This window comes from Amycolatopsis sp. NPDC031561, assembly GCF_055580625.1.
This window is the reverse complement of the sequence record NZ_JBVILA010000001.1, coordinates 870060-924782: the sequence shown is the minus strand read 5'-3', so window position 1 is coordinate 924782 and position 54723 is coordinate 870060. Positions and strand designations below refer to the sequence as shown.

The 54723-nt window shown below is 69.6% G+C and carries 59 protein-coding genes and 1 pseudogene (1 of these 60 cut by a window edge); 34 read left to right on the top strand and 26 right to left on the bottom strand.

Translation table 11 applies throughout. The annotated features are described in order from the left end of the window. Both ACZ5IK_RS04520 and typA read right to left on the bottom strand, forming a co-directional pair. Positions 1 to 77: the beginning of an ABC transporter family substrate-binding protein gene (locus ACZ5IK_RS04520; RefSeq protein WP_465486703.1), read on the bottom strand. 1633 nt of this gene lie to the left of the window's left edge; the window shows 77 of its 1710 coding nt (coding positions 1–77); the start codon lies at positions 75 to 77; its stop codon lies beyond the left edge, outside the window. 711 nt (positions 78 to 788) lie between these two features. Next, positions 789 to 2711: a translational GTPase TypA gene (typA, locus tag ACZ5IK_RS04515; RefSeq protein ID WP_101610467.1), complete on the bottom strand. Its 1923-nt coding sequence runs from the start codon at positions 2709 to 2711 to the stop codon at positions 789 to 791. A gap of 209 nt (positions 2712 to 2920) precedes the next feature. Here typA and ACZ5IK_RS04510 point away from each other — a divergent pair, with 209 nt between their 5' ends. Further along, entirely contained in the window at positions 2921 to 3079 is a 159-nt protein-coding gene (locus ACZ5IK_RS04510) for a hypothetical protein (protein WP_007028942.1), read from the top strand. Between the two features lie 20 nt (positions 3080 to 3099). Here the strand turns inward: ACZ5IK_RS04510 and ACZ5IK_RS04505 are convergent, their stop codons facing one another. Continuing rightward, positions 3100 to 3399 (bottom strand): YciI family protein, encoded by a 300-nt coding sequence (locus ACZ5IK_RS04505; RefSeq protein WP_101613497.1) that lies wholly within the window; start codon positions 3397 to 3399, stop codon positions 3100 to 3102. Positions 3400 to 3742: 343 nt separating this feature from the next. Between ACZ5IK_RS04505 and trpS the strand changes: the two genes are divergently transcribed. Then, complete coding sequence (gene trpS / locus ACZ5IK_RS04500) at positions 3743 to 4708, top strand: tryptophan--tRNA ligase (protein ID WP_101610468.1); 966 nt, start codon at positions 3743 to 3745, stop codon at positions 4706 to 4708. 49 nt (positions 4709 to 4757) lie between these two features. Here trpS and ACZ5IK_RS04495 read toward each other — a convergent pair whose 3' ends face one another. The 3 genes from ACZ5IK_RS04495 to ACZ5IK_RS04485 form a co-directional block, all read right to left on the bottom strand. After that, positions 4758 to 5147 carry a (deoxy)nucleoside triphosphate pyrophosphohydrolase gene (locus ACZ5IK_RS04495; protein ID WP_465486530.1) on the bottom strand — a complete coding sequence of 130 codons (390 nt, stop codon included), beginning with the start codon at positions 5145 to 5147 and terminating at the stop codon, positions 4758 to 4760. A gap of 91 nt (positions 5148 to 5238) precedes the next feature. Beyond that, positions 5239 to 6654, bottom strand: coding sequence for an ATP-binding protein (locus ACZ5IK_RS04490; protein WP_465486529.1), 1416 nt, complete (start codon positions 6652 to 6654; stop codon positions 5239 to 5241). After that, the gene (locus ACZ5IK_RS04485) at positions 6651 to 7379 is read right to left on the bottom strand and encodes a response regulator transcription factor (RefSeq protein ID WP_101610470.1); all 729 of its coding nucleotides are present in this window, start codon (positions 7377 to 7379) and stop codon (positions 6651 to 6653) included. Before ACZ5IK_RS04485 ends, ACZ5IK_RS04490 begins: the two co-directional genes overlap by 4 nt. A gap of 144 nt (positions 7380 to 7523) precedes the next feature. On the opposite strand from ACZ5IK_RS04485, the gene ACZ5IK_RS04480 reads away from it, so the two are divergent. The 3 genes from ACZ5IK_RS04480 to ACZ5IK_RS04470 are packed head-to-tail and all read left to right on the top strand — an operon-like array spanning position 7524 to position 10482. Next, positions 7524 to 8615 (top strand): LolA family protein, encoded by a 1092-nt coding sequence (locus ACZ5IK_RS04480; RefSeq protein ID WP_465486528.1) that lies wholly within the window; start codon positions 7524 to 7526, stop codon positions 8613 to 8615. Next, positions 8612 to 9607 (top strand): ABC transporter ATP-binding protein, encoded by a 996-nt coding sequence (locus ACZ5IK_RS04475; RefSeq protein ID WP_465486527.1) that lies wholly within the window; start codon positions 8612 to 8614, stop codon positions 9605 to 9607. The genes ACZ5IK_RS04480 and ACZ5IK_RS04475 overlap by 4 nt, the downstream gene beginning before the upstream one ends. Next, the gene (locus ACZ5IK_RS04470) at positions 9604 to 10482 is read left to right on the top strand and encodes an ABC transporter permease (protein WP_465486526.1); all 879 of its coding nucleotides are present in this window, start codon (positions 9604 to 9606) and stop codon (positions 10480 to 10482) included. Before ACZ5IK_RS04475 ends, ACZ5IK_RS04470 begins: the two co-directional genes overlap by 4 nt. 57 nt (positions 10483 to 10539) lie before the next feature. On the opposite strand, the gene ACZ5IK_RS04465 is transcribed toward ACZ5IK_RS04470, so the two are convergent. The 3 genes from ACZ5IK_RS04465 to ACZ5IK_RS04455 are packed head-to-tail and all read right to left on the bottom strand — an operon-like array spanning position 10540 to position 14239. Beyond that, the gene (locus ACZ5IK_RS04465; RefSeq protein WP_465486525.1) at positions 10540 to 11562 is read right to left on the bottom strand and encodes an ABC transporter ATP-binding protein; all 1023 of its coding nucleotides are present in this window, start codon (positions 11560 to 11562) and stop codon (positions 10540 to 10542) included. Then, positions 11562 to 13175: an ABC transporter permease gene (locus tag ACZ5IK_RS04460; protein ID WP_465486702.1), complete on the bottom strand. Its 1614-nt coding sequence runs from the start codon at positions 13173 to 13175 to the stop codon at positions 11562 to 11564. Before ACZ5IK_RS04460 ends, ACZ5IK_RS04465 begins: the two co-directional genes overlap by 1 nt. Positions 13176 to 13186: 11 nt before the next feature. Further along, entirely contained in the window at positions 13187 to 14239 is a 1053-nt protein-coding gene (locus tag ACZ5IK_RS04455; protein WP_465486524.1) for a thiamine ABC transporter substrate-binding protein, read from the bottom strand. Positions 14240 to 14314: 75 nt separating this feature from the next. Between ACZ5IK_RS04455 and ACZ5IK_RS04450 the strand changes: the two genes are divergently transcribed. Then, the gene (locus tag ACZ5IK_RS04450; protein WP_465486523.1) at positions 14315 to 14605 is read left to right on the top strand and encodes a 4a-hydroxytetrahydrobiopterin dehydratase; all 291 of its coding nucleotides are present in this window, start codon (positions 14315 to 14317) and stop codon (positions 14603 to 14605) included. Between the two features lie 386 nt (positions 14606 to 14991). Here ACZ5IK_RS04450 and ACZ5IK_RS04445 read toward each other — a convergent pair whose 3' ends face one another. From ACZ5IK_RS04445 to ACZ5IK_RS04435, 3 genes are read right to left on the bottom strand one after another with little or no spacing between them, the layout of a single operon-like run. Then, positions 14992 to 15330: a winged helix-turn-helix transcriptional regulator gene (locus ACZ5IK_RS04445; RefSeq protein ID WP_465486701.1), complete on the bottom strand. Its 339-nt coding sequence runs from the start codon at positions 15328 to 15330 to the stop codon at positions 14992 to 14994. Between the two features lie 31 nt (positions 15331 to 15361). Further along, positions 15362 to 15736 carry a type II toxin-antitoxin system death-on-curing family toxin gene (locus tag ACZ5IK_RS04440; protein WP_465486522.1) on the bottom strand — a complete coding sequence of 125 codons (375 nt, stop codon included), beginning with the start codon at positions 15734 to 15736 and terminating at the stop codon, positions 15362 to 15364. After that, on the bottom strand, positions 15733 to 15936 hold the full coding sequence (locus ACZ5IK_RS04435; protein WP_465486521.1) for a CopG family transcriptional regulator: 204 nt from the start codon (positions 15934 to 15936) through the stop codon (positions 15733 to 15735). The genes ACZ5IK_RS04440 and ACZ5IK_RS04435 overlap by 4 nt, the downstream gene beginning before the upstream one ends. A gap of 222 nt (positions 15937 to 16158) precedes the next feature. On the opposite strand from ACZ5IK_RS04435, the gene ACZ5IK_RS04430 reads away from it, so the two are divergent. From ACZ5IK_RS04430 to ACZ5IK_RS04410, 5 genes are all read left to right on the top strand, one after another. Then, entirely contained in the window at positions 16159 to 16335 is a 177-nt protein-coding gene (locus ACZ5IK_RS04430) for a DUF2716 domain-containing protein (protein ID WP_465486520.1), read from the top strand. Positions 16336 to 16420: 85 nt separating this feature from the next. Beyond that, positions 16421 to 16795: a hypothetical protein gene (locus ACZ5IK_RS04425; protein ID WP_465486519.1), complete on the top strand. Its 375-nt coding sequence runs from the start codon at positions 16421 to 16423 to the stop codon at positions 16793 to 16795. 91 nt (positions 16796 to 16886) lie between these two features. Next, a complete protein-coding gene (locus ACZ5IK_RS04420) occupies positions 16887 to 18248 on the top strand; it encodes a M20/M25/M40 family metallo-hydrolase (protein ID WP_465486518.1) in 1362 nt (453 codons plus the stop codon). 108 nt (positions 18249 to 18356) lie between these two features. Then, positions 18357 to 19514, top strand: a complete 1158-nt coding sequence (locus ACZ5IK_RS04415) for a hypothetical protein (protein ID WP_465486517.1) — start codon at positions 18357 to 18359, stop codon at positions 19512 to 19514. Between the two features lie 3 nt (positions 19515 to 19517). Then, positions 19518 to 20033: a hypothetical protein gene (locus tag ACZ5IK_RS04410; protein WP_465486516.1), complete on the top strand. Its 516-nt coding sequence runs from the start codon at positions 19518 to 19520 to the stop codon at positions 20031 to 20033. Here the strand turns inward: ACZ5IK_RS04410 and ychF are convergent. Then, on the bottom strand, positions 19985 to 21067 hold the full coding sequence (ychF, locus tag ACZ5IK_RS04405) for a redox-regulated ATPase YchF (protein WP_465486515.1): 1083 nt from the start codon (positions 21065 to 21067) through the stop codon (positions 19985 to 19987). The two genes, ACZ5IK_RS04410 and ychF, sit on opposite strands and share 49 nt — an antisense overlap. A gap of 105 nt (positions 21068 to 21172) precedes the next feature. Between ychF and ACZ5IK_RS04400 the strand changes: the two genes are divergently transcribed. Beyond that, positions 21173 to 22624 carry a DNA-3-methyladenine glycosylase 2 family protein gene (locus tag ACZ5IK_RS04400; RefSeq protein WP_465486514.1) on the top strand — a complete coding sequence of 484 codons (1452 nt, stop codon included), beginning with the start codon at positions 21173 to 21175 and terminating at the stop codon, positions 22622 to 22624. A 10-nt stretch (positions 22625 to 22634) separates the two neighbouring features. Further along, on the top strand, positions 22635 to 23135 hold the full coding sequence (locus tag ACZ5IK_RS04395) for a methylated-DNA--[protein]-cysteine S-methyltransferase (RefSeq protein WP_465486513.1): 501 nt from the start codon (positions 22635 to 22637) through the stop codon (positions 23133 to 23135). A gap of 84 nt (positions 23136 to 23219) precedes the next feature. On the opposite strand, the gene ACZ5IK_RS04390 is transcribed toward ACZ5IK_RS04395, so the two are convergent. After that, entirely contained in the window at positions 23220 to 26171 is a 2952-nt protein-coding gene (locus ACZ5IK_RS04390; RefSeq protein WP_465486512.1) for an AAA family ATPase, read from the bottom strand. Further along, a complete protein-coding gene (locus tag ACZ5IK_RS04385) occupies positions 26168 to 27319 on the bottom strand; it encodes an exonuclease SbcCD subunit D (protein ID WP_465486511.1) in 1152 nt (383 codons plus the stop codon). Before ACZ5IK_RS04385 ends, ACZ5IK_RS04390 begins: the two co-directional genes overlap by 4 nt. 178 nt (positions 27320 to 27497) lie before the next feature. Between ACZ5IK_RS04385 and rmuC the strand changes: the two genes are divergently transcribed. The 4 genes from rmuC (at position 27498) to ACZ5IK_RS04365 (ending at position 31035) form a co-directional block, all read left to right on the top strand. Then, the gene (gene rmuC, locus ACZ5IK_RS04380) at positions 27498 to 28412 is read left to right on the top strand and encodes a DNA recombination protein RmuC (RefSeq protein WP_465486510.1); all 915 of its coding nucleotides are present in this window, start codon (positions 27498 to 27500) and stop codon (positions 28410 to 28412) included. 748 nt (positions 28413 to 29160) lie between these two features. After that, positions 29161 to 29562, top strand: a complete 402-nt coding sequence (locus ACZ5IK_RS04375; RefSeq protein ID WP_465486509.1) for a hypothetical protein — start codon at positions 29161 to 29163, stop codon at positions 29560 to 29562. A gap of 7 nt (positions 29563 to 29569) precedes the next feature. Beyond that, the gene (locus tag ACZ5IK_RS04370; protein WP_465486508.1) at positions 29570 to 29971 is read left to right on the top strand and encodes a hypothetical protein; all 402 of its coding nucleotides are present in this window, start codon (positions 29570 to 29572) and stop codon (positions 29969 to 29971) included. Between the two features lie 194 nt (positions 29972 to 30165). Beyond that, entirely contained in the window at positions 30166 to 31035 is an 870-nt protein-coding gene (locus ACZ5IK_RS04365; RefSeq protein ID WP_465486507.1) for a DUF6542 domain-containing protein, read from the top strand. A gap of 91 nt (positions 31036 to 31126) precedes the next feature. On the opposite strand, the gene ACZ5IK_RS04360 is transcribed toward ACZ5IK_RS04365, so the two are convergent. Further along, positions 31127 to 32140, bottom strand: coding sequence for a 4-hydroxy-3-methylbut-2-enyl diphosphate reductase (locus ACZ5IK_RS04360; RefSeq protein ID WP_168214408.1), 1014 nt, complete (start codon positions 32138 to 32140; stop codon positions 31127 to 31129). A 152-nt stretch (positions 32141 to 32292) separates the two neighbouring features. On the opposite strand from ACZ5IK_RS04360, the gene ACZ5IK_RS04355 reads away from it, so the two are divergent. The 6 genes from ACZ5IK_RS04355 (at position 32293) to ACZ5IK_RS04330 (ending at position 36837) form a co-directional block, all read left to right on the top strand. Next, positions 32293 to 32964: a lipid droplet-associated protein gene (locus ACZ5IK_RS04355; protein ID WP_465486506.1), complete on the top strand. Its 672-nt coding sequence runs from the start codon at positions 32293 to 32295 to the stop codon at positions 32962 to 32964. After that, positions 32961 to 34226 carry an exodeoxyribonuclease VII large subunit gene (xseA, locus tag ACZ5IK_RS04350; protein WP_465486505.1) on the top strand — a complete coding sequence of 422 codons (1266 nt, stop codon included), beginning with the start codon at positions 32961 to 32963 and terminating at the stop codon, positions 34224 to 34226. Before ACZ5IK_RS04355 ends, xseA begins: the two co-directional genes overlap by 4 nt. Beyond that, the gene (locus tag ACZ5IK_RS04345) at positions 34223 to 34663 is read left to right on the top strand and encodes a hypothetical protein (RefSeq protein ID WP_465486504.1); all 441 of its coding nucleotides are present in this window, start codon (positions 34223 to 34225) and stop codon (positions 34661 to 34663) included. The genes xseA and ACZ5IK_RS04345 overlap by 4 nt, the downstream gene beginning before the upstream one ends. Next, entirely contained in the window at positions 34660 to 34893 is a 234-nt protein-coding gene (locus ACZ5IK_RS04340) for an exodeoxyribonuclease VII small subunit (RefSeq protein WP_101610496.1), read from the top strand. The genes ACZ5IK_RS04345 and ACZ5IK_RS04340 overlap by 4 nt, the downstream gene beginning before the upstream one ends. 84 nt (positions 34894 to 34977) lie before the next feature. After that, positions 34978 to 36048, top strand: coding sequence for a class II fructose-bisphosphatase (gene glpX, locus ACZ5IK_RS04335; RefSeq protein ID WP_174720460.1), 1071 nt, complete (start codon positions 34978 to 34980; stop codon positions 36046 to 36048). A 9-nt stretch (positions 36049 to 36057) separates the two neighbouring features. Continuing rightward, on the top strand, positions 36058 to 36837 hold the full coding sequence (locus ACZ5IK_RS04330; RefSeq protein ID WP_465486503.1) for a S1 family peptidase: 780 nt from the start codon (positions 36058 to 36060) through the stop codon (positions 36835 to 36837). A gap of 61 nt (positions 36838 to 36898) precedes the next feature. On the opposite strand, the gene ACZ5IK_RS04325 is transcribed toward ACZ5IK_RS04330, so the two are convergent. Then, entirely contained in the window at positions 36899 to 37888 is a 990-nt protein-coding gene (locus tag ACZ5IK_RS04325; RefSeq protein ID WP_465486502.1) for an NAD(P)/FAD-dependent oxidoreductase, read from the bottom strand. A gap of 113 nt (positions 37889 to 38001) precedes the next feature. On the opposite strand from ACZ5IK_RS04325, the gene ACZ5IK_RS04320 reads away from it, so the two are divergent. After that, complete coding sequence (locus ACZ5IK_RS04320) at positions 38002 to 39399, top strand: class II fumarate hydratase (RefSeq protein ID WP_465486501.1); 1398 nt, start codon at positions 38002 to 38004, stop codon at positions 39397 to 39399. On the opposite strand, the gene ACZ5IK_RS04315 is transcribed toward ACZ5IK_RS04320, so the two are convergent. Beyond that, positions 39396 to 39977, bottom strand: a complete 582-nt coding sequence (locus tag ACZ5IK_RS04315) for a TetR/AcrR family transcriptional regulator (RefSeq protein ID WP_465486500.1) — start codon at positions 39975 to 39977, stop codon at positions 39396 to 39398. The genes ACZ5IK_RS04320 and ACZ5IK_RS04315 overlap by 4 nt on opposite strands. On the opposite strand from ACZ5IK_RS04315, the gene ACZ5IK_RS04310 reads away from it, so the two are divergent. After that, positions 39946 to 40476, top strand: coding sequence for an SRPBCC family protein (locus ACZ5IK_RS04310; protein ID WP_465486499.1), 531 nt, complete (start codon positions 39946 to 39948; stop codon positions 40474 to 40476). The two genes, ACZ5IK_RS04315 and ACZ5IK_RS04310, sit on opposite strands and share 32 nt — an antisense overlap. A gap of 45 nt (positions 40477 to 40521) precedes the next feature. On the opposite strand, the pseudogene ACZ5IK_RS04305 reads toward ACZ5IK_RS04310, so the two are convergent. Together ACZ5IK_RS04305 and ACZ5IK_RS04300 are read right to left on the bottom strand one after the other, a co-directional pair. After that, positions 40522 to 40839 (bottom strand): annotated as a pseudogene (locus ACZ5IK_RS04305) (EamA family transporter); the annotation flags it as partial. A gap of 230 nt (positions 40840 to 41069) precedes the next feature. After that, entirely contained in the window at positions 41070 to 41303 is a 234-nt protein-coding gene (locus tag ACZ5IK_RS04300) for a hypothetical protein (protein ID WP_465486498.1), read from the bottom strand. A 188-nt stretch (positions 41304 to 41491) separates the two neighbouring features. Between ACZ5IK_RS04300 and ACZ5IK_RS04295 the strand changes: the two genes are divergently transcribed. The 3 genes from ACZ5IK_RS04295 (at position 41492) to ACZ5IK_RS04285 (ending at position 44697) form a co-directional block, all read left to right on the top strand. After that, the gene (locus ACZ5IK_RS04295; protein ID WP_465486497.1) at positions 41492 to 42334 is read left to right on the top strand and encodes a helix-turn-helix transcriptional regulator; all 843 of its coding nucleotides are present in this window, start codon (positions 41492 to 41494) and stop codon (positions 42332 to 42334) included. Between the two features lie 46 nt (positions 42335 to 42380). Further along, positions 42381 to 43892 carry an ATP-dependent DNA ligase gene (locus tag ACZ5IK_RS04290; RefSeq protein WP_465486496.1) on the top strand — a complete coding sequence of 504 codons (1512 nt, stop codon included), beginning with the start codon at positions 42381 to 42383 and terminating at the stop codon, positions 43890 to 43892. Between the two features lie 103 nt (positions 43893 to 43995). Next, on the top strand, positions 43996 to 44697 hold the full coding sequence (locus tag ACZ5IK_RS04285) for a Pr6Pr family membrane protein (protein ID WP_465486495.1): 702 nt from the start codon (positions 43996 to 43998) through the stop codon (positions 44695 to 44697). Here the strand turns inward: ACZ5IK_RS04285 and ACZ5IK_RS04280 are convergent. Then, positions 44641 to 45870 carry an NADH:flavin oxidoreductase/NADH oxidase family protein gene (locus ACZ5IK_RS04280; RefSeq protein WP_465486494.1) on the bottom strand — a complete coding sequence of 410 codons (1230 nt, stop codon included), beginning with the start codon at positions 45868 to 45870 and terminating at the stop codon, positions 44641 to 44643. The genes ACZ5IK_RS04285 and ACZ5IK_RS04280 overlap by 57 nt on opposite strands. A gap of 73 nt (positions 45871 to 45943) precedes the next feature. Beyond that, positions 45944 to 46318, bottom strand: a complete 375-nt coding sequence (locus ACZ5IK_RS04275) for a YybH family protein (RefSeq protein WP_465486493.1) — start codon at positions 46316 to 46318, stop codon at positions 45944 to 45946. On the opposite strand from ACZ5IK_RS04275, the gene ACZ5IK_RS04270 reads away from it, so the two are divergent. Next, entirely contained in the window at positions 46310 to 46720 is a 411-nt protein-coding gene (locus tag ACZ5IK_RS04270; RefSeq protein ID WP_465486492.1) for a winged helix-turn-helix transcriptional regulator, read from the top strand. The genes ACZ5IK_RS04275 and ACZ5IK_RS04270 overlap by 9 nt on opposite strands. On the opposite strand, the gene ACZ5IK_RS04265 is transcribed toward ACZ5IK_RS04270, so the two are convergent. Beyond that, positions 46700 to 47176 carry a DUF309 domain-containing protein gene (locus ACZ5IK_RS04265; RefSeq protein WP_465486491.1) on the bottom strand — a complete coding sequence of 159 codons (477 nt, stop codon included), beginning with the start codon at positions 47174 to 47176 and terminating at the stop codon, positions 46700 to 46702. The two genes, ACZ5IK_RS04270 and ACZ5IK_RS04265, sit on opposite strands and share 21 nt — an antisense overlap. A 35-nt stretch (positions 47177 to 47211) precedes the next feature. On the opposite strand from ACZ5IK_RS04265, the gene guaB1 reads away from it, so the two are divergent. Continuing rightward, entirely contained in the window at positions 47212 to 48651 is a 1440-nt protein-coding gene (gene guaB1 / locus ACZ5IK_RS04260; protein ID WP_465486490.1) for a GMP reductase, read from the top strand. Between the two features lie 32 nt (positions 48652 to 48683). Next, a complete protein-coding gene (locus ACZ5IK_RS04255) occupies positions 48684 to 49715 on the top strand; it encodes a glycosyltransferase family 2 protein (RefSeq protein WP_465486489.1) in 1032 nt (343 codons plus the stop codon). Positions 49716 to 49743: 28 nt separating this feature from the next. On the opposite strand, the gene ACZ5IK_RS04250 is transcribed toward ACZ5IK_RS04255, so the two are convergent. Further along, a complete protein-coding gene (locus tag ACZ5IK_RS04250) occupies positions 49744 to 51030 on the bottom strand; it encodes a PhoH family protein (protein WP_465486700.1) in 1287 nt (428 codons plus the stop codon). Between the two features lie 729 nt (positions 51031 to 51759). On the opposite strand from ACZ5IK_RS04250, the gene ACZ5IK_RS04245 reads away from it, so the two are divergent. Then, a complete protein-coding gene (locus ACZ5IK_RS04245; RefSeq protein WP_465486488.1) occupies positions 51760 to 52008 on the top strand; it encodes a hypothetical protein in 249 nt (82 codons plus the stop codon). 79 nt (positions 52009 to 52087) lie between these two features. On the opposite strand, the gene ACZ5IK_RS04240 is transcribed toward ACZ5IK_RS04245, so the two are convergent. After that, the gene (locus tag ACZ5IK_RS04240) at positions 52088 to 52864 is read right to left on the bottom strand and encodes an isoprenyl transferase (RefSeq protein ID WP_465486487.1); all 777 of its coding nucleotides are present in this window, start codon (positions 52862 to 52864) and stop codon (positions 52088 to 52090) included. A gap of 132 nt (positions 52865 to 52996) precedes the next feature. On the opposite strand from ACZ5IK_RS04240, the gene trhA reads away from it, so the two are divergent. Next, positions 52997 to 53638, top strand: a complete 642-nt coding sequence (gene trhA, locus ACZ5IK_RS04235) for a PAQR family membrane homeostasis protein TrhA (protein ID WP_465486699.1) — start codon at positions 52997 to 52999, stop codon at positions 53636 to 53638. Between the two features lie 23 nt (positions 53639 to 53661). Then, positions 53662 to 54096 carry a VOC family protein gene (locus ACZ5IK_RS04230; protein WP_101610511.1) on the top strand — a complete coding sequence of 145 codons (435 nt, stop codon included), beginning with the start codon at positions 53662 to 53664 and terminating at the stop codon, positions 54094 to 54096. A gap of 5 nt (positions 54097 to 54101) precedes the next feature. Here the strand turns inward: ACZ5IK_RS04230 and ACZ5IK_RS04225 are convergent, their stop codons facing one another. Next, positions 54102 to 54386 carry a BBE domain-containing protein gene (locus ACZ5IK_RS04225; RefSeq protein WP_465486486.1) on the bottom strand — a complete coding sequence of 95 codons (285 nt, stop codon included), beginning with the start codon at positions 54384 to 54386 and terminating at the stop codon, positions 54102 to 54104. Between the last annotated feature and the right edge of the window lie 337 nt (positions 54387 to 54723).

Genomic DNA, 54723 nt, shown 5'->3' with positions numbered 1-54723 from the left:
GAGGCTGAGGAGCTAACCACGGGCGGGGGCGGGGTGTTGCTGCAAGCAGCGAGGAGCACGGCCGCGCACGCCAGTATGGGCGCCGCTGTGTTCACTACCCGCACGCCTGAATCCTCCTGGTTTGTCCCTCGCCCCGCCGCCATAGAGCTACCACGCCCGGCACGGCCTTGACAGCGAGATTCCCATATCGGCCCGGCCGTCGCCCGACCGGATGCCGCCCCTCCGGTGGACGTCCGGGAGCCCCGGGAGGTTCCCTGGCCGGGCCGAAGGAAACTTTTCGGTGCCGCGAACGGCCGCCGGAACGCGCCGGAAATCGGTTCCGCGAGCCCGGAACATTCCGGAACGCCCGCCGGAATGTTCGCCACCGGACGATTCATGGCAAAACGATCGTGATCACTTCGCCGGTGCCGTTCTCGCGTCGTTTACCGAAGGGAAGCTCTCCGACGAGTCCTCATCGGACGCATTTAGGATCCCGCGTTTTCACGGCGGCGTTCTCGGGACCGCACTCTCGCGGCCGGGGAAGACCGTTCCGGCGTTGTGAACACCGTCCAAAAAGGAGAACGACTTCGTCCTCGGAATTGTCGGGAAAGGACTCCTTTTCACCGGAAACACCCGATCGAATACGGTGCGTGACCGCCGGAACCCCCGGAATGACGAAGGGCGCTTGCTCACGTTGAGTGAGCAAGCGCCCCTTCCCACGGAAACGCGATGAAGGGGCGCCTCCCCGCCCAACCAGAGGTTGAAGCGGGTCGACGCCCCTTCGGCGCGTTTACGTCTGCGCGCGGAGACTAGCCGCGGTTCTTGTTGCGGTTGCGCTCCTTAGCCCGCTGGTTGACGTCCAGCGTGACCTTGCGGATCCGGACGACGTCGGGGGCGACCTCGACGCATTCGTCGACGGAGCAGAACTCCAGGGCCTCTTCCAGGCCCATCTTGCGCGGGCGGGCCAGCGTCTCCATCACGTCGGCGGAGGACTGACGCATGTTCGTCAGCTTCTTCTCCTTGGTGATGTTGATGTCGAGGTCCTCGGCGCGCGGGTTCTCGCCCACGACCATGCCCTCGTACACCTCGGCGCCCGGCTCGACGAAGAAGGTGCCGCGGTCGGCCAGCTGGATCATCGCGTACGCGGTGATCGGGCCGGAGCGGTCCGCGACCAAGGAACCGGAGTGGCGGGTGCGGATCTCGCCCGCCCACGGGAAGTAGCCCTCGAAGACGTGGTTCGCGATACCGGTGCCGCGGGTCTCGGTGAGGAAGTCGGTGCGGAAGCCGATCAGGCCGCGCGCCGGGAGGACGTAGTCGAGCTTGATCCGGCCCGAGCCGTGCCCGCCCATGTGCTCCATGCGGCCCTTGCGAGCGGCCAGCAGCTGCGTGATGCCGCCGAGGTGCTCCTCCGGGGAGTCGATCGACAGGCGCTCGAACGGCTCGTGCAGCTTGCCGTCGATCATCCGGGTGACCACCTGCGGCTTGCCGACTGTCAGCTCGAAGCCCTCGCGGCGCATCTGCTCGACGAGGATCGCCAGCGCCAGCTCGCCACGGCCCTGGACCTCCCAGGTGTCGGGACGCTCGGTCGGCAGCACCTTGATGCTGACGTTACCGATCAGCTCCTGGTCGAGGCGGGCCTTGACCAGACGGGCGGTGACCTTGTCGCCGCCGCTGCGGCCGGCCAGCGGCGAGGTGTTGACACCGATGGTCATCGAGATGGCGGGCTCGTCGACGGCGATCCGGGGCAGCGCCTCGGGGTTCTCGACGTCGGCCAGCGTGTCGCCGATGGTGATCTCGGGGATGCCCGCGATGGCGACCAGTTCGCCCGCGCTGGCCTCGGTCGCCGGGACGCGGGTGAGCGCCTCGGTGACGAGCAGTTCGGAGATCCGGACGTTCTGGATGGTGCCGTCCTCGCGCATCCAGGCCACGGTCTGGCCCTTGCGCAGGTTGCCGGAGTGGATGCGGATCAGCGCGATCCGGCCGAGGAAGTTCGACGCGTCGAGGTTCGTGACCAGCGCGCGCAGCGGGCCTTCCCGGTCCGCGAAGGGCGGCGGCACGTGACGCAGCAGGGTCTCGAACAGCGGGTCGAGGTTCTCGCTCTCGGGCACCGCGCCGTCGGCGGGCTGCTCGAGGCTCGCCTTGCCCGCTCGCGCGGAGGCGAACACGACCGGCAGGTCGAGGATCGCGTCGAGGTCGGCGTCCTCGATGTCGCCCGCCAGGTCGAGCAGCAGGTCGTGGGTCTCCTCGACGACCTCGGAGATCCGGGCGTCGGGACGGTCGGTCTTGTTGACCACGAGGATCACCGGCAGGCCGGCTTCGAGGGTCTTGCGCAGGACGAACCGGGTCTGCGGGAGCGGACCCTCACTGGCGTCGACCAGCAGGACGACGCCGTCGACCATGGCCAGTCCACGTTCGACCTCGCCGCCGAAGTCGGCGTGGCCGGGGGTGTCGATGACGTTGATGGTCACCGGGCCGTTCTCGGTCTCGCGGTGGATGGAGGTGTTCTTCGCGAGAATGGTGATGCCCTTTTCCCGCTCGAGTTCCCCGGAGTCCATCACGCGGTCGACGAGTTCGGCGCGCTCCTCGAAGGCGCCGGACTGCCGGAGCATGGCGTCGACGAGGGTCGTCTTGCCGTGGTCGACGTGTGCGACGATGGCGACGTTGCGCAGGTCGGGCCGGGTCTTGCCGGAATGGCGGCCGGCATCGACTGCGGTGGCGCTGGCTGCGGGCACGCGAAGGCTCCAAAGGTTTCAAGTTCGGGTGTGGTGCCCGCGCCGCCTCGAGTGCTCACTCACGCGATCGAGTAACGTCGGCCGACTTTGGCCATACGCAGACCACACCAGGGTACCTGTAGCCGAACTGTGAGCACCCCCACGCCCCAAGATCGGTTAGCCTCACCTAACGTGAAGGCGTCGCCGACGTAGTCCGACGAGGAGCTCGAGTGGGCAAGAAACTTCCCGACGACCCGCACAAGCTCGTGCGCAAATGGATGAAGTCCGGCAAGGTCAAGAAGAAATGCTGCAGGTCGAAGTCACGGTGCGGAAAATGCCCCGTTCTCGCCCTGAAAAAGGCGAAGACGAAGATCGCGAAAGCGGCCTGACAGCGGCCTCGTGGAGATCGTCAGTGCACCACCGCCTCGTTGACCGCCCGCAGTTCCGGCGCGGTCCGGGTCGGCGAGAATTCGATCACCTCGTAGGCGGCCATGTGCTTGATCGAGAAGGGGTCGGTCGCGAGGATCGCGTCCAGCTTTCCCCTGGCCATGGGCCTGGTGATGATGACGCCGCCGACGCGGGGGTTCCGCCTGCCGGAGGCGAGGAAATTCCCGTGCTCGTACTGCTTGGTCAGCCAGTCGGCGTGATCCGGGAGCACGTAGTCGACTTCTTCGATAGGCGCGGTGTAGGTCAACAGGACGACATACATGAGATGAAGGTAGACCCGGATCGCCAAGATGACGGGCGTACTGCCTCGGCCGATATGAAGTGTTGACGCGACGTGCCCGGAATGAGTGACGCGCGCCTTTTCTCCCCCGCGTTTAGTCCTCTTGTTGCGGTAGTTCGACACCAACCACCGCAACAAGAGGACTACTTGCGGGACCTGGGTAGGATGACGGGCATGCGCGCGCAGAACGCCCAGTGGTGGCCGCCCTCCGGCGGCCCCGCAGTCCTGCGCTGAACCACTCCAGCGCACCACCAGGCCGCCCCACCGGGCGGCCTTTTTCGTGCCCGGACCCCGGGGCGGCCCGAATCCGGAAGGAAGAAGGCAGATGATCAGGTTGTCCGGGATCACCCCGTCCGGCCACGTCCACGTCGGGAACCACCTGGGGGCCATTCGGCGCTGGGCGGACGAGGGCGGGCCGGACGACCTGTACTTCGTCTCCGACCTGCACGCGATGACGAACTCGCACAATCCGGCGAAGCTGCGCTCGATGGCTTCCGAGCAGCTGGCCGTGCTGATCGCGGCCGGGATCGAGCCGGACCGCGTGTTCGTGCAGTCCGACATCGCCCGCGAGCTGGGCGCCCTCAACTGGGTCCTCGAGTGCACCTGCAACTACGGCGAGGCCGCCAGGATGATCCAGTTCAAGGAGAAGTCGAAGGGCCAGGCGGGCGTCCGGCTGTCCCTGCTGACCTATCCGGTGCTGATGGCGGCGGACATCCTGCTGCAGGGCGCGGGCGAGGTCCCGGTCGGCGAGGACCAGCGGCAGCACGTCGAACTGGCGAGAACGCTGGCGAAGCGGTTCAACTCCACCTACGGCGACGTGTTCACCATGCCGAAGGCGGTGCTGCCGCCCGCCGGCGCGCGGATCATGGACCTCGCCGTGCCGACGCGGAAGATGTCGAAATCGACGCGGGAGGAGGCCGGGGTCGTCTTCGTCCTCGACGAGGCAGACCAGGTCAGGCGGAAGGTGAAACGCGCGGTGACCGACGGCGGGTCCAAGCCCGCCTACGCGCCGGAATCCCGGCCGGGGATGGCGAACCTGCTGGACATCCTCGCGGCGTGCGTCAAGGAGAAGCCCGAGGTCCTTGCCGACCGGTACGACTCCTACGGCCAGGTGAAAGAGGCCGTCGCCGAGGCGCTCATCGAGGAACTGCGGCCGGTCCGGGAGGGCGCGCTGGCACTGCTCTCCGACCCCGGTGAGCTGGAGCGGGTCCGCAAGGCGGGTGCCGTCCGGGCGGCGGAGCGCGGCGAGCACCGGCTCCAGTCCGCGCTGCGGCTCATCGGCGCGGGCTGAACGCGCGTGAAGGCCCCCTTCCCGCGGCTCAGCCGAGGGAAGGGGACCTTCACGCGGGAGGTAGCAGGGCGTGGAGAGCCGGGAGCAGGACGCGGTCCGCGGGAAGCCAGTCGAGATCGTCCAGCTCGTGCGCGGACACCCACCGGACGTCCTTGTGTTCCACCGCCCGCGGCTCGGCTCCGGCGGTGACCAGCGAAGCGGCGTAGATCCGCAGCACCTTCCCGTTCGGCAGCGGAACGTCGTCGCCGACCCGGCCCCCGACCGTCACGGCGACGTCCAACTCCTCCTGGCATTCACGCGCCAGGGCGGCCTCGTCGCTTTCGCCGTCCTCGACCCGCCCGCCCGGCAGTTCCCACTGCCCGGCGTGGTCGGCGGGCCAAGCCCGCTGCTGCGCCAGCAACTGTCCGTTCCGCACGAGGGCGGCACCCACGATCACCACGCGCCACACCCTACGACCGCGGGGGGGGGGGGGGGTCCCCCCGCCTCGCCGGGGGGAAGGGGGAGGCCAATGAGTTGTTGCGGCCCCCTCCCTACAATCCTTGCCCCCACACCCCACCCCTCCCTCCGGCGTGGGGGTCCCCCCTCCTTTCGTGGGAGCGGGGGGGGGGGTCCCTCCCCCCGCTGGGCCGCGCCGCCTGCCAGACGATCTGGAACCGCGCCCCGCCATCGGGTGATTCGCCGACGCGCACCCGGCCCCCGCGCCGCCGGACGGCCTCCGCGACCATCGCCAGCCCCAGCCCGGTCCCGCCGGAGGACCGCGCCCGCGAATCGGAAACGCGGTAGAAGCGGTCGAAGACCCGCTCCCGGTGCTCCGGCGCGATACCCGGCCCGTCGTCGTCGACCACCACCCGCACGGTGGACCGCGCCGCCAGCACCGAAACGACGATCTGCCCCCGCGCGTACCGGCCCGCGTTGCGCAGCAGATTGCTCAGCACCAGCTCGACCTCGGCGTGGGTGGCCAGCGCCCACGCCGTCCCGGCAGTGCCGCTCACGCGGATCTCCGGCGCGTCGGCGGGCATCCGCGCGACGGCCGCCCGAACCTCGCTCACCAGCTCGACAGGTTCCGTGGGCGGCACCTCCCCCGCGTCCGACCTCGCCAGCGCCAGCAGCCCGTCGAGCAGCGCGGAGAGCCGCTCCGCCTCTTCGAGGATGTCGGAGAGCGTCTCCTGGGCGAGCTCGGGGTCGGGATTGGTGACGGCGACCTCGGCCTGCACACGGATCGACGCGACCGGCGAGCGGAGCTCGTGCGCGGCGTCCCCGGTGAACCGCCGCAGCCGGTCGGCGCCTTCTTCCTGCCGCGCCAGCAGGGCGTTGAACTCCTCGGCCAGCGCGCGGAGTTCGTCGTGCGAATCCGGCAACGGGAGCCGCGCGCCCGGCGGGAGCGCCCGCACCGACCCGCGCATCCGCGCCACCGGCCGCAGCGCGAACCGCACCAGCAGCCACGTCGCGATCCCGGCGCCCACCGCGCCCACGGACGCGACCGCGAACAGCCACAGCCCACCGGAATGCACAGCGGTCGCGAAGCCGACCAGGCCCGCGCCCACGACGATGAGCCGTTGCTGTCCGTCGGGCGCGGTGACCACGGTGCCCGCCCAGCGCCAGCTGTGCTCACCGCCGGTCGTGACCGATTCCCCCGCCTTCAGCGCGCGGACCTCCGTGGGGCCGAGGTTCGCGGGTGGCAGGCCGTCCACCGGGCCGCCACCGGTGTCGAGGACACGGACGGTGACCGCCGAGGCCGTCGGCTGCCGCCCTGCCGAGACGTCGGTCTTCGCCGTCTCGAGCTGGACGCTCAGTTCGTCGTCGACCGAGCCGATGAGCAGCGGCTGGAGATTGTCCCCGGCGACCGCCGCCAGCCCGAGCAGGAACCCGAGCGTGACCGCGGCCGTGAGCAGGGTGATCCGGACCTGGAGCGAACGGCGGCGCCACCAAGACGGCGAGCCGATCACCCCTGTCCCGCCGGGGCGATCACTTCGTCCAGCTGCGCGTCCGACGCCAGATATCCGTGCCCCCGCACGGTCCGGACCAGGGCGCCCGCTCCGACGGCGTCGAGTTTGCGCCGCACATAGCCGACGTAGACCTCGACGACGTTGCGGGTCGCGGCCTGTTCGTCACCCCAGACGGCGCGCAGCAGCTCGTCCTTGGTGACCACCGTTCCCGCGCGGCCGGCCAGTACCTCCAGCAGCGCGAACTCGCGCGGGCTGAACGCCACCTCGATGCCGTCGTAGCGGACCTGCCGCAGGCTCCGGTCGACTTCGAGCGCCCCGATCCGCAGCGGCCCGCGGATCGCGTCCGGCGTGGCCCGCCGCAGCACCGCGCGCACCTGCGCGACCAGGACGACGAACGAGAACGGCTTCACGAGGTAGCCGTCGGCGCCGAGGTCGAGGCCGTCGGCCTGATCGACCTCGCCGTCCTTCGCGGAGATCATCAGCACCGGCGTGGTGACGCCGAGCGCCCGCAGCCGTTCGAGCACGCGGTAACCGGAGAGACCCGGGAGCATGATGTCGAGCAGCACGACGTCGAAGGAACCCGTCTGCGCGAGCCGCAGGCCGCTGGGCCCGTCGGCCGCGGTGACCACGTCCATGTCCTCGGCGCGCAGCCCGCGCTGCAGTGCCTTGCGCACGCCGGGTTCGTCGTCGACCACCAGTACTCGAGGTTTCACGTCCTTCATCATTCACGCTTTCACCAGCTCACGCGCGAGCTCTCAGCGCCATCTCAGCTCCGACGGCGGAGTCTGAGTGGTATCTCAGCGTTTCCGGGGAAGCGTTGTCGCCAAGACCCGAGCACACTGGGGCCCGGGGAAACAGGGAGAGACAGCATGGATCCGAAGAGGAAGGCCATCACCGCGGCGGTGGTGGGAACGGCACTGGGCGTCGGCGGGCTCGCCGTCGTCGCGATGCCGGCCACCGCGGGTGACGCTCCGGTCTTGCCGCAGATCAGCGCCGAAGAGCTGGTGCAGTCCACGCTCAACGCGAAGCCGGCGGCGTTCGACGGGAAGGTCAAGGTCAACAACGACCTCGGCCTGCCGCAGATCGGCAGCACGCTGCCGGGGGCGTCCGCACTGAGCATCGACTCGGCGCAGATCTCGACCGACGGCGCGGGCAAGAGCAAGGTGTCGCTCACCGAGGGCTCCAGCCAGCAGACCATCGTCCAGAACGGCCAGTCCGTCTGGGAGTACAACTCCAAGGACAACTCCGCGACCAAGGTGACCATCCCGGCCGGCCTGGCCAAGGAGCACCAGAACAAGGTCGAGGGCAAGGCCGTCGACCCGGCCACGGTGGCTTCGGAGCTGCTCGGCAAGGTGCGTGAGAGCAGCACGATCGCCGTCGACGGGACGTCCTCCGTGGCGAACCGGTCGGCGTACGAGCTGGTGCTGACCCCGAAGCCGACCGAGCGGACGCTCCTGCGGGAGATCCGGGTCGCGATCGACGAGCAGACCCGGATGCCGCTGCGGCTGACGGTGCTGGCCAACGGCACCTCCTCGCCGGCGTTCGAGGTTTCGTTCAGCGAGATCAACTTCGCGAACCAGCCCGCGTCGAACTTCGAGTTCACCCCGCCGAAGGGCGCGAAGGTGACCGAGAAGACCGCCGAGGTCGACCCGAAGAACCGTGAGCTGGCCGAGCAGGCGAAGTCCGAGGTCAAGGTCGTCGGCGACGGCTGGGACACCGCGATCACCGGCAAGATCCCGGCCGACGCGCTGGCCAAGGCCGGTTCCGCGAAGGACGAGGAAGGCCGCCAGGTCGACCCGAAGGCGTTGCTTTCGCGGTTCGCCAAGCCGGTCAGCGGCGCTTGGGGCAGCGGCTGGCTGGTGACCACCAAGGTCGGCACCGGCGTGCTGACCGACGACGGCCGCTATGCCATCGGCGCGGTGCCGGAGCAGGTTCTCTTCGAGGCATTGGCCGCGAAGTGACCACCACGTTCGAAGCCGGGACGGGCGTCTCGCAGGAGGCGTCCGCCCCGGCGGTACCCATGGCGGCCCGCACCAGGGGCCTGCGCAAGGTCTACGGCCGCACGGTGGCCGTGGACCACGTCGACCTCGACGTTCCCGAAGGCGCCGTGCTGGGGATGCTCGGCCCCAACGGCTCGGGCAAGACGACGACCATCCGGATGCTGCTCGGTCTGGTGCGCCCCACCGAGGGCGAGGTCGAACTCTTCGGCAAGAAGATGCCCGACGAGGCGGCGCACGCGCTGCCCGACGTCGGCGCGCTGGTCGAAGGGCCGGGCTTCCACCCTTTTCTTTCCGGGCGGGAAAACCTGCTGCGCGTGGCCGCGGCCGAACCGAGGCTGGCCGCGGCCGGAATCCCCGGCGCGGTCGACGCGGCGCTTGAGCGCGTCGGCCTGACCGACGCCTCGAACCGGCGCTACAAGGGGTATTCGCTGGGGATGAAGCAGCGGATGGGGCTGGCGAGCGCGCTGCTCGTGCCGCGGCGGATGGTCGTGCTCGACGAACCGACCAACGGTCTCGATCCGGCCGGTACCAGGGAGATCCGCCGGATCATCGAGGAACTGCACGCCGATGGTGTCACCGTGCTGGTGTCTTCGCATCTGCTGGCCGAGGTCGAGGCGACCTGCACGCACGTCGCGGTGCTCCAGTCGGGGAACGTGATCGCCCAGGGCGAGCTCGCGGAACTGCTGGAGTCGGGGAACGCGGCGCTGCTGGTGCGGACGCCGGACGCCGAGCTCGCGGTGGAAACGTTGCGGGAGAACAGGATCGGCAGCAGGCTCACGCCGGACGGCGTCCGCGTGGACCTCACCGCCGCCGAAGCTCCCGACGTGCTGCGTCACCTGGTGACGGCCGGGGTGGCCGTGCACGAGGCGGCGCGGGCACGGACCGGACTGGAAGACCTGTTCGCCCGGCTGACCCAGCCGGAGTCCACTGTAGATGGTGAGGGGGAGTCGTGACGCACGCTCTGGCCGCGGCACCCGCGGCACGGACCGGCCAGGACAGTGTCGGCCTGCTCCGGTTGTACCGCGCCGAACTGCGCTGGATCTTCCGGCGGCCCCGCACGCTGGCCGTGCTGGGGCTGCTCGCGCTGATCCCGGTGGTCATCGGGGTCGCGCTGACGCTCGTCGACGAGGCGGCCAATCCCAACGGCGGCGGCAGCGGCGACGGCGCGCTGCTCGCCACCGCGGTCAACAACGGGTTCATCCTGCCTGTCGCGGCCTTGACGATGACGCTGGGATTGCTGCTCCCGCTGGCTTCGGCGATGGCCGGGGCGGATGCGATCGCGGGCGAAGCGGCGCACGGGACGCTGCGCGGCTGGCTGATCGCCCCGGTCGGCCGGGGCAGGCTGCTCGCGATCAAGGCGTTCGGCGTCGCGACGGTTTCGACGATCGCCGTACTGGCCATGACCTTCACCGGTTTCGTCACCGGGCTGATCATCAGCGGCGCCGACTCGATGTTCACCCTCACCGGCTCGACGCTGAGCGTCTGGGACGCGCTGGTCCGCATCCTGTTCGTGGCCGCGTGGGTGATCCTGCAGCTCTGGGCGGTCGGCGCGGTCGCGCTCGCGATCTCGGCGTTCACCGAACACCCGATGCTGGTCGTCGCCTCGGTGCTGGCCGGGACGATCGTGTTCACCATCCTCGGTTTCCTGGACGCGGTTTCGTGGTTGCATCCGTTCCTGCTCAACCAGGACTGGGCGCAAGCACCGGCTTCGGTGCTGATGGATCCGATCGACACGACACTGCTCGGCGAGGGCGCGCTGCGCGCCGCTTGCTACATCGCCATCGGGCTCTCGATCGCCTACGCGCGTCTCACCACCCGCGACGGCTGAGACCCCCCTCGCAACTCGTCCTCTAGTTGCGGTAGTTGCGCTTACGAACTACCGCAACTAGAGGACGACTTGCGGGAGCTGGGCGACGCCGTCAGGGTCCAGAGCCAGCCGCACGGTGTCGCCGGGGCGCAGATCGGCGGTCACCGGCGCGACGGCGTCCACAGTGGACAGATCACCGATCGTGACCACGAGCCGGACGTGCTCTCGCCGGTGCACCACGGCGGTGACCTCGGCCTCGACGCCTTCCGTGGCGACCCGCAGACCGTGCGGCCGCAGCCCCAGCCGCACCGCGCCGTCCTTGACGTCGGGCAAGACGACCTCGCCGAGCGCGCTCCGCACCGTCCCGCCGGACGCCTCGCCGTCGACGAACGTGGTGACGCCGAGGAACCGCGCCACCCCCTCGTCGACCGGCTGCCGCCAGACCCGGCGCACCGCGCCCTCCTGCCGGATCTCGCCGTCGTCGAGGACGGCGACGCGATCCGCGAGAGTGAACGCCTCTTCCTGATCGTGCGTGACCAGCAACGCGGTGATCTTGCTGCGCCGCAACAAAGCCGCGAGATCGATCGCCAGCTGCTCGCGCAGTCCGGCGTCCAAACCGGACAGTGGTTCGTCCAGCAGCAGGAGCCGCGGTTCCGGCGCCAGCGCGCGGGCCAGCGCGACCCGTTGTGCCTGCCCGCCGGACAGTTCGGTGACTCTCCGCCGCTCGTAACCGGTGAGCCCGACCAGGTCGAGCAGCGCCCGGACCCGCTCCGCGTGCTCGGCGCGCGGGACATCGTGCATCCGCAGGCCGAACGCGATGTTCGAGGCGACGTCCTTGTGCGGGAACAGCTGCCCGTCCTGGAACACCAGCCCGAACTCCCGCCGGTGCACAGGGACGCCGGAGAGGTCCTCGCCGTCCCACCGCACGGTCCCCGACGTCAGCGGCTCCAGCCCGGTGATCGCCCTCAGCAGCGTCGACTTCCCCGAACCGGACGGGCCGAGCAGCGCCAGCACCTCGCCGTCGGCGATGTCCAGCCCGGCGTCCTTCACCGCCGCGAAAGCTCCATAGTGGACGGTCAAATCCCGTACCGACAGCGACACTAGAACTCCCCTACCGAATTCTGCCCGCGGACCGCGCCGAACCGGTCGATCAGCACCACCGCCACCACGGTCACGATCATGAGCAGCGCGCAGGCCGCGTAGGCCATCTGGTTGTTCAGCTCACCCGGCCGCGAGATCAGCGTCGCGACGGCGACGGGCAGCGTCGGCGCGTCCGGCCTGGCCAGGAAGCTCGTCGCACCGAACTCGCCGAGCGCGACCACGTAACCGAAACCGGCGGCCGCGACCAGCGAACGCGCCGTCAGCGGGAGATCGATCTCCCGCCACACCCGGCCGGGACTCGCGCCGAGGGTCGACGCGGCCTGCCGGAGCCGGACGTCGACCGACCGCAGCACCGGCAGCACCATCCGCACGATCAACGGGATGATCACCAAAGCCTGCGCGAGCGGGACCAGCAGCGGCGACGTCCGCAGATCGCCCGGCAGCGCGTCGAGCGTGACGAGATAGCCGAAACCGACGGTCACCGCGGACACGCCCAGCGGCAGCATCAGCGCCGCGTCCATCGTCTCGCCCATCCCCCGCGCCAGCCTGCCCGGTGTGCGGCGCAACGCCACCAGCACGACCGAGGCCAGTACCCCGACGATCATCGCGAGCATCGTGGCGTCGAACGCCGTCCGCAGCGACATCGACGCCGCGTCCCAGCCCGAAACCTGCAGCGCACCACGGGAGCCCTGCCCTGCGAGGGCTTCGTACCCCGCGAGGCTCCAACCGTCCGAAGTGGACACCGACTCGAGGAGCAGTGCCACGATCGGCGTCATCAGGAGCGCGATCACCGCGAGACCGGCGGAGACGGCCCACCACTCGCCACCCCTGGGCCGCCGCGCGGTCTCGCTCCGCGAACGCAGCCGGACCGCGTTCTCCCGGCGGCGCCTGGCCAGCGCCCCCACCACGAGCGCGGCGACGACGGCCGCGAACTGCACGAGTGACAACGCGGCCGCGCCGGAGAGGTCGAGCAGGTCGACCGTGCGCAGGTAGATCTCGGTCTCCAGGGTCCGGAACTTCGACCCGCCGAGAATGAGCACGACCCCGAAACTGGTGGCGCAGAACAGGAACACCACAGCGGCCGACGAGGCGATGGCGGGCGCGAGCGCGGGCAAGGTCACCGAACGGAAGGCACGCCACGGCGACGCGCCCAGCGCCCGCGCCGCGTCCACGGTGCGCGGGTCGAGATGGCTCCACAGCCCGGAAACCGTACGCGCGACGACTGCGACGTTGAAGAAGGCGTTGGCCAGTACCAGCGGGAGCAGCCCGCCGTCGGGCCAGAGCGCGCGGAACGCCAGGCCGACCACGACGGTCGGCAGCACGAACGGCACCAGCACGAGGGTCCGGACCAGCGAGACACCCGGCAGCCGCACCCGCGCGAGCAGGAACGCGACCGGCAAGCCCGCGAGCACCGCGACGATCGTCGAAACCCCGGCGCTGGCGACGGTGAATCCCGCGAGCTTCCAGGTCAGCGGGTCGCCGATGGCCGTGCCGACCCCGCCGGAACCGAAACCCCTGCCGATGATCGCCGCGACCGGCCAGGCGAAGAACACCACGAGGAAACCGAGCGGCAGCACGGCGAGTGCGGCCAGCCCGGTTCCCCGGTAAGTCAGCTTGGGCGTGCTCAGCCTTCGAGTAGCGTGCGCCACTGGGCGATCCACTGCTCACGCCCGGCCTGGATCTTGGCCGGTTCGAGCGTCTTCGGCTGCTGCGGCAGCGGCGCGGCCTGCGCCCAGCCCTGCGGGAGTTCGACGCCCTGGCGTGCCGGGTACACGTACATGTTGGCCGCCACGGTCACCTGGAACTGCTGGGACAGCAGGAAGTCCACGACCTTGCGGGCCTTCTCGACCTGCTTGCCGCCCGCCAGCACACCCGCGTACTCGACCTGGCGGTAGCAGGTGTCCAGCAGCGCCTTCGTGCGCGGCTTGCCGTCGTCGCCGAGCTCGGCGGCGGGCGAAGACGCGTAGGAGACGACGATCGGCCTCGGGCCCTTGCCCGAGGAACCGGAGAACTCCTTGGTGTAGGCCTCTTCCCAGCCGCTGACCGTCTTGAGGCCGTTGGCCTTCAGCTGCGACCAGTACGCCTGCCAGCCCTGCTCGCCGAACTGGGCGACGGTGCCGAGCAGGAACGCCAGCCCCGGCGACGACGTCGCGGGGCTCTCGGCGACCATCAGGTCCTTGTACTTGGCGTCGGCCAGATCCGCGAACGACTTCGGCTCGGGGATCCCCTTCTCCGTGAAGTACCGGGTGTCGATGTTGACGCAGACGTCGCCGAGGTCGACGGCGGAGAGCCGGTGCTCGGGGTCGACGGAGTAGCGCTGGGGGCCGCGATCGGCCTCCGGGCTGGTGTACTGCTCGAAAACGCCCTCGGTGAGCGCGCGGGAAGCGAACGTCGAGTCGACGCCGTAAGCGACGTCACCGATCGGGTTCGCCTTGGTCAGCACCAGTTTGTTGGTCAGCGCGCCCGCGTCCCCCTGCTTGAGCACGGAGATCTTGATCCCGGACTGCCGCTCGAACGCGTCGAGGACCTCCTGCGGGGCGAGCCACGAGTCGTGCGTCACGAGCGTGACCGTCGCCGGTGCCTGCGCGTCGTTCCCCGTAGTCCCGGAGAGCGAGCAGCCCGCGGCAAGGGCGGCCACCGTGCCTGCCGCAACCAGCGTGCGGAGGGCGCGTTTCATCTAGCCTCCTGCGTTTTTTCAAGGGGGACCCGTGGCAAACGTGCAGCGTAGCCGACGGCGTACCACCATGGAGTCATGGCGGAAATCTTGAACGACAAGCAGGCGGACGAGGCCGTGACGAAGCTCTCGGGCTGGACCCGCGACGGCGTCACGATCGAGCGGACGGCGAAGCTGCCGAGCTTCCCGAAAGCCATCGAAGCGGTGGACAAGATCGCCGAACTCGCGGAGGCGGCCGACCACCATCCCGACATCGACATCCGCTGGCGGACGGTGACGTTCCGGCTCAGCACGCACTCCGCCGGAGGGCTGACGGAGAAGGACTTCGCGCTCGCGTCGCAGATCGACGGGGTGCTCGCCGGCATGTGACCTCCGCGACGATCGCGCCACGACTCCGCTTCCCGGGCGTCTACCCAGTACGACCGACGAGAAAAGGACGAGTGATGACACAGGCGATCGTGGTGGGGTTCTCCGCATTCGGCGCGATGGTGGCGGCCGCTGCCGGAGTGCTTTGGTACACGGCGCGCGATCGGCATCACCAGCACGATCAGTGATCTTCGCCACACTGGCGCGCGTGAAGTAACGCGGACCCTGATCAACGCGCTGTTCCCGGCGGACCTGTCGCTTCTCTCCCCCGGGGAACCGCCGTGAACAACGCCTCCATCACCGCCGCCCAGCGCGCCTGGGTGACCGTCTTCGCCACCGCCGTCACGCTGCTGACGATCATCGTGCTCGGCCTTCTCGGCTAGCCACTTCTAGCCCGGGTAGGCCTCGCGGGCGGCGACAAGCTCCGGAAGGTGCTTCGCCGCCCACTCGCGGCATGCCTCCATCGGCGCGAACAACGTCCGGCCGAGCGGAGTGAGTTCGTACTCCACTCGCGGCGGTGTCTCGTCGTGCGCCGTCCGCGTGATCATGCCGTCGCGCTCCAGGGCCCTGAGGGTCTCCGTGAGGACCTTCGACGTGACACCCCTCAGCGGCACCCTCAGTTCGGTGAACCGGCGTGGTCCCTCTTCCAGGCAGAGCACGACCAGGCCGGCCCACTTGTCGCCGATCCGGAACGGCGTGAGGTTCGACGGACACTCGGGCGCGAACATGTCCGCTTCCAGTGGCTTCACCCGTCCGAAGTTACCCGAGCGGCTTGGCCCAGACCGCCAGTTCGGCCGCGGCTTCCGCGTACCCGCGCGAGCCGATGGACATCGCGATCACCAGGTCGTACGCGTCGTCTTCCGGCGCGTCGAGGTCGTGACCGTTGAGCCCGTAGAAGACGAACGTCGCCATCCAGGCCAGGCGCTTGTTGCCGTCGATGAGCGCATGGTTGCGCGCCAGCGATTCGAGCAGCACCGCCGCTTTCTCGTGCAGCGTCGGATACGCGTCCCGGCCCATCAACGAGGCCTGCGGCCGGTGCGCGGCCGAGTCGAGCAGCCCGAGATCGCGGATCTTGGGTACCCGGAGATCTTCCGCGAGCGCCAGGAGGTCTTCGACGGTGAGATACTCGATCACTGGGCGAGACGGTCGAGCAGAGCGGCGTAGCGCTCCCGGCCGTTCTTGGACAGCACCCGGACCCTGTCGTCACGGACACGGCGGCCTGCCGCCTCGGTGATGGCGCGAACGGTGGCTTCGTGCTTGCTCACGCCGTCGGCCTCCGCCAGCAGGGCGAGGGCGCGCTCTTGCTCGTCGTTCAACCTCAGGGTCATGGCCATGGGTCGATGATACCACTCTGGTAGCACCCTCCTTCGCGTAATTTCACCGCGTGAGCATCGAGATCCTGGGCGACGCCGAGTACCGGCGCGCGGGGGACCGCTTCGAGTGGCCGGGGATCGACGAGCCCGCGGGGCGGTGATTTGGAGCCTGCCCACCCTCGACGAAGACCCGGGATAGCTGCTGCTGGACCGGATGGTTTCCGTGGATCAGCGCGGGCTGGTGTGCCGACCCCGTTCCCCGACGGCGACTACTACCTCTACCTGACGCCGGACTTCCGGCTCGGCACCTTCGGGCACCCTTGGGAGTACACGATCTGCGTGTTCGGCGACGAACTGGTGTCCGCGATTTCGGCGGAAGTCACCTTGATCCTCGGCAAACCGCTACGCAGGTCTGCGTAGGCCCGATTGCCGCTTCCGGGCCGACGCCCCGAGCGGCTCCGAGCGGGACTCTTCAGTGGTCGAAAACCCAGTGAGGAGTCCCACCATGAACCGTTCCACCGCCGCCGTCGCCAACGCTTTCTTCCTCTTCGCCGGCGTCGCCGGGCTGATCATCCAGATCGTCTCGGGCGTCCCCGGATTCCCGGACATCCCGCCCGGCCCGTTCATCCTCGGCGTGACCGGGATCCTCGTGCTGACCTTGGCCGCCAAGTACCGCTGGATCCTGTTCCTCGGCGTCGCCGCGCCACTGTTCATCCTGGTCGGCGCCCTGCTCGAAGGCTCCTTCTGGGGACGGCTCGCCGACGTGGGCGACTTCGGTCCCTTCGTCGGGACCGTGCTGCTGACCGGCGGGCTGATCGGGGCCATCGCCTGCGGCGGCGTCGCGCTGACCCATGCCTACCGCCACACCACCGTGGGCTGAACCGGAAAAGGGGACGATCGGAGGTTGCTCTGGCGGCCCGGCGACTATTGGCTACTCGAACGAAGGTCGTTCGAGAAGTGAGGGGTGTTCCATGGCAGGTCTGCGCAGGCGTGAGGTGCTCGCGGGTGCGGTGGCTCTGGCGGGCGCGGCGACGATCGGGTTGAACCCCGGCACCGCCGCCGCGGCCACGCAGCAACGTCCGGGCGCGCAGTTCCCGCCGTCGCTGGACTTCGGCGACTACCCCGTGATCGCGCGGGTCCGGTCGCGGCGGGCGCTGGAGCATCTTCGGGTGCTCAGCGACAAGATCGGCCCCCGGATCGCCGGTACCGAAGGCGAACTGCGCGCCAAGGACTACATCGCGAAGGTGCTGCGCGAGCTGCGTTACCAGGTCACGCTGCAGCCGTTCCCGATCGCCGACAAGTTCCTGGGCGGCCTGTCGGTCGGACGTGACAGCTGGCAGACCGGGTCGTCGCCGCAGGGCGCGCAGGACGTCACGCGGGAGGCGGTCGTCGTCGACGCCGGTGACGGGACCACCCTTCCGGACGACCTGACCGGCAAGATCGTGCTGATCGCGGCCGTGACGAACAAGGCCGACGCGTACCTGACGGCCGCGCAGCGCGGCGCCGTCGCCGTGCTGATCGGCCGGATCGGCGCCGACCCGGCGCGCAAACTGTCCGCCTTCTCCCCGACGCTGGCCACCCCTGTCACCGTCCCGGTGCTCGGCCTGGCGCAGGTGCAGGTGGAGCGGCTGCGCGAGCGGCTCGCCAAGGGCTCGGTCAAGGTGAAGGCGACGGCCACCCACCACAAGAACCTGACGTCGTACAACGTCATCGCCGAGCGGCCAGCCACCTTCCCCGGCAAGGACGACGGCGTGGTCATGGTGACCGCGCACTACGACAGCGTCCCCGGCTCCCCCGGCGCGAACGACGACGGCAGCGGCACCGTGCTGTGCCTGGAGCTGGCGCGCGTCCTGCGGTACCTGCCGACGAACAAGACACTGCGGTTCGCGCTGTGGGGCTCGGAGGAATACGGGCTGATCGGTTCGCGGCACTACGTCTCGAACCTGACCGACCCGGAAGCGAAGCGGATCGCGGGCTGCTTCCAGAACGACATGGTCGCCACCAGCTGGGACCCGGCGATCACCTACTGGCTGCTTTCGGTCGACGGTGCCGACAACGCCACGACCGCGGCCGTCAACGCCGCGGCCAAGCGGCTCGGTTACGACCCTCGGGTCAAGGGCCCGGTCGCGCGCGGTTCGAGCGACCACGTGCCGTTCTTCGAGCGCGGGATCGCGTCGGGCAACTTCAGCTGGCGCGGCGAGAGCGGCCCGGCACTGCTGGAGCCGACCTATCACACGCCGGAAGACACCATCAAGGACAACGTTTCCCTTGAGCGGCTTCAGGTCTCGCTGGAGCTGATCGGATCGGCGGCTTACAGCCTGCTGCGGAAGTAGCGCTTTCCCTCTGTCAGGAAAGGGGCTTTCGGGACACTTTTCGTCCTGAAAGCCCCTTTCCTGACACACGGGGGCGGGATTGTCGGTGGCGGCTGCTTCGATGACGCCATGAGCACCGTGCACGAGGTAGCCGCGCTTCTCCCCGACCCCGCCCGGCTCCGAGCCCATTTGCGCGCCCTGGCCGTCCTGGAAGCGGCGGTCGGCGACGAACCAGAGTTGTGCGAGTACACCTTCGACACCGCTTGGGGCCCCGAGGTGGAGGCCGCACTGATGGACAACGGCTCGGGCGACGACTTCGCCGTCCTCTTCACCCCGGCCGGGGTGCTCATCCGCGGCTTCGACCACGAGTCGGAGATGAGTCCGTACGGGACGAACGACGAACGAGTCTGGCCCGGAGTCATCGACGACGTGCCCACCGCATTGCGCCCGCTTCTGGAAGAACCCGCCTTCCACGAGGAGGGCATCGATGCTCCTCGGGTCACCGCCTGTCTGTGGCGGGAAACCGGCGACACCTCCTGGCACACCGGCTCGGCCATCGACTTCCCCGGCGGCAGTGAGGATCCGGACGGTTCCGGCCACCTCTTCCACCTCCTCGCCGACCGCTCACCCGAGGCCGTCCAGGCCCACTTCGAGGACTACTACGAGCGCCCAGTACCCCTAGACGCCATCCGCCACGTCCTCGCCGGGGAACCTCTCACCCTTGCCATCGCCGAGGCCCTCAACCCGGCGGCCCTCTCGGAGAAGGCCCTGCTCGACGGAATCGCCGCGCATCCCGAGGTCGCCTCCTTCCTGGCCTGCGACGGCGAATTCGACCTGGCCCGCACCGATCCGATCGAGTCGATCGCCCTGCCCAACGGCCTTCCGGTGGCGCCCGTGGCCGGGTGCAACGCGGGTGGCACCCACTACCTCTGCGGCCCGGCAGGCTCCCGTCCCGTCCTGTACACCGACTCGGAAGGCCAGGCCTCGCTCATCGCCGAATCCCTCGCCGAAGCCCTGACCCTCGCGATAGTCCTGCCGTCATGGCACGACGCCCTGGCCGGCTTTCGTCCCCCCGAGCTCGGGGCGGACTACCTCGAAGACCACCCGGACCACCCCGCCGTCCGGGACAGCCTCCTCGCCGCGCTCCGGCTTCCTGCGGCCACCGAACAGGAGGTCTTGAACCGTCTGCTCACCACTGCCGCCCGCACCGTCCCCGACGGATTCCTGCCGCATGTTCCCGGCGAGGAGGACTCCGTCTTCGAGGCGATGACTCTGCCAAACTCCTGAGCCATGAATGGCGCGCTGACGAGTGTGATCGCGATATCCGGAACGTTGGCAGGCTCGGGTCTCACCTACCTACTCGGTTTGCTCACCACTCGGCGAACCGAGCGAACCGCCCGCGACGAGCGGCTACGGCAGGAACGGATCGTCGCGTACGTGGCTTTCGCCGGTGCGATGACAGAACTGCGGCAAGCCGTGATCGCGAAATGGTTCCTGAAGCAGCGACAAGCACCGGACGAGGAGATGCGCGTCGCGTACACCGAGTCGGACAAGCGCGGAGCGGCGGCCGATCACGCACGCCTCAGGGTGCAGATGCTCACTGACGACGTCGAGCTTCTCCAACTCGTCGACGCCGTCTTCGAACCGATCTCGGACATGCACCAGGCACCGGATCTCACCTCGGTGAAAGAGCACGAGAAGCTCAGCCAAGCGACCCTGTCCGCGTTCATCCAGAGCGCCGGGCGCCAGGTCCGGGGTCAGACGTTGAAGCGGAACTCCACCACGTCGCCGTCCGACATGACGTAGTCCTTGCCTTCCATCCGCACCTTGCCCGCGGACCGGGCGGAGGCCATGGAACCGTTCTCGATCAGGTCGGCGTACGAGACGACCTCGGCCTTGATGAAGCCGCGCTCGAAGTCGGTGTGGATCACGCCGGCGGCCTGCGGGGCGGTCGCGCCCTGCGGGATCGTCCAGGCGCGGGACTCCTTGGGGCCCGCGGTCAGGTAGGTCTGCAGGCCGAGGGTGTGGAAACCGGCGCGGGCGAGCGAGTACAGGCCGGGTTCGTGCTGGCCGACGGACTCCAGCAGTTCGCGCACGGAGTCCTCGTCGTCCAGTTCCAGCAGCTCGAACTCGACCTTCGCGTCGAGGAACACCGCGTCCGCGGGGGCGACCATCTTGGCCAGCTCTTCGCGGCGGGACTCGTCGGTGAGGATGCCCTCGTCGGCGTTGAAGACGTAGAGGAACGGCTTCGTGGTGAGCAGGCTCAGCTCGCGCAGCGCCTCGAAGTCGACCTCCTTCTGCGCCTGGAACAGGGTCCGGCCCGAGTCGAGGATCTCCTTGGCCTTGACCGCGTTGTCGAGGGCGGGCTTGGCTTCCTTCTTGGTCCGCGCTTCCTTCTCGAGCCGGTGCAGCGCCTTGTCGAGCGTCTGCAGGTCGGCGAGGATCAGCTCGGTGTTGATCGTCTCGATGTCGCTCGCCGGGTCGATCCGGTCGTCGACGTGGATCACGTCCGGGTCGTCGAAGACCCGCACGACCTGGCAGATCGCGTTCGCTTCGCGGATGTTCGCGAGGAACTTGTTGCCGAGCCCGGCCCCCTCGGAAGCGCCCTTCACGATGCCCGCGATGTCCACAAAGGACACGACGGCGGGCACGGTCCGCTCGGAGCCGAACACCTTGGCGAGTTCGTCCAGGCGCGGGTCCGGGAGCGGGACGACGCCGACGTTGGGCTCGATCGTCGCGAACGGGTAGTTCGCGGCGAGCACGTCGTTGCGGGTCAGCGCGTTGAACAGGGTGGACTTGCCGACGTTGGGCAGGCCGACGATGCCGAGGGTGAGACTCACGGGCCAGAAGTCTACGTGCCGCCCGCCACCCCGTCCGCCGAGGCCCGGATCGCGGTGTCGGATTTCCGCCAGCCGACCCCACGACCTGGTGGCACGATCGATGTCATGACCGAGCAGACCTTGGCCGAACGGGCCGTGTGGCGCGACACCGAACGGTGTTACCGCGCCGTCGCCGCCCGCGACTCCCGGTTCGACGGCCAGTTCATCATGGCCGTGGCCACCACCGGGATCTACTGCCGCCCGTCCTGCCCCGCGTCGACGCCGAAACAGCAGAACGTCCGCTTCTACCCGACGTCGGCCGCGGCGCAGTCGAACGGCTTCCGCGCCTGCCGCCGCTGCCTCCCCGACGCCGTCCCCGGCTCACCCGACTGGGACATCCGGGCCGATCTCGCCGCGCGGGCCATGCGGCTCATCTCGGACGGGACCGTCGAACGCGACGGCGTGCCGGGCCTCGCACGACGGCTCGGCTATTCCGAACGTCAGCTCGGGCGTGTCCTCACCGCGGAACTCGGGGCCGGACCGCTCGCGCTGGCCAGGGCGCACCGGGCGCACTCGGCGCGACTGCTGATCGAGATGTCCGGCCTTCCGCTGACCGACGTCGCGTTCGCGGCGGGCTTCTCCAGTGTCCGCCAGTTCAACGAGACGATCCGCGAGGTGTTCGCGACGACGCCTTCGCAGCTTCGCGCGGCGAGCCTGCGTCGCGGACGTCGCAAGGCCGACGAAACACCGACCGGGACCCGGCTGAGCCTGCGGCTGCCGTTCCGCAAGCCGTTCGACGCGGCCGGGGTGCTGGAGTTCCTGGCCGTCCGGGCCGTCCCGGGCGTCGAGCACGTGACGCGCGACGATTCCGGCGTGACCGCCTACGCCCGCACGCTGCGGCTCGCGCACGGCGTCGGCGTGGTGCGGCTGACGACGAAGGACGACCACGTCCTTTGCGACCTGCGGCTCGCCGACCTGCGTGACCTGAGCAGCGCCGTGGCCAGGGTGCGGCGGCTGCTGGACCTCGACGCCGACCCCGAAGCCGTCACGCGGATCCTCGGGGCCGACCCGGCACTCGCGCCGCTGGTCGAGGCGATCCCCGGCATCCGGGTGCCGGGCGCGGTCGACGGGGACGAACTCGTGCTGCGCGCGCTGCTGTCCCCGGCCGAGACGGCGTCGCTCGCCGACACCCTCGGCGAGCGCGTGCCCAGCTGCGACGAATCGTTGGAAGGGGTGACCACGGTGTTCCCGACGGCGGCCATGGTCGCCGAACACGGCCCGGAGCGGATCGCCGCCGTGGCCGCCGCGCTGGCGGACGGCGTCTCGGTCCATGTCGGCCGCGATCCCGAGGAGTTGCGGGAGGAACTGCTGGCACTCCCGGGAATCGGGCCCCGGACCGCGGACTACGTCCTGATGCGCGTCCTGGGCGCGCCGGACGTCCTGCTGACCGGTGATCCGGCGCTGCGCCGGGGAGCGGCCGCGCTGGGGATCGCCGACGACGAAAAGACGCTGGCCGAACGCGGACGGGCCTGGCAGCCCTGGTCCTCGTACGCCGGCATGTACCTGTGGCGCGCTTGAAAGGGAGACGATGAGCATCGCGTATTGGTCCACAATGGACACGAAGATCGGGCCGTTCACCGCCGTGGTGGCGGATGACGGGGCCGTACTCGCCTCGGGCTGGACCGGCGACGTCGGCGAACTGACACCGCTGATCTCGCCGTCATTGGCCCCCGGCGAGGTGAAGCAGCGCCGGGACCTGGGACCGGTGAGCGCAGCGATCCGCCGGTACCACGACGGCGACCTGGACGCGGTCGCCGACGTCGAGGTGCGGCAGCGGTCCGGCGCTTTCCGGGAGCACGCTTGGGAAATCCTGCGGAAGGTGCCCGCCGGTGAGCCGGTGAGCTATGCGGAGTACGCGACGCTGGCGGGCAATCCGGCCGCGGTGCGGGCGGCCGCGTCGGCGTGTGCGAAGAACGCCGCGGCGTTGTTCGTGCCGTGCCACCGCGTGGTGCGGACCGGCGGCGGCGTGGGGAACTTCCGGTGGGGTGTCCCGGCGAAGCAGTGGCTGCTGACCCACGAAGCCGCCTGATCTCAACCCCTCCCGAGTGTCATGAAAGGGGCTTTCAGGACAAAATTTGTCCTGAAAGCCCCTTTCATGACACAGGAGGCCGGGTCAGGCGGCGTGGATTTCGACCGAGGAGCCCGTACGCGCCTTCCGGATCCGCAGCCGGGTCGGGATCCGCTGCCGCAGTTCCTCCACGTGCGACACCAGTCCGACCACCCGGCCACCGGCGCGAAGCTCGTCGAGGATGTTCATGACGATGTCGAGCGTCTCGGCGTCCAGCGTGCCGAAGCCCTCGTCGATGAACAGCGTGTCCAGTAGCGCCCCACCGGTCTCCGCGGCGACGACGTCGGCGAGTCCCAGGGCCAGTGAGAGCGACGCGAGGAAGGACTCGCCGCCGGAGAGCGTCTTCGCGGGCCGGACGGTGCCGGAGTAGTCGTCGAGCACGTCGAGTCCGAGTCCGCCGCGAGTGCCCCGTGCCCCGGCCGCGTCGGAGTGCACGAAGGAATATCGGCCCTGGCTCATCGTCCGCAGGCGGGCGGTCGCCGCGACCGCGACCTCTTCCAGTCTCGCGGCGAGCACGTACGAGCGCAGCGACATCTTCCGCGCGTTCTGCCCGCGCCCGTTGACCACCTCGGCCAGCGCCTTCAGTTCGAGGTACCGCTCTTCGACCGGCGCCAGCCCCGCCATCAAGGACGCCATCCGCTCGGCCACGCCGGTCAAATCGGTGTGCCGGGCCGTGGCCGTGCGCAGCGCCGCGAAGGCCTGCTCTGCTTCGCCCTGGGTTTTCCGCGCCACCTCTTCGGAGGCCACGACGTTGATCTCGTCCTCGGCCGAGATCCCGAACAACTCGGGCTGCGCGAGCTCCTCGCGAGCGGCCCGCTCCATCACCTTCGCATCGGCGAGGCTGGTCTCCAGTTTCGTGATCTGCTCGTCCGGCCGCGACGCGGCCCGCATCGCGTCGAGATCCGCGAAACCCTTGGCCTGCAAGGCTTCCTCGACAAGTTTCGCCTGCTCGTCGCGACGCTCGCGGGCACCCACGACACCGAGCCGCGCTTCGGCGAGCGCGTCGAGGCGGGTCGCGAAACCGAGCAGGTGCCGCCGCCGCGCGGCGACGTCGGCGAACTCGCCGCGTGCGCTTTCCAGCCGTCGTTCCCGTTCGGCCAGCCGTTCCGTGAGGCCCCGGACCTCGGTCGCGGCCTCGGCCGCCCGCTGCCCGGTCACGCGACGGCGTTCGGTCAGCTGCTCGGTCTTCCGTTCCAGTTCGAGGAGTTGCTTCTCCAGGACGGGCTTGCGCCGAGCCGTTTCCGACAGCGACGTGCCCAGCTCCCGCGCCTCGCCGAGTTCGGCCCGCAGCCCCTCGGCGGTGCGCTCCCGCAACCGCTCGACCAGCGTCTTCAACCGTCCTTCGGCTTCCAGCAGCGAGGCTTTCGCCTTCTCGCGCCGCTTGTCGGCCTGCTGCTCGGCGGCCTCGGCGCGGCGTTCGTCCTCAGGATCGACGAGACCACCGGTGTGCGTGGCGGGCGCCGGATGCTCGGTCGCGCCGCACACCGGGCAGTCCTCACCCGCGGCCAGTCCGGCGGCGAGTTCGGCCGCCATCCCGTCGAGACGGCGCTCACGCAGGTCCAGGCGATGCTGCCGCGCTTGCTGATGAGCGTCGACGGCGTCGCGGACCAGACCACGCGCCTGCTCGACGGCCTGCTCCGCCCGAGGCACCTCGTCGGCGTCCCGGACCAGCGCGGTCAACTCGTCGAAACGGGTGCGGACGCCTTCGAGTTTCGCCTCGGCTTCGGCGGCCGCGAGCGCCCCGGCACGCAACGCCGTGATCTTCTCCGGCGCGGATTCGAGTTCGGCGACCAGTTCCTCGGCCTGCTTCTCCGCCTCCTTCGCGGCGGTGCTCAGCTGATCTCGGCGGACCAGATCCCGTTGCTGCTGCTCGCCTTCGGCCACGAGTTCGGCCAGCGCGCCCGCTTCTTCGCGCAACCCGCCGGCACGGGCGCGGAGTTCGGCGGCGGAACTGTCCTCGGCGTCCGGCACTTCCCGAGACCGGAGCGCTTCCGCGGCCTCCGCCTCGGCGAGCTGGTTCGAGCGGCGTTCGAGCAGATCGGCCTCGGCGGCGACGCCTGCCGCGCGATGGGCCGCTTCGACCTCTTCCGCCCACTCCGCGCGCTGATCCGCCTGCTCGGCGATCACCGAAAGACGCGTGTACGCGGTGCGCACCCGGCGGATGCGCTCGGCGGTGGACCGGTTCTCCTGCCACACGGCCTCGGCAGCCTTCGCGGCCTTCCGCGCCTTCTCTTCCTGCTCCCGTGCCTGGGCGACAAGCTCGGCGGACTCCGTGAGAACCGCGTCGACCCACTCGGCCTGTCCCTCTTCGGGCGCCTCCTGCCGGGCGACCTGCGCGAACCGCGCGACCCACTCCCGCAGCGACTGCTGCCGCGCCTGCAGCTCGCGGCCGCGCTCGGCGCGCAGCTCCGCGAACCAGTTCTCGACGTCGGAGAATCGCTCGGTGCCGAACAGCCGCTCCAGCAGCTCCTCGCGTTCGGCCGTGTTCGCGCGCAAGAACCGCGCGAATTCGCCTTGCGGCAGCAAGACCACCTGGAAGAACTGCTCGTGCGTCATGCCGATGAGCCGCTCGACGGTGCGCGCGACCTCGTCGATCCGCGTGATGCCTTCCGCCACGTGCCCGGCGGGCACCGTGCCGACCCAGCTCAGCACCGCCTTGGCCTGCTGGAGGGTCATCCCCTCGCCACGGCGCTTGGGCCGCTGGTACTCGGGGTTGCGCGCGATCCGCATCCGCTGGCCCTGCACGGTCAGTTCGAGGACGACCTCGGTGACCTGATCCGGCTCGGCGAGATCGCAGCGCAACCGCTTGACCTCGCCACGAGCGCCGGGGACGGTGCCGAACAACGCGAACGCGATGGCGTCGAGCAGGGTCGTCTTGCCCGCGCCGGTGTCGCCGTGCAGCAGGAACAGCCCGTCTGCGCCGAGCACGTCGAAGTCCACCACCTCGCGGCCCGCGTACGGGCCGAAAGCGGCGACCTCCAACCGGTGCAGCCTCATACTTCGCGCTCCCTGCCCGCGGCGCCCAGCGCTGCCAGCACGAGCCGCTCCTCGCTCTCCGTCGGCGCGGACCCGCGGCAGTCCTCGAGGAAACCGCGCGTGATCTCGACGTCGGAACGCCCGCGGACGGCTTCGGCGTACTTCAGCGCGGCTCCGGCATGACCGCCTTCCGGCTGCCAATCCAGGTGCACGGCGTACGGGAAACGCTCGCGCAGTTTCCGCATCGCGTCGATCGGGCGGACCCGGTCGGTGATCGTGAAGGAGAGGAAATGGTCGGTGAGGCCGTCGTGGTCCGGATCCGACAGGAGATCCGCCAGCTCGCCGCTGAGCATCGCGAGCTGCCGCGGGACCGGCAGTTCGTGCCGCCGGACCTCGGCAAGCCCGTCGGCGCCGAGTTCGACCAGCCAGACGGATTTCCGTTGGCGCGTCTCGGAAAACGAATACGCCAGCGGACTGCCCGAATAGCGCAGGTGCTCGGCGAGGGTCTGCGGGCCGTGGAGGTGGCCGAGCGCGACGTAGTCGACGCCGTCGAACACCGAACCCGGCACCTGCTCGACGCCGCCGACCGCGATGGTCCGCTCGGATTCGGTCGGCTCGCCGCCGGTGACGAAGGCGTGCGCGAGCACCACCGACCGCGTTCCCGGCGGCCGTTCGGCGAGGTCGGCGCGGATCCGCCGCATCGCCTCGGTGAGGACGCCGGTGTGGCCGCGGGCCTCGGGGACGCCGAGGGCGTGGCGCGCGGGCTCCGGTTCGAGGTACGGGATGCCGTAGAGGGCGACGTCGCCGTGTTCGTCGGGCAGCAGCACCGGCTCGGCGATGCCGTCGATCGTGGCGCGCAGGTGCAGCCCGCCCGCCGCGGCGAATTCGGCGAACGCGCCCAGCCTCGGCGCGGAGTCGTGGTTGCCCGGCGTCATCACCAGCTGTGCCCCGGCCTGACGGAGCCTGCCGAGCGCGGTGGTGGCGACGCGGACCGCCTCCGCCGAGGGCACCGCGCGGTCGTAGATGTCGCCGGAGACGAGGACGACGTCGACCGACTCGGCGACCACGAGATCGGCCAGGTGACCGAGCACGGCTTCCTGCTCGGCGAGCAGATCGGCGCCGTGGAACGTGCGGCCGATGTGCCAGTCGGACGTGTGCAGGAGCTTCACGCAGCCCAAGGTAGGGCCGCGCACCGGCCGAAGAGGGGAGGCGCGCCCTTGGCGGCACCGCGCTTTCCGACACGCCGGGGACGGCCCAGGTCAGATACGGAGCGCGACCGCGCCACCCGGTTTTTGTCGGTGGGTTCCGCCATGATGTCCCGGACTCGGATCCGGAGGGGAGGTACCGGTGGCGACGGTGATCACCACCGCGGCCGTCGTGCTCGCGCTCCTGCTGCTCGTCGCCGTCGCGTTGCTGTGGCGGCTGTACAACGACGGCATGCGGCGGGCGGACGCGGCGGCGAAACTGGTCGCCGCGGAACGGTCGAAGGCGGATCAGCAGCAACTCGCGCTGCGCCGGTACGAGGTCGCTTTCGCCTCGATCAGCGGCCGCGGTGAGCTGGGCGAAAAGGTCCTCCTGGAGACCGCGCGCGCGCTCGGGCTCCGCGAAGAACTGCACTTCACGCTGCAAACGGACCTGGCCGGCGGCGGCGCCGCGAAACCGGACATGGTGCTGCGGGTCGGCGGCGGGCGGACGGTGCCGGTCGACGCGAAGGCGAGCATGGCCTGCTGGGCCGAAGCCGTCGAGACCAACGACCCCGAAGAACGGCTCGACGCGCTGCGCGTCCACGTCCGGCAGCTCCGGTCGCGGGCGGCCGAACTGGCGGGCAAGGGCTACCAGCGCTGGGCCGACGCGATCTACGGGACGATCATGTTCGTCCCGTCCGACGCGGCCGTCGTGGCCGCGCTGGACACGGACCCGGAGTTGCTGCGCTGGATGCTGGACCGGCGGGTCTTCCTCTGCGGGCCGACCGGATTCGCCGTGCTGGCGTCCGCCGCGCTGTTCGCCGCGACCGAGCGGGCGCTGGTCGAGGACGTCGAACAGGTCCGGGCGGGCGCCGCGGCCGCGCACCGGGCCGCGGGCAACGCCGTCGACGCGCTGAACCTGTCGAGTACCCACCTCCAGCGCTTCATCTCGGCACGGCGCCGGGAGCTGGAGGCGCTCGAGAGCTTCCGAAGCACGGTCTCCCCACTGACGGACGCGGCGGGCAGCCCGGCGCAGGTGCCCCTGATCCGGAAGGCGGACGAGCTCCCGGCCTCGTGACGGTCCTCGTAGCGCCTATCGGTAGCAGGACCGTCAGGCCCGGCCTGTCTGCTTGCGGAGTTTCCCTATTTCCACACGGCGCCTTACCTGCCCTGACGCAAGAGCCGCCGCACGGAGCGTTGCCCGGGCAGCCCGACGGTGACCGAGATCGTGACCGCGTGGATTTCAGGGCCACCTAACGACCCAAATCCACCCAGTGCCCCTCACGACCAGCTGCACCGAGGCTTCGCCGGTATCTTGGACCGCGCACCCCGTGCCCGAACGCCGGCTTCCGTACTCCATCACCAGCACCGAGTCCCAACGAATCGATGAACCCGAAACGAACTCTCGCATAACTTGTTTTCTCTGGATTCCACCCAGATCACCCACTCGAATGGATGAAGCGGCTGCCGAGATAGTCCGAGTACGCTCGATACGGGGCGAGATCGCATGGGGATGCATTTCGTCGATTCTCGGCCTTGTCCGATCGGCAACATCACTTGAGGCACCATTGACCTTGGGGGGTCATCAGAATGTCCGTGAAGACTTTCACCGGCACACATAAGAGAGCACGCTTGATCGCACTCGGAATCGGTTCGCTTTCCCTCGTCATCGGCCTCACCGGAACTCCCGCTTCAGCCGCATCCACAGCGGGCGAGGTACGGGAGATCTCCATCGAGACGAAGTCGGCGAAGAGTTCGATTCGGTCCTTAAGCTGACGTTCGACAAGCCTGTCACACAAGGGGAAGCGGACCGCATCCGACAGGACATGTCCAAGCAGGCCCCGGTGCAGATGTCGAAGGTGGAGGACTACATCTCCTGCGAGGGAGATCTCACCAGGTCGAACCAGCATGGAACGTGGACCGTGCAATACGTCTGCTTCAGCGGATACGGCACGATTCCGTGGGGGTTCAAGATCGCGCCCAATGTTCAGGCCATCGCGGCGAGCAATGTGACCGAAGACGGTTTGCGCTGGTGGCGAAACGGGGCGAGTATGCCGAAAAACGCGGGACACAATGTGCCCGCCTGGTACCATTTCCACGGAACCATGAATCCGGTCTACCACTACAACACGGTTCAATATCAGGACTACCTGACTTTCCGGCACAATCTGGGATCAGGCGGGACGGCGACGCTGACCTTCGCGGGCGCGCTCGACCTTCTCCCATAATGAGGACATGAACGATTCGATCGACTACGCGCGACAGGTTTCCCAGGCGGTGCTCGACCGCTTGGGAGACCTGTCGCCCCCGTGGCAGGTGCTCGCCGTCGAAGAGCATGTGGAGACCGCGGCGCCGCCGCCGGGTTTGACGATGCCGAACAGTCTGCTGGTGACCATCGGCGACGGTGACGGTTCCGTCCAGGTGTACTTCTCACTCGACGTCCCGGTCGACGAAGCCACAGTGGCGACCGCCGGCCAGATCCAGGACCACGCGATCGAAGAGAGCGTCGGCGCCGCCCTGCCGCCCTGCCCTGGCCATCGCCATCCGCTGAGCGCGAGATTGATCGACGGCGTCGCCAACTGGGTCTGCCCTCACGACGCGACGTACCACCGGGAGCCGATCCTGCCTCCCGACTGACCCGCGACCACCTGCGGTTTCCGGAATCGGAGGCTCCGTTTCGACCCGCTTGACAACCTTGTCGCGCCCCTGCGCGTAGTACCTCTCGAAAGCACCCGGGCAGTTCGTCCGGGTGGTCCGGGATGACCACTACCAGGCGATCGACATACCGCCTGTTGGCGGTATGTCCGCAGCTTGGATATACGGTGGGACCTGTGACCGCGATTCGCGATCGCCAGAGCGATCCTGATGCCGACGACGTTCCCGTAGCCTGGGACGAGCGTCCGCTCGTCGGTGCCAGGCGCGGGCTGCCCTGGTGGGCCGCCGTCCTGGTGGGCTTCGGGCTCGCCATCCTTGGCGCCTTCATCGACGTGATGACGCAGAAGGACCTGGGCCTGCTGTTCAAGATCTTCTACGCGCTCGGCGCGGTGGCCGCCGTGGTGGCCGTCCAGCGCAGAGGGCTGTTCGGCCCGATGGTGCAGCCGCCCCTGGTCCTCGCCGTGACCGTCCCGGGAGTCATCCTCCTGACCTCGGACAACAGCAAGGGCTCGGATCTGCTCGAGAGAGCCTTCGACATCGGCACGCCGCTGATCAACGGCTTCCCGACGATGGCCCTCACCACCGGTGTCACGCTGGCGATCGGTTTCTTCCGGATCTACCGCGAACGCGATCCCGACGCCCCGGTGAAGCTGAAGGCGAACGCCAAACCGGACCGTCGCGACGAGGCGAAACCGCCGGTCAAGCCCGCTGCCGCGGCGGCGGGCCGCCGTCCGGCCGCCAGGACCGGGCAGACGCCGCCCCCGCCGTCACGCCGGGGTGCGCCCCGGGACGACGCGCCGCCGCGCCGCCGTCCGGTCGACGACGATCGCCGTCCTCGCCGCGACGCCGAGCCCGGCGCTCGCAAGCCACCGCCTCCGGGACGTCAGCCCCGGCGCCCGCGGCCGCCGGAAGACGGCGAACCCCGCCGTCGCGACCCTCGCGGCGAGAGCGCCCCGGGTGCCCCGCGCCGCCGTCCGGCGCGTCCGGACGACCCTCGCCGAGGCGGTCAGCCGCCGCGCCGCCGCCCTTGGGACGACGAGCGCTGAAGCAAGGGACCTTTGCTCTCGCCTGAGCCTCTGACCACGAGAAAGGGCCGTCCGAGGAACTCCTCGGACGGCCCTTTTCGTATTCGGAGCCTTAGGCCCTGCCGACCTTCTTCAGCTCGTGCGGCAGCGCGAAAGCGATCTTCTCGTTCGCCGTGGTGACCTCGTCGACGTTGTCCCAGCCGCGCTCGGCCAGCCACGTCAGCAGGTCCATGACCAGCACCTCCGGCACCGAAGCACCACTCGTGACGCCGACGGTCTCGACGCCTTCGAGCCACGCTTCGTCGACCTCGTGCGCGAAGTCGACCAGGTGCGACGCGCGCGCCCCCGCCTTCAGCGCGACCTCGACCAGGCGCTTCGAGTTGGACGAGTTCGTGGAGCCGACCACCAGCACCAGGTCGCACTCGGCGGCCATGGCCTTGACCGCGACCTGGCGGTTCGTGGTGGCGTAGCAGATGTCGTCGCTGGGCGGGTCGGCCAAGCCGGGGAACTTGTCCCGGAGCTGGTCGACGCGCTCCATGGTCTCGTCCACCGAAAGGGTGGTCTGTGAGAGCCAGATGACCTTCGACGGGTCGCGGATCTCGACCTTGTCGACGTCTTCGGCGGTGTCGACGAGCTGCACCTTGTCGGGAGCTTCGCCGGCGGTGCCTTCGACCTCTTCGTGGCCTTCGTGGCCGATCAGCAGGATGTCGTAGTCGTCCTTCGCGAACCGGTTGACCTCTTTGTGCACCTTCGTCACGAGAGGGCAGGTCGCGTCGATGGTCCGCAGATTGCGCTCGGCCGCCTCGGCGTGCACCGCGGGCGAGACGCCGTGCGCGGAGAACACCACCAATTCGCCTTCCGGGACCTCGGAGGTCTCGTCGACGAAGATCACCCCGCGGTCGCGCAGGGTCTCCACGACGTGCCGGTTGTGCACGATCTCCTTGCGCACGTACACCGGTGCGCCGTAGAGCTCGAGTGCCTTTTCGACGGCGATGACGGCACGATCGACGCCCGCGCAGTAGCCACGAGGCTTGGCGAGCAGGACACGTTTGCCACCTGCCGGCACACCGGACTCGGTGATCGTCGGACTGCCGGCTGGCGTGATTCCGGGACTCGCAGAACTCATGACCCCCAGGGTACGGGCTGCCCGGGGGGCTCCTCGCACTCACGTTCAGGTGACCTGGGAACCCCTCTAAAGTATGTGCGTGGAGTCACGTCCTGTGAGCCGACCCACCCGTTCGGTTGGGCAGGATGGACCAGATACGGCAGGCTAGACGTATGAAGCCTCTCCCGCTCCCCCTCCGGGTCGCCGCGGGCCTCGCCGTCACCACCGCCGAGCGGGTTCGCGAACTTCCCAAGCAGCTCACCGGGCTCCCCGTCACGGTGGTCAGCCAGGTCCTCCAGTTCTCCATGCGCGTCCAGCAGCACGTCACCGAGCTGGCGATCAAGGGTGACGACGCCTTGTCGGGCCTCCGCCCGGTCGAGGACACCCCCAGCTGGGCGACCTTCGACGAGGACCTCCCGCCGGACCTCGGCGAACGCCGCTACGAACGCGACTCGTGCGTGATCCCGTTGCGCGAAGACCCCGAGGTTCCCGAACCGCGCGCCGAGACGAACGGCCACTTCCACGACCTCGAAGGGCTCACCGAAGACCCGTGGGCCGAGGAAGAGCGCGCGCTCGCCGAGGACCACGCCGATGGCGAGTTCGACAGTTCCGCGGCCCCCGTGACCTCCGGCCCGGCCGGGCTGGAGGACTACGACACGCTCACCTTGCCGCAGCTGCGTGCCCGCCTGCGCCGGTTCGACCTCGCGCAGCTGGAAGAGCTGCTGACCTACGAACGGGCGAACGCCGACAGGGCGTCGTTCGTCGGCATGCTCGCGCGTCGCATCGGAAACGTGAAGAAGGCGGAAACCGACGGCGACGACACCGGCAGCGCGGAAGGCCGGTGAGCGCCGAACCCACCGCCGCGCCGGCGGGGCCGTCCACCACCGCCGAGAACCCGTGGCCGGTCCGCACGGTCGCCCGCAAGGTCGGCGAGTGGATCAACCGGCTCGGCGCGGTCTGGGTGGAGGGCCAGGTCACGCAGATCTCGGCCCGCCAAGGCACCAACACCGCGTTCCTGACGCTGCGCGACCCGTCCGCGGACGTGTCGATGTCGGTGACCTGCCCGATGGGCCTGCTGCGCACGATCGAACCGCCGCTGCGCGAGGGCGCGAGCGTCGTGATCCACGCGAAGCCGACGTTCTTCATGAACCGCGGTTCGCTGAGCCTGCGCGCCAACGAGATCCGCGCGGTCGGCATCGGCGAACTGCTCGCGCGGATCGAACGGCTGCGACGGCTGCTGGCCGCCGAGGGCCTGTTCGCGCCCGAGCGCAAACGCAGGATCCCCTTCCTGCCCAAGGGGATCGGGCTGATCACCGGTCGCGCGTCCGCCGCCGAACGCGACGTGCTGGTGAACGCGCAGGCCCGCTGGCCGCATGTCGCGTTCAAGGTGATCAACACCGCCGTGCAGGGATCGCTCGCGGTCCCGCAGATCCTCCAGGCACTGTCCAAACTGGACCGTGACCCGGAGGTCGACGTCATCGTGATCGCGCGCGGCGGCGGCAGTGTCGAAGATCTGCTGCCGTTCTCCGACGAGGCACTGTGCCGCGCGGTGTCCGCTGCGGGCACCCCGGTGGTCAGCGCCATCGGGCACGAGCCGGACACCCCACTGCTCGACCACGTCGCCGACCTCCGCTGCTCGACGCCGACCGACGCCAGCAAGCGGATCGTGCCCGACGTCCGCGAGGAGACCCAGCGCGTCCGCCAGATGCGCGACCGCGGCCGCCGCGCCCTGCACGGCTGGGTGGACACGCAGGTCAGGCTGCTGACCCAGATGCGCAGCCGTCCGGTGCTCGCCGATCCGCTCGGCCCGGTCCAGCGGCGGTCCGACGACGTCGAGATCCACCGCGAACGCGGGCGGCGCGCGATGCTCACCCTGCTCGCCAAGGATCAGGCGGAAATCGCCAGCGCCCGAGCGCGGCTGACCGCGCTCGGCCCGGCGGCGACCCTCGAACGCGGCTACGCGGTGGTGCAGTACACCGACGCCGAAGGCAACCTCCAGGTACTCCGGTCCGTCTCCGAAGTCACGGACGGCGCGAACCTGCGCGTCCGCGTGGTCGACGGCGCGCTCGGCGCCGTCGTCGCGGGAGAGGCGGAGGAGAACAGTTGACGGCGAGTTTCCTGCCTTTGACCGTCGATGCCGCCCAGCGCGCGAACGCCCCCGGCGTGTTGCACAACGCGCTGCTGACCGACCACGCCGCCGCGGAATGCTGGACTGTTCTGCTGGCCGGATGCCAGGCCGAGGCGCTCTTTTCCGCCGAGGGCTCATCAGCGCCGTTTTCGATCAAGCGAGGCCTCGACGCGCAATTGCGGAAGCTCTCCGAAGCGACGGCTGAGCACGTCGGCACCCGATGGTGGTTCGCGGAGGGATCCGAGCACCGCAAACGGGTGGCCCGGGCGCAGGAAAACCTCGTCGCGGCGATCGCGGAGGGTGACGGCCAGGAGTTCGCTCTCGCCTTCGTGGGTTACGACAACGCCATGGCCGGCGCGGTAGTGTGCGCGGGTATCGGCAAGCACCGACGTCCGGTAGAAGGAAGCACAGCGTGAGCAAACCCGGTGGCGAGACCGCCGAACTCGGCTACGAGCAGGCCCGCGACAGGCTGGTCGAGGTCGTCCGCGAACTCGAAGCGGGCGGGCTGTCCCTGGAGCAGTCGCTCGCTCTTTGGGAAAAGGGCGAGCAACTGGCGAAGGTCTGCGAGCACCATCTCGAAGGCGCGCGCGAGCGGATCGAAGCTGCGTTGTCTTCCGTTGAAGACGAGAGCGGCAACGGTCAGTGACGTTCACCATGCTCTCGAGCCACCGAACCACCGTGGGTATCTGAGAGACTGGGACCCCGCCGAGTTCCTGACCCGGGAGGCCTCATGCCCACCCCCACCTCGTCCGCCAGCTCTTCCCGACGCCGTGAAGCGCCCGATCGCAACCTCGCGATGGAACTGGTCCGCGTGACCGAAGCCGCCGCGATGGCCGCGGGCCGCTGGGTGGGGCGCGGGGACAAGATCGGCGGAGACGGCGCCGCCGTGGACGCGATGCGCCAGCTGGTCTCGACCGTGTCGATGCGCGGTGTGGTCGTCATCGGCGAAGGCGAGAAGGACGAAGCCCCGATGCTGTTCAACGGGGAAGAGGTCGGCAACGGCGACGGCCCGGACTGCGACGTCGCGGTCGACCCGGTCGACGGGACGACCCTGATGGCCAAGGGCATGCCGAACGCGCTGGCCGTGCTCGCGGTCGCCGAACGCGGCGCGATGTTCGACCCGTCCGCGGTCTTCTACATGGAGAAGCTCGCCGTCGGCCCGGACGCCGCGGGCAAGGTCGACCTGGCCGCCCCGGTCGCGGAGAACATCCGCCGGGTCGCGAAGGCCAAGAACTCCAGCGTTTCCGACGTCACCGTGTGCATCCTCGACAGGCCGCGTCACGAGCAGCTGATCAAGGAGGTCCGCGAGGCGGGCGCCCGGATCCGCTTCATCTCCGACGGCGACGTCGCGGGCGCGATCGCCGCGGCCCGCCCGAGCACCGGTGTCGACATGCTGCTCGGTATCGGCGGCACCCCCGAAGGCATCATCGCGGCCTGCGCGATGAAGTGCCTCGGCGGCGAACTGCAGGGCCGCCTGTGGCCGAAGGACGACGCGGAGCGCGAGAAGGCGCTGGCCGCGGGCCACGACCTCGACCGCGTGCTCGGCAACGACGATCTCGTCCGTGGCGACAACGTGTTCTTCTGCGCCACCGGCGTCACCGACGGCGACCTGCTGCGCGGCGTGCACTACCGCGCGGGCGGCGCGACCACCCAGTCGATCGTGATGCGCTCGAAGTCCGGCACGGTCCGGATGATCGACGGCTACCACCGGCTGACCAAACTCCGCTCGTACTCGTCCGTCAACTTCGACGGCCACCTCGACGATTCACTGGAAGACGACGTCGTTCCCCCGCTCCCCTAAGGAGAATCAGTGCTCAAGCGCGTGCTCGTGGTCCTGTTCGCGGCGATGGTCTTCATGCCGGTCGGACAGGCCACGGGCGCGGGCGACCTCGTCGGCGGCAGAGAGGCCGACGAGCCGTATTCGTTCATCGTTTCGCTGCATTCGGCCTCCGGCAAGGCTTTCTGCGCCGGCGCGCTGATCGCGGCGGAGTGGCTCGTGACGGCCGGGCACTGTGTCGAGGGCAAGAACCCGGCGAATCTGAGCGCGCGGATCGGCAGCAACGACAACACCCAAGGCGGCGAGATCGCGAAGCTCGCCGAGGTCGTCGTGAACCCGTCCTACAACCCCGAGCCCGAACACGCGGGCGGCGATCTCGCCCTGGTGCGGCTGGCCGCCCCGGTGAAGGCGGCGCCGGTCACGATCGGGGCCATCGTGGCGCCGGGGACGCCGACGCGGCTACTCGGCTGGGGCCAGACGTGCCCGACTTCGGGCTGTGGCAAGGGCCCGGCGAAGCTGCAGCAACTGGACACGAAGATCGTCGAAGGCGTGCGCTGCACCGCGAAGTTCGACGGCGCCGTCGAGTTGTGCACCGACAATCCCGACGGGAAGTCGGGTTCGTGCTACGGCGATTCCGGTGGTCCCGAGGTCGCCAAGGTCGACGGAAAGTGGTTGCTGCTGGGCACGATCAGCCGTCCGGGCAACGCCGATCCGGTCTGCGCGACTTCGCCGTCGATCGCGACTTCGGTGGTGGCTTACGCGCAGTGGATCGCGGAGAAGACCGCACCTCCCGCGCCCGCTCCGCCTGCTTGACGTGTCAGGAAAGGGGCTTTCAGGACGAAAAACGTCTTGAAAGCCCCTTTCATGACACTCTCTACTCCGCGTTGCTGGAGTGACCGGGGAACAGATGCGCGTCCGGGTTCAACGCCACCGCGATGTTGTTGACCGCCGTCGCCGCTTCCCCGAATCCGGTCGCGATCAGCTTCACCTTCCCCGGATACGCCGCGACGTCGCCCGCCGCGTAGACCCGCTCGCGCGGGGTCGCCATGGTCGAGTCGACGGCGATCGCGCGGTGGTCGATCTGCAGTCCCCAGCTTTCGATCGGCCCGAGATCGGCGGTGAAACCGAGCGCCGCGACCACCGCGTCGGCACGCAGCACTTCGGGATCGGCGTCTTTCACCTGGATCTCGACCTCCGCGAGCGCGCCGTCGCGGTCGAAGAACCGGGTGACCTCGGCGTCGGTGACGATCCGCACGCCGAGTTCCCGCGCCTGCCGCACGATGGACTCGGCCGCGCGGAACCGCGCGCGGCGGTGCACGAGGGTGACGCTCGCGGCGACCGGATGCAGGGCGAGCACCCAGTCGAACGCCGAGTCCCCGCCGCCGACGACGACCACGTGCTGGCCCGCGTGCGCCTGGAGCGCGGGCACGAAGTGGACCATGCCGCGGCCGAGCCAGCCGTCACCGGCGGGCAGCGGACGCGGGGTGAACTCGCCGATCCCGGCGGTGATCAGCACCGCGCCGGCGCGCAGGACCTGTCCCCCGTCGAGCGTGACGGTGATGCCGTCCTCGACGCTTTCGAGTTTCTCCGCCTTGCGCCCGAGCAGGTACACCGGTTTGAACGGTGCCGCCTGGTCGACCAGGCCCTGCACCAGGTCCCTGCCGCGGACCTCGGCGAATCCGCCGACGTCGTAGATCATCTTTTCGGGGTACATCGCGGTGACCTGTCCGCCTGCCTCCGGCAGTGAATCCACGACGGCCGTCGAAAGGCCGCGGAATCCCGCGTAGTAGGCGGCGAAAAGACCCGTCGGACCTGCCCCGATGATGACGAGGTCGTACGACGTTTCCCCAGCGGACTCGCTCATTCGGCACTCTCCCGGCCGGTGGTGGGCGGCGTGATCGAGAACACATTCGATCCTAGCCCTCGCGTGCCGAAAGACACGGAGCGCGCCAGCGGTCACTGCGCGAAACTTGAGGCATGGCTGAACAGGAATACCGGATCGAACACGACACCATGGGCGAGGTGCGCGTCCCCGTCGACGCCCTCTACCGCGCGCAGACGCAGCGCGCCGTCGAGAACTTCCCGATCTCCGGCCGTGGCCTGGAGCGCGCCCAGATCCGCGCGCTCGGTCTGCTGAAGGCCGCCGCGGCGCGGGTCAACGCGCGCCTCGGCGTGCTGGACGCCGAGGTCGCCGAGGCCATCGCGAAGGCCGCCGACGAGGTCGCCGAAGGCAAGCACGACGCGCATTTCCCGATCGACGTGTTCCAGACCGGTTCCGGGACCTCGTCGAACATGAACGCCAACGAGGTCATCGCGACGCTGGCGACGCGCGCGCTGGGCCGCGACGTCCACCCGAACGACCACGTCAACGCGTCGCAGTCCTCGAACGACACCTTCCCGACGACGATCCACGTCGCCGCGACGGAGGCCGTCCTGTCCGACGTGATCCCGGCGCTGGAGTATCTGGCCGCCGCGATCGAGACCCGGGCCGCCGAATGGTCGGACATCGTGAAGTCCGGCCGCACGCATCTGATGGACGCCGTCCCGATCACCTTCGGCCAGGAGGCGGGCGCGTGGGCGTCGCAGGTCCGGTTCGGCGTCGAGCGGCTGAAGTCGGGCCTGCCGCGACTCGGTGAGCTGCCGATCGGCGGTACGGCGGTCGGTTCCGGGCTGAACGCGCCCGAAGGTTTCGGCTCGGCCGTTTCGCGGGAACTGGCGTCGGTCACCGGTCTTCCGCTGACCGAGGCGCGTGACCACTTCGAGGCGCAGGCGACGCAGGACAGCGTCGTCGAGACGTCCGGGCATCTGCGCACGGTCGCGGTGTCGCTGAACAAGATCGCGAACGACCTGCGCTGGCTGGGTTCCGGCCCGCGCACCGGGCTCGCCGAACTCGCGCTGCCGGATCTGCAGCCGGGTTCGTCGATCATGCCGGGCAAGGTGAACCCGGTGATCCCGGAGGCGACGCTGCAGGTGGTCGCGCAGGTGATCGGGAACGACGCGGCGGTCGCTTTCGCGGGCGCGGCCGGCAACTTCCAGCTCAACGTGAACCTGCCGGTCATCGCGCGCAACGTGCTCGAATCGGCGCGGTTGCTCGCGGCGGTCTCGCGGCTGCTGGCGGACAAGGTGTTCGCGGGCGTGACGGTGAACGCCGACCGCGCGCGGGAGTACGCCGAGGGTTCACCGTCGATCGTGACGCCGCTGAACAAATACATCGGTTACGAAGAGGCAGCCGCGATCGCGAAGCTCGCGCTCAAGGAGCTGAAGACGATCCGCGAGGTCGTGATCGAACGCGGTCACGTCGCGAACGGCAAGCTCACCGAGGCCCAGCTGGACGAAGCGCTCGACGTGCTCCGGATGGCGCGCGGCGGCCGCTAAGCGCCGAGAGCGGCCACGGCCGCGTGGAGCGGTGAGGCGAGCGAAGCCGCCAACCCGCCCGACGGCGTCGTCTCGGTGAACAGGTGCAGCCACGTCAGCACCGGGCCGAGCAGGATCGCGTGCACGAGCGCCGGATCGGGCCGTCGTGAGAGTTCCCCTCTCGCGACGCCCCGATCCAGCATCTCGACCAGATATCCGCGTTCACGGCCGAGGAAGACCTCGCCGAACCGGGCCTCCAGCACCGGATCGGCCCGGACGTCGGCGAGCAGAGACGGCAGCGCCTGCCGCAGTTCCACACCGTCCAAAGAGGACTCGATCACCGCGAGGACCGCCGCCACGTCACCCCGCAGCGAACCGGTGTCCTCGGGTGGTCCGAGCTCGACGGGATGGATCACCGCGGCGAACACGAGTTCCGCCTTCGACCGCCACCGCCGGTAGACAGCGGCCTTGCCGACCCCCGCCCGCGCCGCGACCGCGTCGATCGTGCAGCGTTGGTACCCGGTTTCGGTCAGCAGCGCCCGCACGGCCTCGCGGACCGCGTCGTCGATGCCCTCTTCCCTTGGCCTGCCTCGCACCATGCACCCAGTTTACGAGACTGCCAGTTCCGTATATCGTCGGGGTATGACCTGGACCAGAACCTCGCGCGAAATCCTGCCCGTCCCGCCGTCCGCGCTCTGGGCGGCGCTGGCCGACTTCACCCGGTGGCCCGACTGGGATCCCGACCTCGTCGGCGTCGAACTGCACGGGCCCGCCGAGGTGGGCTCGACCGGTTTCCTCGTACCGAACGGATTCCGCGGCCGCGTGCACTCACGGGTCGCCGAGCCGTTCACGATCACTTCGCTGGTCCAGGACCGCGAGATCGCTCTCCGCCAGCCGATTCCCCTCGGCGCCATGGATCTCGTGCTGGGACTGACCGCGGTCGACGGCGGGACCGAGTTCGTCCAGAAGGTCACCTTCGCCGGGCCGCTGCGCGCGGTCATGGTCGCGATCATCGGCGGCGACGTCGTGAAACACTTCGACGTCAAGTGCGCCCGGCTCACCGAACTCGCGGCGGCGCAGGCCGACCACGACGCCTGAAGACACCAGCGCGACCCCGATCACCTGGGAGAACCGGAAATCCTGCATTCCCAGCAGCAGGGAGACGGCGAGACCGGAGACCGGCATCAGCCCCACCAGCACCCCGGCCCGGTCCGCGCCCAGCGCGGAAACCGCCGAATACCACAGAAGAAACGCGATCGCCGTGACGACGACCGTCAGATAGCCGAGCGCGATCAGTTCACGCCCGTCCGGCCACACCCAGGCGCCGGACGGGTCGGCGATCGTGCCGACGACCGCGCCGCCGACGCCCGCGGCGCAACAACTCCAGGTCGCGGTCGCCAGCGGCCCGAGCCTCTCGAGCACCCCGACGGCGAGCAGGGTGAACAGCGCCTCACACACCATCGCCAGCGCCGCGAGCACCAATCCTTGCCAGCGCGCCGCCCCGCCGCCGGACAGCACGGCGATCCCGAGCCCGGCGAGCACCGCCCCGGTCACCGGCGCCCATGACGGCCGGTTCCCCTTCGTCAACGGTCCGGCCAGCGCGAGCACGAGCGGCGTGCCGCCGAGGAACGCGGCGACCAGGCCGGGTTCGGCGTACCGCTGCGCGAACAGCAGGCACGCCTGGAACCCGATCATCCGGTCGCCGCGAGAGCGATCAGCGACGGCACGTCGCGCGGGCCGGGCAGCGGCAACGGCCGTCCGCTCAGGCGCGCCCACGCCAGCAGGAGCAGTCCCGCCAGGGCGTAACGCAGTGCCTGTCCGGTGATCACCGGGTAGCCGTCGAGCATCCCCGTCACCGGCACGGACGCGCCGACGATCAGCACCCCCAGTACGCCGATCGTCACGCTTCTTCGTTCGCTGACCATGTCACCACGATGTCGGCGAATTGGCCCTGGGGACAGGGCCAGAACGTGACTATCGGGCAGGGCCATAAGTCGGGGGCATCAGGGGCGCCGGTACCGAGTGGGTCGGGTTGGTCGTGCACCACCCTCCCGACGAACCTGGTCCCAGCAGGACCAGGCACCCGTCCCGCGGAATCGGGATACTTGTCGACATGACCGAGACGGCCGAGCTGGGCGACTTCCTCAAGGCACGCAGGGCCGCGCTGGATCCGGCCGACCTCGGCCTGCCGACGGGCTTCAACCAGCGGCGGGTCGCCGGGCTGCGGCGCGAGGAGCTGGCGCAGCTGGCCGGGATCAGCGTCGACTACTACACCCGCCTGGAGCAGGGGCGGGCCCGCAACGTGTCCGATTCCGTCCTCGATTCGCTGAGCCGGGCACTGCGGCTGCACCGCGACGAGGAGACGTACCTGCGCAACCTGGCCGCGCCGAAGCGCAGGCGCATCGCCCGACCCCGCGCGCAGCGGGTCCGGCCGGAACTGCAGCAGATGCTGAACGCGATCCAGTCCCCGGCGTTCGTCTTCGGCCGCTATCTGGACGTGCTGGCCTGGAACCCGCTCGGGGCCGCGCTGTCCTTCGATTTCGCCGCCTGCCCGCCCGGCGAGCGCAACATCCCGAAGATGTTCTTCCTCGACGAGCACGCCCGCGAGATGCACCCGGAGTGGGAGACCGTGGCGAAAGAGGTCGTGGCGAACCTGCGGGCCGAGAGCGGGAAGTACCCGGACGACCCGTACCTCGCCCAGCTGGTCGGCGAGCTCTCGCTCGGCAGCGAGGAGTTCCGGAAGCTGTGGGCGAAGCACACCGTGCGCGAAAAGGCGCACTCGTGGAAGGTGATGATCAACCCGGTCGTGGGTGAACTCCGGCTGCGCTACGAGACGCTGCGGCTGCCCGACGATCCGGACCAGGCCCTGGTGATCTACACGGCCGAGCCCGGTTCCACCAGCGAGCGGGGGCTCGCGCTGCTGGCCAGCTGGGTCGCGGATCCCGCGCACGCCTGAACCCGCTCGGCGCGAAACTGTCGGTGCCCGGGGTCATGATGGACCCATGCTGTTCACCGCGGTGGTGACCGCGTCGGCCGAATTGGCCGCCACGAGGTCCAGGAAGGCGAAGATCGCCACCCTGGCCGCACTGCTGCGCGCCGCCGGCGAGCCGGAGCTGCCCGCGGTGGTCGCGTTCCTCACCGGGCAGCCGACGCAGGGCCGCATCGGCACCGGCTGGCGGACGCTGGCCGAGCTGAACGCGGCACCCGCCGCCGAGCCGTCGTTGACCGTGGCCGAGGTCGACACGGCGCTCGGCACGGTCGGGGCGGCGTCCGGCTCCGGCTCGGTGAAACTGCGCACGGAGACGTTGCGGGCGTTGTTCGTCAGGATGACCAAGGGCGAGCAGGAGTTCCTGTTCCGGCTGCTGACCGGGGAGCTGCGGCAGGGCGCGCTCGAAGGGATCATGGTGGACGCCATCGCGGCGGCGTCCGAGATCCCGGCCGAGGACGTCCGGCGGGCGTTCATGTTGTCCGGGCAGCTGCCGGTGACGGGCCTGGCGGCGATGACCGGCGGCAAGGAACGGCTGGCGGAGTTCAAACTCGCCCTGGGCAGGCCGATCCGGCCGATGCTGGCGTCTCCGGCGGAGTCGCTGGAAGAGGCCGTCGCCGAGCACGCCGAGGCCCTGGTCGAGTACAAGATGGACGGCGCGCGGATCCAGGTCCACCGCGACGGTGACGAGGTCCACGTCTACACGCGGACGCTGCGCGAGATCACCGGCAGCGTCGGTGAACTGGTGGAGCTCGTGCGCTCGCTGCCTTGCACGTCGGTGGTGCTCGACGGCGAGACACTGGCGCTGACCGACGACGGCAGGCCGAGGCCGTTCCAGGAGACGATGAGCCGGTTCGGCAGCAGCCGCGACGAGCAGGTCAAGGCGTTGCTGCTGCGGCCGTATTTCTTCGATTGCCTGCACCTCGACGGCGCCGACCTGCTGGACGCTCCGCTGTCCGAGCGGAACGTGGCCTTGCGCAAGGTCGCGGGCGAGCACGTCATCCCGGGTGAGATCGCGCCCGCTTCGGCCGAAGCGGTATTGGAAGCGGCGATGACCGCCGGGCACGAGGGCGTGATGGTCAAGGACCTCGCGTCGCCGTACGCGGCGGGCCGCCGCGGGCGCGCTTGGCTCAAGGTGAAACCGGTGCACACGATCGACCTGGTCGTCCTCGCCGCGGAATGGGGACACGGCAGGCGCACCGGCACGCTGTCGAACCTGCATCTCGGCGCGCGCGACCCCGACGGCGGGCCGCCGATCATGGTCGGCAAGACGTTCAAGGGCATGACCGACGAGCTGCTGGCCTGGCAGACGAAGACGTTCCAGGAGATCGAGACCCACCGCACGGACTGGGCCGTGCACGTGCGGCCGGAGCTCGTCGTGGAGATCGAACTCGACGGGGCCCAGGTGAGCACCCGGTATCCGGGCGGGCTCGCGCTGCGCTTCGCGCGCGTCGTCCGATACCGGCCCGACAAGGAGGCCGCCGACGCCGACACCATCGACACCGTGCGTGGTCTCCTCAAGCCCTGACCGCAACTAGAGGACTAATTGCGGCGAGGAGGCGCCCCCGATCGAGTGGCGGCACCCGGTGGTGACGGGACGTCGCGGGCCGGTCACCCATAAAGTAGGCAGAATGCAGGCTTCCAAGATCGCGCGTGCCTGGTTCGGCGCGACCGCGCTGGTGGTGATCGCCGGCCTCGCCGCCCAGATCCCGGTCTCGGCGGGCACCGAGGGCGGCAGCTTCCACACCCCGGCCGGGCGGGTGGCCAACCTGCTGGCCTTCTTCACCATCGATTCGAACATCCTGGTCGGTGTCGGCAGCCTGCTGCTCGCGCTCGGTGTCGCGGGCCGGTCGACGTTGTTCGGCGTGCTGCGGCTCACCGGCCTCGTCGGCATCACCGTGACCGGCGTCGTCTTCCAGGTCGCGCTCGCCGACCTCTACGAACTGCACGGCTGGGCCGTGTTCGCCGACACGATGCTGCACAAGGTGTCGCCGCTGATGTGCGTCGCGGGCTGGCTGCTGTTCGGGCCGCGCGGCCAGCTGTCGTGGCGGGTCCTGTCCTGGTCGCTGCTGTACCCGCTGGTCTGGCTCGCCGTCACGCTGGTGCGCGGCGCGATCATCGGCTTCTACCCGTACCCGTTCGTCGATCCGGGCATCAACAGCTACGGCGGTGTCGCGTTCAACTGCGTGCTGATCGGTGTGCTGTTCATCGGCCTCGCGGCGGCCGCGGTCGGCTTCGACCGCACCTTCAGCCGCCGGGACGAGCAGGACGACTACCTAGCCCCGGACCCGGCGGAAGGCGTTGAGCGGATCCGCGACGCCGGCACGTACTAGCGTCCGCACCGCGCCGAGCCGCCGGTCCACCGGTTTCCCGGCCGCGACGCGGTGCATCTGCTGGGTGTGCCACTGGATTTCGAGCAGGCTGTCGGCCAGCCGAATCCCCGTCTTCGGGGCCTTGCGCTCGGCACGGACGTCCTCGCCTGCCAGCAGACGGCCGGGCAGCGCCGGATCGACGACCAGCGGCCTGCCGAGGCCGATGACGTCCAGCGCGCCGGAACGCAGCGCGTCCGCCATCCCCTCCGGGCTGGTGAAGCCGCCGGTGACCATCAGCGCGACGTCGGTGACCTGCCGCGCTTTCGCGGCGTAGTCGAGGAAGTAGGCCTCCCGGCTGACGGTGCTCGCCTTGCCGGAGCCCATCATGGCGGCCTTCTCGTAGGTGCCGCCGGATACTTCCAACAGGTCGATACCCGCTTCGCCCAGTTCGCGGACGACTTCGAGCGATTCCTCCTCGCTGAAGCCGCCGCGCTGGAAGTCCGCGCTGTTGAGTTTGACCGCGATCGGCACGGTGTCACCGACCTCGCCCCGGATCCGGGTGACCACTTCCAGCAGGAACCGGCGCCGTCGCACCGCGTCGCCGCCCCAGCCGTCGGTGCGCCGGTTGGTCAGCGGTGAAAGGAACTGGGAGACGAGGTAGCCGTGCGCTCCGTGGATCTGGACACCGGTGAACCCCGCCTCGACGACGGTGCGTGCGGCGACGCCGAACCGGTCGATGATCGCTTCGATCTCGTCGCCGGTGAGCGCCCTCGGCGTCGCGAACACCGAGCGGATGCCACGGTCGCCGAACGGCACCGCGGACGGCGCGACCGGCTGACGGGACAGGAAGCGCGGGCTCTGACGGCCGGGATGGTTGAGCTGGACCCACAGCCGGGTCTCGGTCCCGTCGGCCGACCGCGCCCACGGCTTGAACTCCGTCGAGTCCGGTTCCCGCGGCACCGCGACGTTGCGCGGTTCGCCGAGCGCGGCCGGATCGACCATGACGTTGCCGGTGATCAGTGTTCCGGCGCCGCCTCGCGACCACGTCCGGTACAACTCGGCCAGTTCGGTGGTCGGCCGGTTGCGGCGGTCGCCGAGCTGCTCGCTCAGCGCGGCCTTGGCCAGCCTGTTCGGCAGGAGCGCGCCGCAGCGCAGTTTCAGCGGCTCGGCCAGCAATTCCTTGGGCTCGCTCATCGCGCTTCCTCCGCCGGTTACCTACTGGGCAGTATCCCTACTCGAAGTAACATACTCGCGGTATGTCGGGTACTCAAGGCGCGCCGATACCGAAGGGGTTGTCGATCACGTAGCGCCAGAGCCCGTCTTCGCCACGGCGCGCGACGTCGGTGGCCGTCGCCGCGAGGTGCCCCTCGATCACCCAGTCGACGATCAACAACGCCAGGTCACCGGCCACGCGCACCTGCCGCGGCGTCACGATGACGGGCTGCCCGAGCGCGAGGATCATGCCGTTCGCGGCCCGGCGTTCCGCACCGGTCACCTGCACGCCGTCACGGCGGACGAACACGGCGTCCGGTTCGTAGATCGTGTCGAGGATTTCGGCGGATCCGGTGTTGAAGGCGGCCTGGAAGACGAAGGGATGCTCGGCGGGGTCGGCGGTCAAAGGCACACTGGTGGAATGCGTCATGCGGACAGCGAAACCGACCGCGAAGCAGGTCACCAAACGGAAACCTTCGACGGCGAGCTCGTCCCCGACTCCCGGGGCCGCACCCGGCGCCCGGAACCGGACTGCCCCGTCGAGGTCGCGCTCGCCGCGATCTCGGGCCGCTGGACGACGCTGGTCCTGCGGGAGCTGATGAGCGGCGCCCGGTCCTTCAGCGACCTTCGCGCCGCGTTGCCCGACCTGTCCGCGAAGGTGCTGACAGAACGCCTCGGCGACCTGACCTCGCGACGCCTCGCCGTCCGGGAGGAGCTGCCGGGCTTCCCGAGCCGGACCAGCTACCGGCTCACCCCGGCGGGGCGGGCACTGCGGCCGCTGCTGATCGAGCTGTACCGCTCCGGCTCGGCGCTACAGACCCTGTCCCAGTAGGCGAGGCGCGATCGGCTCCACCCGCGCACGCACCTTCACCTCGTCGGCCATCTCCCGCGCCCATGCCTGCAGGCCGGGGATGTCGATCCCGTGCGGCCTGGCCTGGCGGAACGGCTCGATGTTGTCCGCACCCCGTTCCAGCAGCGACGCCGCGCCGTTCCCGTTCCCCCTGGCCACGTGGGTCAGACCCACGGCGAGCTGCGCGAGGCCGCGCCAAAGCTCGCGCTCGGCCCCGTCGGTGGCCTTCCACGCGTCCTCGAACACCTCGTGCGCGTGAAACGGGCGGCCCGCGTCGAGCAGGCGCTGGGCCTCGGCGATGGTGTCCCCGGGGGCTCGCTCGATGCCCTCGGGCTGCCGTTCGACACCGTCGGCGCCGTACGGGAGCGGCCTCCCCAGACCGTCCCGAGGGCGCGCGTTGCGTGCTCGTCCGGCTTCGTCACGGTCCCGGTCGGTCATGCCGTCATTGTCCCACGCGGGTATCCTGGGGACTCGTGCGCTTTCTCGACGGGCATCGGCCCGCTCACGACCTGACCTACGACGACGTGTTCCTCTTGCCGAACCGCTCGGACGTGGAGTCCCGCTTCGACGTCGACCTGTCCACTGTGGACGGCACCGGCGCGACGATCCCGATCGTGGTGGCCAACATGACCGCCGTCGCCGGCCGCCGGATGGCCGAGACGGTCGCCCGCCGCGGCGGGCTCGTCGTCCTTCCGCAGGACGTCGACGTCGCCGCGGTCGCCGACATCGTCACCTGGATCAAGAGCCGTCACACCGTGTGGGACACCCCGCTCGTGCTGACCGGCGGAGACGCGGTGGCCGACGCCCTGAACCTGGTCGGCAAACGCGCCCACGGCGCCGTCGTCGTGGTGGACGAGGACGGCAAGCCGGTCGGCATCGTCGACGAAACGGCCTGTGCCGGCGTCGACCGCTTCGCGCGGCTCGCCGACGTCGCGGAGCCCGCGCTCGTCACGGTCCCGTTGGACACCCCGCCGCGCGAGGTGTTCGAGCGCCTGCACGCCCACGGCGGCGGTCTCGCGCTCGGCGTCGACGAAAACGGCAGGCTCGCGGGCGTCCTGACCGAGATCGCGGCGCTGCGCGCGGAGATCTACGCCCCGGCCGTCGACGGCGGCGGCAACCTGCGCGTCGCCGCCGCGATCGGCGTGAACGGCGACGTCGCGGCGAAGGCCGAAGCCGTCCTCGCGGCGGGCGTCGACGTGCTGGTCGTCGACACCGCGCACGGCCACCAGGAGAAGATGATCTCCGCGCTCAAGGCCGTCCGGTCGGTGAACCCCCGGGTCCCGGTGGTCGCCGGGAACGTGGTCACCGCGGAGGGCACGCGCGACCTGATCAACGCGGGCGCGGACGTCGTCAAGGTCGGTGTCGGCCCCGGCGCCATGTGCACCACGCGGATGATGACCGGCGTCGGCCGCCCGCAGTTCTCCGCCGTCGCCGAATGCGCGGCCGCGGCCCGCGAACTGGGCAAACACGTCTGGGCGGACGGCGGCGTGCGGCATCCGCGCGACGTCGCGCTCGCACTGGCCGCCGGCGCGTCCGCGGCGATGGTCGGCTCGTGGTTCGCCGGCACCCACGAATCCCCCGGCGACCTGCGCTACGACGAGCAGGGCAAGCCGTACAAGGAATCGTTCGGCATGGCGTCCAAACGCGCCGTCGGCGCCCGCACCCGGACGGACAACGTCTTCGAACGCGCCAAGAAGGGCCTGTTCGAAGAGGGCATCTCGGCGTCGCGGATGGCGCTGGACCCGGCTCGCCCCGGCGTCGAGGATCTGCTCGACTCCATCGGCTCCGGTGTCCGCTCCGCCTGCACGTACGCGGGCGCTCGGACGCTCGAGGAGTTCCACGAGCGCGCGCTGCTCGGCATCCAGTCCGCCGCGGGTTTCGCGGAAGGACGCCCGCTGCCCGCGGGCTGGTGATCCGGGGACCCGGAAGCACTAGGGTGCACCGGGTGAAGCGCCTGAGACGGACCGTGGCGGCGGCGGTGGACCGCCGCCACGAGGACAGCGACGTGCTCGCCGAACTGCGTTCCGTGGTCGCGGCCCAGGCCGCGGAGCTGGAGCGGTTGCGCGCGAAACTGGAGCACCACAACGCCTGGCTGGAGGACCACGACCGGGCGCTGCGGGACGGTGACGCGCGCACCACCACGGTCGAGGCCAAGCAGGAGGCCATCGGCTCGCGGCAGGAAGCGCTCGACGGCTGGCTCGGCGGCCACGACACCGCCTTCGAAGGCCTTCATCTCCGGACAGGCCGACTCGAAGCGGCCCGCGCCGTCCAGACCTTCACTCAGTGGCTCGAACCGCTGGAACTCGCTGCCACCCCGAAGATCTCCGTCGTCCTGCCCACGCACGATCGCGCCGGGCTGCTGCCCCGCGCGATCGAGTCGGTCCTCGCGCAGCGGTACGAGAACTGGGAACTGATCGTCGTCGACGACGCCAGTTCGGACGCCACGCCCAAGGTCCTCGCGGCGCTCGAAGACCCGCGTATCCGCACGATCCGCGTGGCGCACAACAGGGTCAGCGCCGCACGCAACGCCGCGCTCGCCGTGGCGACCGGCGACGCCGTCGCCTACCTCGACGACGACAACACCATGCATCCCTTGTGGCTCAAGGCGTTGGCGTGGGCGTTCGGCGAGCACCCGGAGATCACCGTCGCGTACGGCGCGTACGTCATCGACGACGTCGAAGGCCTGCCGGAGCTGTTGCTGAAGCCGTACAGCCGCGAAGCCCTGCTCAAGGAGAACCTCGCCGACACCGGCGCCGTCGCCCATCGCGCAGGCCTGGCGAAAGCCCGCTTCGACGAGTCACTGGTCGAAATGGACGACTGGGATCTCCTGCTGAGCCTCACCGCCGATCGCGAACCGCTCGTCGTCCCGGCGGTCTCCTGTTTCTACTCCACGGCGGCGCCGAACCGCCTTTCCCACGGTCCGAGTCACGAGGCCGATTCCGCCTCGGTGCGAAGGAAGCACGGGGAGTCCCCTTAGGACTGTCCCAAGAGGACTCCCCGACCGGCTATCCGTGGTCCTCCAGCATCTCGGTGACCAGCGCCGCGATCGGCGACCGCTCGGAACGGGTCAGCGTGACATGCGCGAACAGCGGATGCCCCTTGAGCTTCTCGATCACCGCCGAAACGCCGTCGTGCCGCCCGACCCGCAGGTTGTCGCGCTGCGCGACGTCATGCGTGAGCACGACCCGCGAAGCCGTGCCGAGCCGCGAAAGCACGGTCAGGAGCACGTTGCGCTCCAAGGACTGCGCCTCGTCGACGATGACGAACGTGTCGTGCAGCGACCGGCCGCGGATGTGCGTCAGTGGGAGCACCTCGAGCATGCCGCGGTCGAAGACCTCGTCGAGGACGTCCTGGCTGACCAGCCCGCCGAGGGTGTCGAACACCGCCTGCGCCCACGGCTGCATCTTCTCGCTCTCGGAACCGGGCAGGTAGCCCAGTTCCTGGCCGCCGACCGCGTACACCGGCCGGAACACCACGACCTTGCGGTGCTGGCGGCGTTCCATCACCGATTCCAGCCCCGCGCAGAGCGCGAGCGCCGACTTACCGGTACCGGCTCGTCCGCCCAGCGAGACGATGCCGACATCGGAGTCCAGCAGGAGATCCAGCGCCACCCGCTGCTCGGCAGACCGGCCGTGCAGGCCGAACGCCTCCTTGTCACCCCGCACGAGCCGGATCCGCTTGTCCGCGGTGACCCTGCCCAGCGCGCTCGAACTGCCCGCGAGCAGCCGCAACCCGGTGTGACAGGGCAGCTCACCGACCTCGGGCATCCCGAATTCCGCGGGATCCACGGAAGACCCGCTGAACAGCGCGTCGACCAGGGTCTGCGGGACGTCCACATCCGCCATTCCCGTCCAGCCCGAGGGCGTCACCTCCTGCGCGCGGTACTCGTCGGCTTCGAGGCCGACGGCGCCCGCTTTGACGCGCAGGGGGATGTCCTTGGTCACCAGCGTGACCGACGCGCGTTCCGCCGCCAGATTGAGCGCACAGGCGAGGATGCGGTGGTCGTTGGAGTCGGTGCGGAAGCCGACCGGGAGCACCGTGGGGTCGGAGTGGTTCAACTCCACCTGCAGGGTGCCGCCGTGCTCACCGATCGGGATCGGCGCGTCGAGCCTGCCGTGCTGACGACGCAGGTCGTCGAGCATGCGAAGCGCTTCGCGCGCGAACCACCCCAGTTCGGGATGGTGACGTTTCGCCTCCAGTTCACTGATGACGACCAGCGGGAGTATGACCGCGTGTTCGGCGAAACGAGTCACCGACCAGGGGTCAGAGAGCAGGACCGACGTGTCGAGCACGTAAGTGGACCGCTGGGATTCGGGCGAGATCGAGGCTTTCTCCGGGCCAGGGGCACCGGTCGAAGAACGGCCAGAGGCCTTGCGGGGTGAACGCTGCGCAGTCACGACGGCATCTCCCTCGTGGGCGTGGCACCACGCCCGCACTCGCTGGGCCGGGCACCTCCCTGGCTAACCGCTCCTTCTGACGCTTTCCGCGTCAGTCGGCACGGCCGCGAGGGCCGGGTGCCGGCCCCCTCGTGCATCCACTGGGCGGCTGTGCCGCCCTGTCGACAACTGCCACGACCAGGGCCTCCCGTGAGAGTCCGCATGGGACGCGAACCCTCACTTTCGGAAGGTACCTGCGTCGGGGCGATCGCGCAGGCAGCCACCACGGTGATTCGCCAAACCGTCATCTCACTGTCGGTCGCGTGACATCAACGCCTGGTCACCGTCACGGTGCGTAGTGTCGATCACCATTCAGGGACGCTCGTCGATGTGACCCGGATGGATTAACGCGACAGAGGGCGTTCGCCTGATCGAAATCCGGGTTCTACCACGGTCGGTAGCGGAGCGCATTTTGTGTCCGAGACAGAGAACCGTACCGAGTGAAATGAACCTTTTTCGGCTCACACAATGGGATTACGAGGCGGTCACAACACTTGAATAGCGAGTAATTTTCTCACTGCGGGACACACCCACCGGAACTCCGTGCCCCGTTCACCTGAATATCTCTACCAAGGAGTGTGCGCAGTGCTGAAGAAGGCTGGTTTCGTTTCCGCCGTCGCCGCGGGTCTCATGATGGTCGGCGGAACCGCGTTCGCCGCGACCGGTGACACCACCGGTACTCCGGACCCCACGTTCGGTGACGCCTACAACACCTTCATCGAGGGCGGTGGCGCGCTGGGCTATGGCGCCGCTTCACTGGTCGCCGGCGCCTACGCGGGCGTGGCCACCACCCCGGCTCTGATTCTCCACTCGCTGGAGCACCACCACCACTGATCTTCAGCGTCGACGACGAAGGCCCCGGAAGTGCACTCCGGGGCCTTCGTCTTGTCCGAAGTCAGGCACCTCGAGAACCTCAGGAACCGAAGCGCCGATGCCGCCACGCGTAATCACGCATGGCGCGGAGGAAATCGACCCGGCGGAATGCGGGCCAATACGCTTCAGTGAACCAGAATTCCGAATGGGCCGATTGCCAGAGCAGGAATCCGGAAAGCCGCTGCTCACCCGAGGTGCGGATAATCAGATCCGGATCGGGCTGGCCCGAGGTGTACATGTGTTCGGAAATGTGGTCGACGTCCAGGATCTTCGCGAGCCCGCGGATCGAGGTGCCCTCGTCGGCGTGCTGGAGCAGGAGTTTGCGGACCGCGTCGGCGATCTCTTGACGCCCTCCGTAACCGACCGCGACGTTGACCTCCATCCCGGAACGCCCCTCAGTGCGCTCCGCGGCCGCGCTGAGGGCCTTCGCGACCTCCGGTGGCAGCAGGTCAAGGGCTCCCACGATGCGGAGCCGCCACGGCGTGTTCGGCGCGGCGAGTTCGTCGGTGACGTCGGTGATGATCTTCAGCAGGGGGCTCAGTTCCTCGGCCGCGCGGCCGAGGTTGTCGGTCGAGAGCAGCCACATGGTGACGACCTCGACGTCGGCCTCGTTGCACCAGCTCAGGAAGTCGGCGATCTTCTTGGCGCCGGCGCGGTGGCCGTCGGCGACGTCGGTGAAGCCCGCTTCGCGCGCCCAGCGACGGTTGCCGTCCAGCATGATGGCGATGTGGCGTGGATGGCGCCCCTTGGCCTGCTGGATCAGGCGCCTGCCGTAGGCGCTGTACACGACATCTGACAAGAAGGACCGAAGACTCACGCCAGTGGAGAGTAGTCACCCCACGGGCCTCAGTGGGACGCGCCACGGAGACTGGTAAAAAACCTACGGTGCCGTAACCTGGACGGAGTGAGCGTAGAGTCCGAACAGCAGCCGTCCGGCCCCGCGCCCTTGGTGGACACGCGTCCGCGCCTGCGTGGGCACATCCACTTCTGGTCCTTCTTCGTCGCAGTCGCCGGCGCCGTGACCCTGATCAGTCTAGCCGCGTCCACAGTGTCGCCTATAGCCGCTTTGTCCACTTCGGTCTATGGGCTGACCGTGCTCGGTCTCTTCGGCGTCAGCGCGCTGTATCACCGTCGCTTGTGGAGCCCACGAGCATACGAATGGATGAAGCGCGCCGACCATTCGATGATCTTCCTGTTCATCGCGGGCACTTACACGCCGTTCACCCTTCTGGCGATGTCCCAGCCGACCGGGTACATCGTGCTGGCGATCGTGTGGGGCGGCGCGGTCGGCGGCGTCACCCTGAAGATGCTGTGGCCGAACGCGCCACGCTGGCTGGGCGTGCCGATCTACATCGCGCTGGGCTGGGTCGCCGTCTTCGTCCTGCCCGAACTGGGCGCGCACGCCGGTGTCGCGGCGCTCGTGCTGCTCTGCGTCGGCGGGCTGTTCTACACGCTGGGCGCGGTGTTCTACGCCGTCAAGTGGCCGAACCACTTCCCGGAAACCTTCGGGTACCACGAGTACTTCCACGCCTGCACGGTGCTGGCTGCCACCTCGCACTACGTCGCGATCTGGCTGGCGATGTACGCCTGACATCTCGCCACTAGGGTGAGGTGATGGGGACGATCAGGCAGGTCCAAATCACTTTCGACTGCGCGTCGCCCGAGCGCGTCGCCCGGTTCTGGTGCGAGGTGATGGGGTACGTCGTACCGCCGCCCCCGGAGGGCTTCGCGAGCTGGGACGCGTACAACGACTCGCTGCCGCCGGAGGACCGGGACAAGGGCTTCGTCTGCAGTGATCCCACCGGGGCGGGCCCGCGGATGTACTTCCAGCGCGTTCCCGAGGGCAAGGTCGTCAAGAACCGGGTGCATCTCTGCGTGCGGGTCGGCACCGGGCTCGTGGGCGCCGAACGCCTCGCCGCCCTCGAAGCCGAGCGCGATCGGCTGATCCCGCTCGGCGCGGTCTGCGAACGCGTGATGCTCGCCGACGAGGAGAACGAATCCTGCATCGTCATGCAGGACATCGAGGGCAACGAGTTCTGTCTCGACTGAGCGGTTCAGACCCCGAGCGCGTGGGTGAAGACGTTCCGCGGATCCCATCGCGCCTTCACCTGCCGCAGACGCGGGTAGTTCCCCTGGTGGTACAGCGTCTGCCAAGGCACGCCGGACGTGTTCCAGGCCGGATCGGCCAGGTCGACGTCGGGATAGTTGATGTACGAACCGTCGCCGACCGGCACGCCACCGGTCGACGAGTAGACGTCCCGGTAGAACTCCCGCACCCAGGCCAGGTTCGCCGTGTCGTCGGACGGCTCCAGCCAGAGTGAGCTGTAGACCGCCTTCATGATCGCCCCGCGCTGCGCGATCGCGGTCGCCTCGGGGGAGACGGCGCGTGAAGGACCCCTTCCCTCGGCTCAGCCGAGGAAACGCGACCTTCACACCTTCCCCGACTACATGAAGGCCGAGCCAGGCCGGTGGTGGCGTAGTGGGTCAAGCCTCGTGAGTGGTAAGGACGGTTAGAGCCATCCTTACCACTCACGAGTTTGAGGACTCGCCGATCCGAGTCGTCGCGAGGGCCGCGCCAGCCAGCCCGAGGCGTCGCGAAAGCCACTTTCGCGACACCTGATGTCCCGAAAGTGGCTTTCGCGACACCCGAAGCCGACAAGGGGGTGGGCAAGCAGC

Bases quoted from the DNA above. Each gene is read 5' to 3' on its own strand.
- ACZ5IK_RS04310 (WP_465486499.1), top strand. From the start codon at position 39,946: ATGCCCTCTTCCCTTGGCCTGCCTCGCACCATGCACCCAGTTTACGAG.
- ACZ5IK_RS04265 (WP_465486491.1), bottom strand. From the start codon at position 47,176: ATGACCGACCGGGACCGTGACGAAGCCGGACGAGCACGCAACGCGCGC.
- ACZ5IK_RS04375 (WP_465486509.1), top strand. From the start codon at position 29,161: ATGTCCAAGCAGGCCCCGGTGCAGATGTCGAAGGTGGAGGACTACATC.
- ACZ5IK_RS04425 (WP_465486519.1), top strand. From the start codon at position 16,421: ATGAACCGTTCCACCGCCGCCGTCGCCAACGCTTTCTTCCTCTTCGCC.
- ACZ5IK_RS04315 (WP_465486500.1), bottom strand. From the start codon at position 39,977: ATGGTGCGAGGCAGGCCAAGGGAAGAGGGCATCGACGACGCGGTCCGC.
- ACZ5IK_RS04395 (WP_465486513.1), top strand. From the start codon at position 22,635: ATGAGCATCGCGTATTGGTCCACAATGGACACGAAGATCGGGCCGTTC.
- ACZ5IK_RS04480 (WP_465486528.1), top strand. From the start codon at position 7,524: ATGGATCCGAAGAGGAAGGCCATCACCGCGGCGGTGGTGGGAACGGCA.
- ACZ5IK_RS04410 (WP_465486516.1), top strand. From the start codon at position 19,518: ATGAATGGCGCGCTGACGAGTGTGATCGCGATATCCGGAACGTTGGCA.
- ACZ5IK_RS04445 (WP_465486701.1), bottom strand. From the start codon at position 15,330: ATGTTCGCGCCCGAGTGTCCGTCGAACCTCACGCCGTTCCGGATCGGC.
- ACZ5IK_RS04270 (WP_465486492.1), top strand. From the start codon at position 46,310: ATGCGTCATGCGGACAGCGAAACCGACCGCGAAGCAGGTCACCAAACG.
- ACZ5IK_RS04295 (WP_465486497.1), top strand. From the start codon at position 41,492: ATGACCGAGACGGCCGAGCTGGGCGACTTCCTCAAGGCACGCAGGGCC.
- ACZ5IK_RS04285 (WP_465486495.1), top strand. From the start codon at position 43,996: ATGCAGGCTTCCAAGATCGCGCGTGCCTGGTTCGGCGCGACCGCGCTG.
- ACZ5IK_RS04435 (WP_465486521.1), bottom strand. From the start codon at position 15,936: ATGGCCATGACCCTGAGGTTGAACGACGAGCAAGAGCGCGCCCTCGCC.
- ACZ5IK_RS04370 (WP_465486508.1), top strand. From the start codon at position 29,570: ATGAACGATTCGATCGACTACGCGCGACAGGTTTCCCAGGCGGTGCTC.
- ACZ5IK_RS04420 (WP_465486518.1), top strand. From the start codon at position 16,887: ATGGCAGGTCTGCGCAGGCGTGAGGTGCTCGCGGGTGCGGTGGCTCTG.
- ACZ5IK_RS04325 (WP_465486502.1), bottom strand. From the start codon at position 37,888: ATGAGCGAGTCCGCTGGGGAAACGTCGTACGACCTCGTCATCATCGGG.
- ACZ5IK_RS04360 (WP_168214408.1), bottom strand. From the start codon at position 32,140: ATGAGTTCTGCGAGTCCCGGAATCACGCCAGCCGGCAGTCCGACGATC.
- glpX (WP_174720460.1), top strand. From the start codon at position 34,978: ATGCCCACCCCCACCTCGTCCGCCAGCTCTTCCCGACGCCGTGAAGCG.
- ACZ5IK_RS04505 (WP_101613497.1), bottom strand. From the start codon at position 3,399: ATGTATGTCGTCCTGTTGACCTACACCGCGCCTATCGAAGAAGTCGAC.
- ACZ5IK_RS04355 (WP_465486506.1), top strand. From the start codon at position 32,293: ATGAAGCCTCTCCCGCTCCCCCTCCGGGTCGCCGCGGGCCTCGCCGTC.
- ACZ5IK_RS04450 (WP_465486523.1), top strand. From the start codon at position 14,315: ATGGCGGAAATCTTGAACGACAAGCAGGCGGACGAGGCCGTGACGAAG.
- ACZ5IK_RS04455 (WP_465486524.1), bottom strand. From the start codon at position 14,239: ATGAAACGCGCCCTCCGCACGCTGGTTGCGGCAGGCACGGTGGCCGCC.
- ACZ5IK_RS04275 (WP_465486493.1), bottom strand. From the start codon at position 46,318: ATGACGCATTCCACCAGTGTGCCTTTGACCGCCGACCCCGCCGAGCAT.
- ACZ5IK_RS04390 (WP_465486512.1), bottom strand. From the start codon at position 26,171: ATGAGGCTGCACCGGTTGGAGGTCGCCGCTTTCGGCCCGTACGCGGGC.
- ACZ5IK_RS04415 (WP_465486517.1), top strand. From the start codon at position 18,357: ATGAGCACCGTGCACGAGGTAGCCGCGCTTCTCCCCGACCCCGCCCGG.
- trpS (WP_101610468.1), top strand. From the start codon at position 3,743: ATGATCAGGTTGTCCGGGATCACCCCGTCCGGCCACGTCCACGTCGGG.
- ACZ5IK_RS04400 (WP_465486514.1), top strand. From the start codon at position 21,173: ATGACCGAGCAGACCTTGGCCGAACGGGCCGTGTGGCGCGACACCGAA.
- ACZ5IK_RS04320 (WP_465486501.1), top strand. From the start codon at position 38,002: ATGGCTGAACAGGAATACCGGATCGAACACGACACCATGGGCGAGGTG.
- ACZ5IK_RS04280 (WP_465486494.1), bottom strand. From the start codon at position 45,870: ATGAGCGAGCCCAAGGAATTGCTGGCCGAGCCGCTGAAACTGCGCTGC.
- ACZ5IK_RS04230 (WP_101610511.1), top strand. From the start codon at position 53,662: ATGGGGACGATCAGGCAGGTCCAAATCACTTTCGACTGCGCGTCGCCC.
- ACZ5IK_RS04290 (WP_465486496.1), top strand. From the start codon at position 42,381: ATGCTGTTCACCGCGGTGGTGACCGCGTCGGCCGAATTGGCCGCCACG.
- ACZ5IK_RS04485 (WP_101610470.1), bottom strand. From the start codon at position 7,379: ATGATGAAGGACGTGAAACCTCGAGTACTGGTGGTCGACGACGAACCC.
- ACZ5IK_RS04225 (WP_465486486.1), bottom strand. From the start codon at position 54,386: ATGAAGGCGGTCTACAGCTCACTCTGGCTGGAGCCGTCCGACGACACG.
- ACZ5IK_RS04300 (WP_465486498.1), bottom strand. From the start codon at position 41,303: ATGGTCAGCGAACGAAGAAGCGTGACGATCGGCGTACTGGGGGTGCTG.